Source organism: Ancylobacter oerskovii (genome assembly GCF_018390555.1).
GTDB classification, from domain to species: domain Bacteria; phylum Pseudomonadota; class Alphaproteobacteria; order Rhizobiales; family Xanthobacteraceae; genus Ancylobacter; species Ancylobacter oerskovii.
Window position 1 is genome coordinate 1 of the sequence record NZ_JAHBGB010000037.1, and the last position, 56,204, is coordinate 56,204.

Below are 56,204 nucleotides of genomic sequence, written 5' to 3' on the forward strand. Positions count from 1 at the left end.
ACACGCTGTGGACCTCGGTCAATCGCGGGCTGGACGCCGATTTCGAGAACATCGTGCTGTTCGGTACCGCCACCGATGCCGGCGGTAACGGCAAGAGCAACATCGTCTCCGGCAACGGGCTGAACAACAACCTCTATGGCGGCGGCGGTGCGGACAGCCTGTACGGTCATGACGGCAGCGACCGGCTGTTCGGCGAGGACGGCAACGACTACATGACCGGCGGCAAGGGCACCGACGCCTATTATGGCGGGCTGGGCTATGATTATGCGATCCTCGAGGAAGGCGGCGGGGTCGACTATTTCGTCGACTGGAACGTCACCCGCGACCGGGTGGTGTTCGACAGCGCGATCTTCGCCTCGATCGGGGCGGCGATGGATGCGGCGTTCCAGAACGGCACCGACGTGGTGATCTGGGACGGCAGCGACGGCATCGTGCTGCAGAACGCCAGGCTGGCCGACCTCACCACCAGCAATTTCCTGATCACCTGACCGGAGCGCAGGGCGGACCGGCGCGAGACGAGCGGCGGTTCACCGACAAGACAGCTCTCCGTGATCTGCGCCGGGAGCCGGACATATTTCCTGGGCCATTGGGAGGTTTGAGGCGGGGGCACCATGCGGATCAACCGCAACTGCGCGCCACTCGACCGGCAAATCCGCAGGAGACATGATAAATCGCGTAATTGAACGCTGCCGCTACGCTGTGGGCTGGGGATCACGATGTTTCATAAGGAAGAAGCATGGTGCGCAAGCGGCGTGCTCGCGGCCGTCCTGGCATTGACGCTCGGCGGCTGCGCGCCGATGCCGCGTACTTCCTTCACCGAACAGGAGCAGAGCCGGGCGGTCATCCCGGGTATCCCGGAGGCTCGCTATTGGGCGGATTCGAAGAGCACCGCGGTGGAGGCGGCCCGCTACACGCAAATGTCCCGCGAACCGTTCCGCTACCTGGCGCTATCCGGTGGCGGTGGCGACGGCGCCTTCGGGGCGGGTTTCCTCAAGGGGTGGTCGGAGAGTGGCACGCGCCCCGAATTCACCGTGGTCTCGGGTGTCAGCACAGGCGCCTTGATCGCGCCATTCGCCTTTCTCGGTCCCGCCTATGACGACACGCTGAAGGAAATGTACACGGGCGGCTACGGCATCACCCTGGTGGACAATCCTGATCCGCTGAATGCGTTGTTCGGCAACGGGGTCTTCGACAGCGGGCGCCTGCTGACATTGGCGCGCCGCTTCGTGACCAGCGACGTGATCGCGGCCGTCGCGCGCGAGCATCGCCGGGGACGGCGGCTTCTCGTTACGACCACCAATCTCGACGCCGAACGGTCGGTCATCTGGAACATGGGCGCCATCGCCGCCAGCGGCGCGCCGGGTTCCGAGGAACTGTTCCGCCGTGTCATGACCGCGTCGGCCAGCATTCCCGGCGTCTTCACACCGACCATGATTGATGTCGAGAGTGGATCCAGGTACTTCGCGGAGATGCACGTCGACGGCAGCGTCATCTCGAATATCTTCGTGCTGCCAAGCGAATATCTGCTCAATCCCGCCCGTATCATGTCACGGCATGGTGGCGCGATATATATCCTCAATAACGGGAAAATAACGTCAGATTTCGAGGTGGTTAAACAGAACACCCTGGAGATCGTGTCGCGGTCGGTTTCGACCATGATACGGTCGTCGTCAACCCGCACCTTCAATGACGTCTACACGTTTTCGAAGCGCAACGGCCTCGGATTTTATATCGTGTCGGTGCCGCCGAACATCGACGATTCCGGGACGATGACATTCGATACGGATGCCATGCGTGACCTTTATGTCGTGGGCCATGACCAGGGACGTTCCGGTGGTGCCTGGGCGACGAGGCCTCCGGCGGCGCCCGTCGATCCGCAGCTCGACGGCGCTCCCCGGACGCGGACGGCATCGGGGAATTGATCGATCGCTTCGCCGGTCGGGCGGCGGTTCGAGCGGTCGACGGAAAATGCCTCAGAGCCGCTGATGTTCGACCTGCCGGCAGCACTGGCCGGCGACTGCAACGCCATGCCGAGGCACTCGACATCGGCAAGCCGGAGCATTCACCGTCTTTTCACTGGGACGTGCCGGGCGGTTATGCCGCCGTCAGCCAGGCTGGATCGAACCAGCGGTCGGCCTCCCCGTCATAGGGGAGGCGGGTGATATCCCAATGCTGGATGAGAGGCGCATAGCTCTTCCACACCGCCGGGCCGCCTCCGACATAGACCACCCGGTCCGGGAACGCGGCAATGACGGATGCAGGATCATCCCCGGATCTGATCCCCACGACGGTGCGGTCGGCGTAGGCGAAAGCGGGGATCGACGATTTCGTCGCCGGACCGACCAGCAGGACATGGCCGCGGGTCAGCGCGAAGAAGCGGGCGACGTCGGCGGAAAACTCCGGTTCCTTGCGGCCTTCCCAAGGAAGCCCGCCGCGGAGGCCGAGCTGGCCACGAAGACCGATCGCGCACATTGAACGGACGTCAGCCATGGGGTTCCTCGCTTGGAGCGACACGGATTATCTCGGGGGCGGTTCCGTCTGGAGATCGCGCGGCCCCTTGGGCAAGTCCTGGGGATCGACTTGGCCGGCTTGCCGCTCCTGAAGTGTGTCGGCGTGATAGAGGTTGAAGCCGACGAAGATCGCCACGATCATCGCCGCAACGATGGCGAGAACAATGATCGCGGCCTTCTTGGCATCACGAGGTGGCGGAACATGTGCGGACATGGGTCTCGCCTTGATGAAGGGGCTCAGCGAGAAACGCTGGCCTGCTCCCGGCGTTCCCTGTTCCACCGCTCATTGTACGGTCTCATGAACCTTGTGGCGGATATGGAGGTCAGGACTGAAGGGCCACCATAGGGACGGCCGGAGAAATAGTCCGGCCGAAGCCGACCGAGTGCCGACCATCGAGCCTGAAGGGAAACTCAGGCGACCGTCGAACCCCGGAAGCGGCATGAAGGGGCCCGGCAGAGAAACGAAAAAGCCCGGCGCCTGGCCGGTCTTTTTTGGCTGTGGGGATAGTCAGGCGCATGCCTTCTCGGGCGCCTCATCCTCAACTTCCCGGCGTGCAACAGCCAACATGCGGCGCATTCGACGCGATGAGCTTCGGATACACTTCATCGCGGAGGACGGGCGTGTCCGACATTGCTCCCGATCATGCATCTCGCCCGCCGGAGCGAAGCTTCGTCAGTTCTCGGACGCGGTCTCGAATGCGGCCTCCGCGAGATCCGTCTCGCGCAGTAATTTGTGGGCGATGTCGCTCGAGATCCGATGATTGCGCACCAAGGCTATGATGGCCGCGCTCTCGGCCTTCAGCGCCAATGCGTGCAGCCGCTCTTCGGCATGCACGGCATCCTCGCCCTGTCGAACTTCCGGCTGCAGCTGGCCCAGGCGGTGTTGGTAGTATTCGGTGACGGAGGCAAGCGCCGTCAGACGGCCGTCCGCGCCCGGTCCCTGGTGTTCGCCAGCTCGACCAAGCGCGGCGATCGCCGCCTTCGCGGCTTCGATGCGGGCCATGAGTTCCTGTTGATCCTGCCGGGGTTCCTGCGGCAGGGGGACGCTCTTCAACAACCTCGGCAGGCCGACATTGGCCAGGATCAGCGAGCCGAGGATCACGCCGGCCGCGATGAGGATGGCAAGATCGCGCGCGGGAAAGGGTGATCCGTCGGGCAGAAGCAGCGGCAGGCTCAGCGCGCCCGCCAGCGTGACGGCTCCTCGGACACCCGCTACCGACATGGCCAGCACCAGCCGGCTGTTCGGCAGGCGCTGGCCATGAGCGCGTTCCGTGTCGAGCCGCAGCCAGATGAAGACCGAGATCCAGACCCAGACAAAACGCAGCACCGCCAGGGCGGCGATCACGGCCAGCACATAGACGGCCAGCCAGCCGAGTTCCGCATGGCCGCTCTCGGCAGCGCCCGCGCCGACCCGCGTCATGATGCCGGGCAACTGCTCGCCGAGCAGCAGGAAAATGGCCCCGTTCAGGGCGAATTGCAGCGTCTCCCATACGGCGTTGCGGCGGATGCGGGTCATGGCGAGCGCCTGGCCGCTCACCTCGATCCAGCTCATCATCATGCCGGCGGATACGGCCGCCAGCACGGGCGAGCAGCCGATCGCATCGGCCAGCGCATAGGCGCCGTAGGGATTGAGGAGACTGATGAGTATCTGGGAGGAGGTATTCTCTCCCAGGCGAGCCACCACCCAGAGCTTGACCGAGGCGATCACCCTGCTGAAGGCGAGGCCGAGCACCACGCCGCCGATCGTTGCCCAGGCGAGCCCTCCCAATGACGGCCAGAAGGGAAACGTGCCGGTCATCATCACCGCTACGGCGATGCGGAGGCAGACGAGGCCGGAGGCATCGTTGAACAGGGCCTCGCCTTCCAGAATGCGCAGCAGCCGACGCGGAACCGGCACGTCCGTCACCATGGCGGTGGCCGCCACGACATCGGTGGGCGACAGCACCGCCGCCAGCGCGAAGCAGACCGGGAGCGGCATGGCGGGGAGGATCAGGTGCAGCATGAGCCCCACCCCGAGCACGGTGAAGAAGACGAGCCCGAAAGCAAGCGACAGGACGATGGCGGCATTGTCCTGCAGGTCCCGCTTCGGCACGCGCCAGCCGTCGAGAAACAGCAGCGGCGGCAGGAACAGCAGGAAGAACAGTTCCGGTTGCAGGGTGACGCCGAAATCCGTGGCAAAGCCGATGACGGCGCCAGCGGCGATCTGGATAAGCGGTGGTGCGATCCGCCCGCCTGCGGCGCTGGCGATCCAGTGGGTGGCGACGACCCCGACGAGAAGCACGAGGACAATCCAGAGCAGGTTCATGCGGTCTCATCGGGACAGGCGTGGAGCTGGTTCCGTCAGGATCGTCACGCCTGTGCCGCATGGCCCGATCCTGCGTGTCGTCGCCGGGGGGAGCGGTAACGGCTCTCGGGAGCATGACGCGATGGAGCGCCCCATTCTTCTCGATCCACATCTCCGCTGCGGATTCGACCGCCGCGGCGACATGCTGCCGACCGCTGGCGGGGCGTGCATCCGATGCGACGGCCAGCCGGCCTGTGGCACCGTCGATGTCGAAGCTGGTTCACGAGCGGGTGCGCGGGCGATGCATGGGAGCTTTCGCACCGATGCCTATGCCGGCACGTTCTTGCCGCAGGCTCGTGCATCTTGCCGCCGAGGGAAGAAGGCGTTCTTTATGAGAGGCCACAGATCAGGAGCCCCGATGTCCCCCGGCCCGTTCTCCTCCGTCGCTTGCGCCCTCGTCGCCGCGTCGCTTGTTGCCGTCCCGGCGGCCTCCGCCTGCACGCGGTTCGTCTATCTCGGACCGAACGACAACGTCATCACGGCCCGCTCCATGGACTGGTCGCAGGATATCCTGACCAATCTCTGGATATTTCCGCGCGGCATGGAGCGCGATGGCGCGGGAGGCGCCAATTCGCTGCGCTGGACGTCGAAATATGGCAGCGTGATCGCCTCCGGCTATGACATCTCCACCACCGATGGGGTCAACGAGGCCGGGCTGATGGCCAACATGCTTTGGCTGACGGAGTCCCGGTATCCGCCGGCCAACCCCGCCAAGCCGGGCCTCTCCATCGCCGCCTGGGCGCAATATGTGCTCGACAATTTCGGCACGGTCGCCGAAGCGGTGGCGGCCCTGAAGGACGAACCCTTCGTGTTGGTCAGCGACACCCTGCCCGACGGCAGCCGCATGGCGACGCTGCACCTGTCGATCTCCGACCCCAGCGGCGACAGCGCCATCATCGAATATATCGACGGCAGGCAGGTCATCCATCACGGCAAGCAGTATCAGGTGATGACCAACTCGCCGACTTACGACCAGCAGCTGGCGCTCGCCGCCTATTGGCAGCAGATCGGCGGGCTGAACCAGTTGCCGGGCACCAACCGCGCCGCCGATCGCTTCGCCCGCGCTTCCTTCTATGTCAACGCCATCCCGAAATGGGAGGATCCGAACCGCGCGCTCGCCAGCGTGTTCAGCGTCATCCGCAACGTATCGGTGCCCTATGGGCTGACGACGCCGGAGCAGCCCTTCGTCTCCTCCACGCGCTGGCGTACGGTCGTGGACCACAAGCGCAAGCTGTATTTCTTTGAATCCGCGCTGACTCCGAACACGTTCTGGGTCGACCTGAAGGCCATCGACTTCGCCCCGGCCACCGGACAGGTGAAGAAGCTCGACCTGGGTCCGATCCAGGACCATGTCTTCTCCGGCGACGCGACCTCCGCATTCAAGCCGGCCAGGCCCTTCGATTTCCAGCCGCCCGGCTGATCGCCCTGGCCGGAAGGTCCCAGGGAAGGGCTTCCGGCGCGATAGGCCTTCGCGGGCTAGAAGCGCAGCGTCGCCTGCGCCGCGAAGGTGTGGCCGGTGAGGTTGTCGCGGATCTCCGCCTCATAGGCGGCGCCGAGCGAGAGGCGGTCGGACGCCACCGCATTGAGCTCGAGGCGCCCGAGGAAGGCGTTCGAGCCGATCGGCGCGCTCTCCGTCTCGAAGATGGTTCCGAGGATGTCGAGATCGCTCGTCTGGGCGAGATCGCCGAAATCATGCCGCCATCCGGCGCTGAGTACCGGCTCCAGCACCGTGCCGTTCGACAAGACGACGCGCCGCGAAAACGCCACCGCCAGCGTCGCCTGCGTTTCGTCGAAGGTTTGGCCGGGCACCGACAGGGCGAACAGGCTGCCCGTCTCCCCCATGCCGTCGCGGTGGAAGCCGCGATAACCGAGTGTCGCCGACGGCGTCACGGTGACGGCGGGGGTCTCGAAGGCGCGGAACAGCGTCGCCTCGGCGAAGCCGCCGAGCCCGTGGCCGTTCGACGCCGCCGCCTCGGAATAGGCGCCGAGCGTGGTGGTGCGGACGGTGGAGAGATCGCCATATGTCACGCCGCCGCGTAGCGCGAGGGCCATCGGCCCGATTGCGAAAGTGCCGTACAGGCCGCCGTGATAGGTGTCGACGTCGCCCGAGCCGTCCACTCCCGCCGAGACGTCGGCATATTCGTAGGAGGCCGCGATGCCGGCGACGCCGAAACCGAACCGCCAGTCGAGGCCCAGCACCACATTGCTCGCGCGGGTGTCATAGCCGGCAAGCCCCAGCGAGCCGCTGACATTGGTGGCATTGGTCTCGCCGGCCACCCAGGCTTCTCCGGTGCCGTAGGGAGTGCCGGTGGTCGCGAGCCGGTTGAGCGCCACGCCCATCTGCCGTTCGCCGAGCGTATCGGCGAACCGCCCCACCGCCCGCACCGCAGTCGTCGCCATGTCGGCCTGCAACTGGCCGGTGAGCGAGGAGAAGCCCCGATCGAGCGCCATCGCATCGGCGGCATAGAGAATATTGAACAGGTCGTTGGCGTTCGCGTCAGGCCGCACGCCCGCGGCGGGGCGCAGCGCGTCGATCGCCGCGCCGAGCGAACGTTCGTTGCGTGTCGAGGAGAGGCCGAGTGCGGCGAAATCGCCATAGCGCGCAGGGGTCGCCGCCAGCGCCAGCGTCTGCGGGGCATAGAGCACGTCCAGGCGAGTGCCGGCGGGAAGCCCGCTGTCCGGCTGCGCCAGCGCGGCGAAGCTGCCGGTGATCGACGGAGCCTGGACAAAGGCGAAGCTCTGGCCGAGGGACGGGGTGAAACTATTGGTCGCCTCGCCGACGATACCACGCAACACCGGCGCCAGCGTGCCGCCCGCCGTGAACACCGACTCCGCGCCGAGCACGACCAGCCGATCGAAGGAGCCGGCGCCGCTGCCCGTCGCGGGACCGTCGATCTCGATGCGGGTCGTGGCAGTGGAGGCGAGCGTCACGTCGCCGGAAACGGTGAGGGTGCCCGGTGAATGGCCGGGGGCCAGCGTGCCGGCGATGGTGACGTCGGCATTCACCCGGCCGGTTCCGCCGAGCGTGCCGTTGGTTGCGATCGCGAGCGACGGCGTCGTCAGCGCGCCCTCGACCGACAGCGTGCCGCCATCCACCGTGGAAGCCTTCTGGAACGTCACGTCATCCAGCACCGTCAGGGTGCCGGAGCCGACCTTGTCGAGGCTTCCCTGGCCGGTGAAGCCCACCAGCCAGGCGATGTCCGTATTTTCCGCCCCGACCGTATAGGTGCCCGATCCGTTCATGCCGACCGGACCGGCGGCGAGCGCGCGGTCGAGGCGGACGAGGCCCCAGCCATAGATCTCATCGATGCCGGGCGCGCCGAGATCCTGCGCCGTCACGAACATGATGTTGACGATCTCGGCCGGCGTGAAGCTGGGGTAGGCCTCGATCAGCACCGCGAGGGCCCCGGCGACATTCGGGGAGGCCATCGAGGTGCCGCTGTAATAATCATAACTGTCCTTGGGCACCGTGGAGTCGATGCCTCGATCACCTGGCAGCCCTCGATCAGGGAAGCGAACGGCGACCTGGTCGCCGCCCGGTGCCGAGACGCACCAGTTCATCGCCACGCCGCACATCTGGGAGTAGCTGGCGAGCTGGTTGTAGGCATCGAGCGCGACCACCACCACGATCCGCCCCCGCGCGTTGCCGTCCTCGGCCTCTGCAGCGGCGAGCGCCTCGGCTGAAGTGAAGCTCAGATCCAGGCCCGATCCGTGATCGTCATAGACCAGATAGCCCGCACTGTTGCGGACGCCCTGGTTCGCAGGCTGGATGAAGGGATAAAGTCCGATGCCGTCTGGACTTTCCGACCGTATCGGACTGTAGATCCGCCCATTGCCGGCCGCCATGACGATGATCTGACCGGCATCAAGATTGCGCCTGGCCATTTGCGCCTCGGCGAGCAGGTAGCCCTGCTGGACTGCATCTCCCAGGTCCCAGTTCACCGCACCCCGGGGAGGATTGGGGCCGAAGCTCCCATTGATGACGCGGACATCCGGGAACTGAGCGAGGTACTGGAAAGCGTAGGTTTCCGCCGCGAAGTCTTTGCCGCCGATTTCGTCGCAGCCGCCCTTGAGGATGCTGGGGCCACAATACTCGATGTCGACGATGGACAATTCACCGCCGTTGTAGGGAACAGTGCCCCCTCCGGCTATGGCCTTGACGGCCAGCAACGTCGCCCCGGACGCGACGCCCTGCATTCCGAAACCGTTCTGGCCGGCACCGATGATGCCGGCGACATGCGTGCCGTGACCATCCAGGTCCATCGGGTCGGTCGGGCCCTGCACGAAGGCGGCGTAGAAATCCTCCTCGTCCCAGTTCGCGGGCAATCTGGCGGGGTCGAACCAATAGAGGAAGCTCGTCGAGCGCGGATCGATGCGGCCGGCGAATTCGGGATGCATCGTCCCGTCCGGGCGGATGTCGATGCCGCTGTCGATGACGCCCACCGTCACGCCCCTGCCGGTCAGTCCGAGCGCAAGGGCGGCGTCGACATGCATGGCGTCGAGGCTGTAATTGCGCTGGTACTCCGACAGGCTGGACGGAGGAATGTTCGGATCGCCGCCGGGGAACGGCGTCGGATTGGCGAGAACGCCGGTCCCGCCGGCGGGGGAGGGCGAAGCTGCCGCCGTCAGGCGCGCGAGTTCCTGGCCGGTCGCCGCGGCCTGCCGGATGGCACCGGCGAGTTCAGGGCGAAGTTGCTGCGCAACCGTCTCGATCGCGGTGGAGCGGTAGGGCGTCAGGCGGGCATTCTCGACGACGCTGGCGATCAGCGAGCGATCACCATAGCCGGCTGCGGTCCCGAGCGCCGCTTGCAGGCTCGTCCATTCCGTCCGCGAGGGCTGTCGCGGCTCCGCCATGGCGGAAGGGCTCATCAAGGCGGCGGTCAGCGCCACATATGAAACAAGAACGCGGCGCCATCCGAACCGAACGCTCAACACTTTGCCCCCGCTTGTGCCGATTCACCATCATGAGCCGCATAGCATTGCGCGGCTTGGGCGCGCCAGATCTTTTCTGACGTTGGGTCAAAGGGTTACCGATAGTGCGGCAAGTTGGCGCGAGGGCCGGCCGTCCATGTCGCGTCCGGGCTCCCAAACCTGTCGGTTCGGTGCCGCTCTTGTCCATGAACAGAGGGCGCCGATCGGGGCACGGTACCGCTGGCGACGGCGAAACCGAGATGCATTGCAAACGGCGGAGAGCGACGGCCGCATCGGAGCCGGCTATCAGCTGTTCGCCACTCCGCTGAGTCTGGCGAGGTCCTCGCGTTGCCGGGTTGCTTCTTTCCGCTCGCTGTACCGGCTGGTGAAGTAATCCGCCCTGTCCCGCAGCAGCAGGGTGAACTTGACCAACTCCTCCATCACATCCACGACGCGCTCGTAATAGGGCGACGGCTTCATGCGCCCGGCCTCGTCGAATTCCTGAAAAGCCTTGGCGACCGAGGACTGGTTGGGAATGGTCACCATGCGCATCCAGCGGCCGAGCACCCTCAACGCGTTCACGGCATTGAAGGACTGCGATCCGCCGGACACCTGCATCACCGCGAGGGTGCGGCCCTGCGTCGGGCGGATGCCGCCATATTCGAGGGGAAGCCAGTCGATCTGGCTCTTGAACACCCCGGTGAGGTTGCCGTGCCGCTCCGGGCTGCACCATACCTGTCCTTCCGACCACAGCGACAGCGACCGAAGCTCCTGCACCTTGGGATGATCGGGCGAGACGCTGTCGGGCATGGGCAGGCCATGTGGATCGAATATGCGCGTCTCGGCGCCCATGCGGGTCAGCAGGCGGGCCGCTTCCTCGACCAGCAGCCGGCTGTAGGAGCGTTCCCGCAGCGACCCGTAGAGCAGCAGGATGCGCGGCGGATGCTGGCTCGGCTCCCGTCCTGCGAGCTTGCCGAGGTCGGGTATGTCGAGATGGTCGAGGTCGAGAGCGGGAAAGTCGTCGGCTTCAGGCATCTTGGCTTCAGGCATGGGGGCTCCCGGCGGTTCGGGCGATGGGATGGCGCGACAGGCCGGCGGCGATCCAGAAACCGGCCGCGAGCAGCAGCGTTCCCGCGATGAGGGCGTAGAGAACCGCCTCGTAGGAGCCGCTCGCGGCCCACAGCAACGCTGCCCCGAGCGGCGCGACGGCCCGGCTGATGGAGGCCGGCGCCGCCAGGGCGCCGTTGACCGCGCCATAGGCCTGTTTCGTCAGCATCTCGGGAACGGCAAGGCCACGCACGATGGTCATGATGCCGTTGGCCCCGCCATAGAGCACGGCCATGGCGGCGATGACGGTGAAGCTCGGCGGCAGTTCCAGTGCCATCAGCGCCACCGGAAACACCAGCACGACGCCACAGCCGATGATGCGAACCGAGGCTTTCGGCGCCAATATCCAGATGGCCAGCCGGCCGGCCACCTGCGCGGGGCCGATGACGGCCATCGCCGCGACCACGGCGGCACTGTTGAAGCCCCGTTCCATCAGCAGCGGATAGAGATGGAAGGTGAAGGCGGAGAAGGTCGCGCTGTAGGCGGTGAAGGCGATGGCGAGCGCCCAGAACACCGGCTGCCGCAACACCCATCGCACGACGGAGTTGGGCGTCCACGAGGTGCCCGAAGGCCCCGCAATATCGCCCGCATGCCGGTCCAATGCCGGCCGGATGACCGCGCCATAGAGGCCGGCGCACAGAAGGAGGTTGATCGCGCCCAGCACCATCAGCGTGTCACGCCAGCCGATGCGGTCCAGGAGCAACTGAACCAGCGGAATGAAGACCGTGGAGGCGAAGCCGCCCCACAGCGTCAAGGCCGTTATCCCCGCGCGGGCATTGGCGGCCCCGGCGCGACGCGCCACCACCGCGAAGGCCGGCTCATAGAGCGTGGCGGCCTGAAGCGCGCCGATGCCGGCGACACAGAGATAGAAGGCCAGCAGGCTCGACATTTGCGACCATGCCAGCAGGAGCAGACCCGCCAGCATGGAGCCCGCCGTCATCACCAGCCGTCCCTGGCCCCGGTCGATGGCGGCTCCTACCGGATAGGCCGCGAGCCCCGCCAGCGCCAGACCGAGCGTCGCTGCGCCGTAAAGCTCGGTCTTCGACCATCCAAGGTCATGGCGCATCGCCTCGGCGATCAGCGGGAAACTGTAATAGAGCGAGCCCCATGAGCAGATCTGCCCGATGCCCAGTCCGGTGATGAACAGGCTGGTGGGACGCGGTGCGGCAATCTCGTCAGGGGAAGTCATTGCTGGCGAGTGACCCGAGACACTTCTGGACGCCCACCCTCATACCAGCCCTTGGAGCGGTTCACGATCCAGACGACGGTGAGCATCACCGGCACCTCGATGAGCACGCCGACGACGGTGGCGAGCGCCGCCCCCGACTGGAAGCCGAACAGGCTGATGGCCGCGGCGACCGCCAGCTCGAAGAAGTTGGACGCCCCGATGAGCGCCGAAGGACCGGCGACGCAATGCTGCTCACCCGAAAGGCGATTCAGCACATAGGCCAGCCCGGCATTGAAGTAGACCTGTATGAGGATCGGCACCGCCAGCAGGGCGATCACCATCGGCTGGGCGAGGATCTGCTCGCCCTGGAAGCCGAACAGCAACACCAGGGTCGCCAGCAGCGCCGCCAGCGAGAGCGGCTGGAGCCGCGCCAGAAGCCGGGTAAGCGCCTGTTCCCCGCCCCGCAGAACCCGCCCCCGCACGATCTGGGCGATGATCACCGGCACGGCGATATAGAGCACCACCGAGAGAACCAGCGTATCCCATGGCACGGTGATGGCGGAGAGCCCCAGCAGGAGGCCGACGATGGGCGCGAAGGCGAACACCATGATGGCGTCGTTGAGCGCCACCTGGCTCAGCGTGAAATGCGGCTCGCCCTTCGTCAGGTTCGACCACACGAACACCATGGCGGTGCATGGGGCGGCGGCGAGGATGATCAGCCCGGCGATATAGCTGTCGATCTGGTCGGCCGGCAGGTAGGGACGGAACAGCCAGCCGACGAACAGCCAGCCCAGCGCCGCCATGGAGAACGGCTTCACCGCCCAGTTGATGAACAGCGTGACGCCGATGCCCCGCCAGTGCTGGCGAACTTCCGACAGGGCCGCGAAGTCGATCCTGAGCAGCATCGGGATGATCATCAGCCAGATGAGCACCGCCACCGGCAGGTTGACCTTGGCGACCTCCGCCGCGCCGATCGCGTGGAAAAGGCCCGGCAGGAGGTGCCCCAGCGCGACGCCGACCACGATGCAAAGGGCCACCCACAGGGTGAGGTAGCGTTCGAAGGTGGACATGCCGCGTCACGCTCCCGCCACGCGGTGGCCCTGCGCGTCGATGACGCGCTCGCCGTCTTCCTTGCTGAACGCGCCGAGTTGCGGCGGCAGCAGGTCGAGCACCTCCTCTGAGGGGCGGCACAGCTTCACGCCCCTGGGGCTGACCACGATGGGGCGATTGATGAGGATCGGATGCGCCATCATGGCGTCGAGCAGCTGCTCGTCGTCGAGCCGCGGATCGTCGAGCCCCAGTTCGGCATAAGGCGTGCCCTTCTCGCGCAGGATCGCCCGTACCGGCACGCCCATCCGGGTGATCAGTTGCGCCAGCAATGCGCGGCTGGGTGGGGTTTTCAGGTACTCGATCACATGCGGCTCGATGCCGGCATTGCGGATCATGGCCAGGGTATTGCGCGAGGTGCCGCAGTCGGGATTGTGGTAGATGACGACGTCCATGGTCCGCCTCATGCCACGCTGGGGCGGGGTGCGGTCGACCCCTGTAACTGGCCGATCTCGATCAGCTTGGAGCCGAGCGTCATCCGATCCAGGCTGGCGATCGGTAGCGCCGTGAAGACGGAAATCCGGTTCCTGAGATAGCGGAAGGCCGCGACGAAGGCGGTTTCCTTCTGGATGTCCATTCCGTCGACCGCGGCAGGATCTTCTATCCCCCAATGCGCGGTCATGGGCTGGCCCGGCCATACCGGGCAGGCTTCCCCCGCTGCGTTGTCGCAGACGGTGAACACGAAATCCATAACAGGCGCGCCGGGCGTGGCAAACTCTTCCCAGCTCTTCGACCGAAAGCCCTCAGCGGGATAGTCGTAGGCCCGAAGCACCTTCAGAGCGAGGGGATTGACGGTGCCTTTCGGCTGGCTGCCGGCGGAGAAGGCCCGAAAGCGGCCGGCCCCGTCCTTCGCGAGGATGCTCTCGGCCAGGACCGAACGCGCCGAATTGCCCGTACAGAGGAAGAGGACATTGTAGATGCGGTCAGTCATCGGCGGCCTCCTTTGCCACAAGGGCTTGTGGGGAGCAGCAGGGGGAGAGGTCGGAAATCAGCGGCTCGCACACGTCCGGGCGGCCACGGCAGCAATCCTTGACGAGGAAGCCGGCCATCGCCCGCACCGTATCGAGCTTCGCGCGGTAGATGATCGTCCGGCTCTGGCGTTCGGCGCCGATCAGTCCCGCCCGCGTGAGCACCGCCAGATGGGTGGACATCGTGTTGTGGGGAACCGCGAGCCGGCGGGCGACCTCTCCGGCAGGCAGCCCAAGCGGTTCATGCTCGATCAGCAGGCGAAAGACGTCCAGCCGGGTCGATTGCGCGAGCGCGGCGAATGCGAGGATGGCTTGTTCTGATTCCATATGTCGAGACTAGTCGACATTATGAGGTCCTGCAATCGCTATAGTCCCGGATCGTCGGGCGTCTCGCCATGGAGGGCGACAGCGAGGCGCGCTCGCGGCGTTGAATTCCTTGGCTGAAGGCTTCCGGTCCGGCCAGGCTCGGCGCCGCGCGTCACGCACGGGATGCCGGCTTTCATCCCGCCTGCCGGATGTCGAGAGAAGAAGAGGTCATCTGCCAACCATGCATGGCGCCGGCCTTCGGGCCGGATGGCCGGTGCGCGGAAAGCGTGCTGCGCGCATCCCGTGGTTGCCGGACCCGATCCGCGATCTGTAGGATCCGCCCTACAAGAGCGCGCGGAAAGCGCGACGGCTTTGGGCGAGGAGTGCACATGGGTATGTCGGAGCGCGACGTCGAACGCGTCCTCACGCGCTATTTTCAGGAAGGCGACAGATCGGAGGAGACGACGCTTCTTGCGGATCCACAGCTCGACGTCGACATGAACATTGTCGATCACATCCTGGAAAAGCCCGAGGCGCATGACGAGGACTATATCGTCTTCAGGCATTTCACCGATCCCGCCACGACCATTCTCGATATCGGGGCGAATTTCGGCTACTCGGCGACCGGTTTTTGGCGGGTCGGCGCCAAATCTTCCATCGCGGCATTCGAGCCGATCAAGGGCTTCGAGCCGATCCTGGCGGAGCTCGGGCGCCGCGTGAATGCGCGGGCTTCCCGCGGCTGGTGGGCGCGCCTGCGCCATCGTCCCAAATATGAGCACTATCGCACCGGCATCTCGGACCGCGACGACGAGCTGACGTTTCACACCTCGGTCATCAATGGCCGCATCCAGTCCGCGCTGACCACCGCGGACACCAATCCTCACATCCCCTCCTATGTGAAGAACACGTTCGACTATGCGCGCAACTATCTCGGCGCGGTCGAGACGTTCAAGATCCACCCGTTCACATCGCCCGTCACGACGGTCGACAACTGGATGGCTTCGGGCGTGTCGAAGCTCAATCTTCACCGGATCGTGGCGGTGAAGATCGACACAGAGGGGTTCGAGGGGCATGTGCTGGTGGGAGCGTCAAAGCTGCTCGACCGTCAGAAGCCCCTCATCATCGCCGAGTGCGGTCACGTCATCGATCTCGCCACCAAGACCGCCTTCTCGCACGGCTACGTGTTCGCCGAACGCGAAGGCGATCAGCTTCGCGTGTCGGACCGGCCCACCCAGCGGGTGAACGGCTTCTTCATACACCCGGAAAAATTCAGCGCTTATCGGCAGATGGGTCTGTTGAGGGACTGATCCCTTCGGCGGCGCGGGCGTCAGGCGGCTGCAACCGCCGCCGGCACCCGCGCATCGATCCTGTCCCGGATGCGGGCCGGTACCTGCCGAGCGGACTTGATGCGCGGCCGGTCCATCTCGGCGACGGGCGCCTCCGGTGCCTCCTGCCAGTTGTCGAAGCGACGGCGGGTGACGTTGTCGACGAAGGTCTCGGCCGGAACCCCTTCGGCGAGGATCAGCGAGTGATCGTCAAGCTCGACATGGTAATAGACGAGGGGGCTCGGCATGTCGGTGTGACGGACGATGGTGGTCCCGTTGACCAGCGCGCCCGCCTGGACCAGCAGGCCGTCTAGCTCCAGCGCATGATCGGACGAAACATAAAGGTCGCGCTTCGGCAGCCCTTCGCCCAATGCGCCGGCACGGATCCGCACCGGCATCGTCTTCAGCGGATCGGCAAAGAGGGTGGAGACGGTTTGACGCGCCAGCCAGCGCACCGGCCTGGCGGCGCCCTGGGCGGTGAGCACGAGATCGCCGGCCTTCAGCGTCTCTATGGCAACCTCGCCGTCCGGCGTCGCGATCATCGTGCCGCTCAGGAAGCAAAGAACATAAGGGGCCTGATTGATCGGAATCTGCTCGCCCGGAAGATATACGTTATTGCTGAGAAGCCACCGCTCGGCCCCGCCTATCGAAAAGAACATGTCGTTTCCGAAGCGGCCGATGTAGGGAAGCGACTCGTCGATCCCTATCGAGGGAACGGTAACTTCCGCTATGTCGCCGGGAGCTAGATCCGCATCGGCCGCTGTCACGGTGGCATTTTGCAGGACCTCCGAATCCAGGATGACGCCAGAACTGTCGGTCGCATACAGATAGGCAAATGCGGCTTCTGCCACGGTCCTTCCCCCTCATATTCGTTTGCCTAGTGTGAACGACATTGAATGCAGAAACCAGATCATGTGAATGCTACGAAGTTGCAGCGGTTTTTCTGCATTTTTTTCGCTCCATCCATCCGCCGATACCGTTGGTTCCGCGCAAGATGGCGGGATGGCGACGCCGAGCGCGGCGGCCGGGGAGGCGGGCACGGTTGGCGACGCCCGGGCTGGGAGGTTCCATGGCGGCCGCTCCCGGTCGTGGGGGACTGACGGAGCCGCACCGGAATCCTGTGCGTCGGCAAAGCGGTGCTGGACGACGGCCCGCGCTTCCCCGATCATTCGCGCCTCGGGGCTGGAGCACATCTCAGTTGGAACAGGTTGGACCGGTCGGGTGCAGGGTCGCTCGCGCGATCGCTGCCGCCCTTTTTCTCGCGTCGCTGGTCGGCGATGACGCCTTCGGCCAGACGGCTTTCGCGCCGGCCGAGTTCCGGGAGCCGGTCACGCTGTCGAGCGTGGATGGCGTGCTCGAGGTCGTGCTCACCGCACAGCAGGGGAGGATCGCTCTCGACACGGCGTCGGCACCGGTCGGGAATGCGCTGCTGTTCGGCTACCGGCTGGTCCGCGGCAAGGCTTCCAACGGTGAGGCCGCTGCCCGCGATCTATATCCCGCGCCCACCCTGCAGGTGTCTCCCGGCGAGCGGCTGGTGGTGCGGCTGGAGAACGGATTGTCGGGGCTGGCCATCCGCGATTTCTACGATCCGAAATATACCGAGGCCGGCGGGCAGGTGCCGATTTATCCGGCGCCGTTGGTCGAATCCCCGCTCAATCTCCACACGCACGGCCTGCATGTCAGTCCCAAGGCCAATTCCGACAATGTGCTGATCCATATGCCGGTCGGCACCGGCAATAGCTATGTCTACGACATCCCTGCCAACATGCCGCAAGGGATGTACTGGTATCATCCGCATCTGCACTCGCTGACGGCGGCGCATGTCTATCTCGGGCTTGCCGGCATGCTGTCGATCGGGCGCAGCGACGGCAACCTGCCCGTCGTCACGCAGAAAGCCATCCCGATCCGCAACATGGCGCTGCAATACAATTTCGTCTTCGACCGGCAGGGGCGGAATCCGCAGTTCAACAACGCCAACTGGCCGCAATTCGTCAGCACGCTGACGCCGCCGGCCGAGGGCGCGCTCGCGGCCGGCACCTATCGGCCGCTTCTCGCGCCGGTGAACTTCACGCAGTCCGCGCCGGGCGCGCGCTTCGCCACCGTGTGGCATGCCGGCCCGCTGTCGATCGCCAATGCGCGCGGCCGTTTCCAGTTCATCCCGAACAATCTTCAGATCTTCACCGCCGGCGCCGGGCCGGAAGGCAGCGTGCCCGCAAACCCCGACCTCCCCGAACATCGGCGCGACGTTCAGTTCACCGTCAACGGCCAGTTCCAGCCGACGCTTCGCATGAAGCCCGGCCAGACCGAGATCTGGGTTCTGGCCAATATCAGCGACATGGCCTACATCACCGTGCAGTTGACGGAGACGGGGACCGGCCGCCACCCGAAGATCGCCATCGTCGGGCAGGACGGCAATCCGAGCCCGCTCGTCCGCCATCCGGTCGAGGAAAACGGCACCCGGCTGATCATCCCGCCGGCCTCGCGCTTCGCGATCGCGGTGACCATGCCGGCGGAAGGCGAGCTGGTCCTCGACATGCCGGCGCGGGGCGGCGGCGCGCGCATGGAAAATTCCCCGGGCATCCTCTACACCAGCAACGGCACCGAAAACCCGCCGGCGGTGCTCGGCACCCTCAGCGTGCCGCCGGCGGCCGTCAGCTATAATGACGGTTTCTTCCTGTTCCCGACCCAGCGCCTCGCCCGCGTCGTCGCCGAGCCGGGCAGGGGCGAGACCACGCCCTTTGCCGAGGGCGATCCGCTCGGGGCGTTTACCTCCTTCGAGGATCTGTCGCAGGTCACGCCGGATCTCACCCGGCACATTCTCATCAATGGCGGCTTCCTCAACAATCTCGCCAGCACGGACGATCCGAAGGCCTTCATCTACGCCTTCGACAGCGGCGCCTTCCCGAATGTGCCGATCCTCCAGCCGCGTCTGAACTCGGTGGAGGAATGGGTGTTCAGCAACGAGAACAACGACGAGCATCCCATCCATGTCCATGTGAACGATTTCCAGATCGTCGGCCTGTCCGATCCCACCATCGGCCTGAAGCTGGGGCCGGTGCAGCAGGGGATCGACAATGCCAATGTGCCGGCGCCCAATCTCGGGCCGGCCGAGGCGGTGATCGAGCCGGGCCGGCTGGCGATCCGCACCCGGTTCGAGGATTATACCGGCCTGTTCGTCATGCATTGCCACCGTCTCAACCATGAGGATAACGGCCTCATGGCGCTGGTGAACGTCATCCCGGCGGTCTCGTCCTATGCGGTGGCGGTGGCCGGCACCGCGGGCGAACCGGCCACGGTGCGGATCCATGATGGCGCCACCCGCCTCGCCACGGTCACGCCGTTTCCGGGATTTTCCGGCCCGGTGAGCGTCGCCATGGGCGATGTCGACGATGACGGCGAGCTGGATCTCGTCGCCGGCGCCGGGGCAGGGCATGCGCCCGAGGTCGTCGTGCTCTCGGGCGCGTCGCAGGCCGGGGCCGCCGCCTTCTCGAAGGAACTCGCCCGCTTCTTCGCCTTCGATGCCGCCGCGACCGGCGGCGTCAGCGTGGCGGCGGCGCAGATCGATGGCGAAAGCACCGGCGACAACATCGTCGTCGGCTCCGGGCCGGGCCTGCCGAGCGAGGTGAAGGTGTTTTCCTCGCGCCTGCCGCCCGCCGGCTCCGCTCCCGAATTGTTCGCCGCCTTCAGCCCCTATCCCGGCGACACCTCCGGGCTTGCGGTCAGCACGGGCTTCGTCGACTTCACCACCGGGCGGCAGAGCATCGTGACCGCGCCAGGCCCCGGCACGCCCTCGACCGTCAAGGTGTTCGTCTTCCCGCTGCTGGCTCCCCTGGAGGGAGCGGGGCACGGCCATGGGCACGCGAAGGCCGAGCCCCGGCAACCGGTCCTGACCACCGCATTCCCGCCCTTCGGCGAGGATTATCGCGGCGGCGTGTCGCTCGCCACCGGCTGGCTGGCCGGTGCTCTCGGCGGTGCCGAGCGCATCGTGGTCGGTCAGCTCGAAGGAGGGCGGGTGAAGGTGTTCTCCAGCGGCTCGGCCCTCGACGGCGGGCCGTCCATGTATCTGCACAGCGCCTCCGCGCATCAGCAGGCCCGCTTTGCCGAGATGGCGTCGTTCTCGCCCTTCGGCGAAGCGGCCCGCGGTGTCAGCGTCGCCACGACCAGCACCACCGAGGGAGCGGACCTTCTCGTGAGCCAGCTGCCGTCCGGCGGCGATGGCGGCGTGCGCCGCTTCGGCTTCGGCCGTGCCGATGCGACGGCGACCGTCGCTGCCGCGACGCTCCTCGGCGAGCAGCGGATCGACGGGCGAGGGGCGATCAGTCTGGGGGGCGACTGAACCGGGAATTCCCTTCGCGGGCGGAGCGTTCGACCGATGCCACGGCGAGGGTGGCTCCGGCGATGACGAGGGCCGAGCCGAGAAGCAGGTCCGCGCTCGGCACCCTTCCGAAGAACCACCAGTCGAAGAGCACCGAGAAAGCCACGGATGTGTACATGAACGGCCCGATGATCCCGGCGTTCGGGAGCAGGCGATAGGCCCGGTCGGTCAGCAACTGGTCGATGACCGCGACGACGGCCATCGCGATGAACGCGGCCAGCGCCGCGAGCGTCAGCCGGTCGCCGATGACGGGGCCGGACATGGCGAGGGGGAGGGGCGTCGCGTGATGGAGCGGCGGCTCCCCGCCGGCGAAGAGCGCATAGACCGCGAATGGCAGCGAGAGGAAGGTCGCCATCCCGAAGGTCTGGATGAAGGTGGCCCGGGCGCTCTGGTCGTAGTTGCGGGCGATATCGTAGAGCAGCATCTTGGACAGGGCGGCGGCGACGCCGGACAGCAGGGCGGCGACCGTCGCGAAATCGAAGGCGATGACGGCGCCCCGCCAGGGATGGATCACCACTAGGATCCCCGCAAAGCCGATCAGGAGCCCGATGGCGGTCATCAGCCGCATGCGCTCGCCGAACCAGATCCAGGCGATGAGCGGGATCAGCAGCGGCGAGATGTGGTGGAGCAGCACGACCTTGGCGAGATGGCCTTCGAAGAGCGCCAGCACATGCAGGATCTGACCGCCGGCGACGCAGCAGGCACGCATGAAGGCGGGTTTCCAGGACGGGGAGAAGACGCTGGTCCAGACGGATCGGCTGGCGAACGCCGCCACGATCAGCACCGGCAGGATATTGTGGCCGCTCGCGACGACGGCGGCCGGCAGGAATTTCGCATAGGCCGTGAAGATGGAGAGCAGCGCCGCGCATGCCGATGCGATCAGCATGAAGGCGATGCTCTGCCAAAGCCTGCCCCGACCCATGACGTCATGCCTCCAATATCATCGCCGGACCGGCCGCCTCAGGGATGCGACATGTCCGAGGACGCGGCGGGGGCATTGCCTGTTGGCAATCTATAGGCGGCATGGCAAGCCTTGCAGGCATTCGCCACCGCGTCATAAGCCGGCGTAAAGCCGGCGAGCCCCTGCGAGGCGGAGGTGGCGGCGACTTCCGCCGCCGCCCGGAGCCTGGCGATGTGGGACACGAAATCCTCGAAGTTCCGCCAGATCGCCGGCGCCGCGCGCGTGTCGTCGCCGGTTTCGCTGCCGGGAGGGAAAAGGGCGGCCAGCGTCGCGGCGTCGGCGGCGATCGACCGCATGGCGCCGGCCGCAGCTGTGGCGTCGTAGGGCGCATGGCCCTTCACCATGGCCGAGGCCAGCTTGTGAGCTTCGGAGAGCGCCGCCATCACCTCCTGGCGATCCGCGATCGGGTCGTCCTGCGCCGCGGCCGGCCCGGGGTGCCCGAACGCCGGAAGCATGCCCAGGGCGAGGAGCCCGAACAGGCGGGGCGAACGCCTATTTCCTGCTTTTCCGCGTGCCATCTTTTCCGCGTGCCATGCCGGGCCGTCGCCTTTTTGGGGGCGGCGCGGCGGATGCGATCTGAGCCCCGCCGCGCCGGCGCGCATCAACCGGCCTTGGTCAGCTCGGCAAGCTCGCGATCGATGAAGTATTTCGCGTTCGGGCCGCCACCGATCAGGTCGATGCGATCCAGGATCTTCCGGCACAGCTTCTCTTCCTCGTGCTGCTCGCGGGCGAACCACTGCAGGAAGGCGTCCGTCTCGAAGCTGTTCTCGGCGCGGGCCAGTTCGATGGCCTCGACGATGTGCCGCGTGACCTTGCGCTCCTCGTCCTGCACGGCGACGAACAGTTCGCGGATGTCCTCGGCCTTGATCAGCGGCCGCTGGTGGCCGTGCAGGGTGATCTCGGCGCCGAGATCGTCCAGGAACTCGAAGAATTTGAGCATGTGGCCGAGTTCTTCCTGGGCATGAGCGAGAAAGAACTTCGTCGCCCCCTCGAACGAGTGGGACGAGGTCCAGGCGGCGGCTTGGGTATAGATGTGGTGCGCTTCCATCTCGCCGTTCAGAAGCTCGTTGAGCTTGGTCTTCAGCTTGTCGCTGACCATTTCGTTCCTCATGGGGGCTGGGGCCGACCTTCTGGCAGGCCGGACGGCAATATCGGATGTCGTGTGATGGCAGGCCCGATCAACCGCGGCGCGAACGGTATTTGCGGCGGTGACGGCATGAAATCATACCGGATAATCTGAATCAAACGACGATAGGGGATTTTATCTATTTTAGTTTGTAATAATTATCATGTAATGTTGCTTTTTCTAAATTCCGATATGCCGATGCTTCGTGTCGAGCGCTGTCATGAAAATTATAGAATGCTCGTGATGGTCTGGCGTTTGTTGGTTTTTCACTCCTATTGATCCTTCGCCCGAGACGCCGAAGATGTTATGCGTTGCGACATGTCGTCCTGATGGGCAGGTCATGTTGCGTGCAGGCTTTCGCAGGAACCGGCCGGAAAGGTCGACGGCTGACGTCGCCGGGGGCAGGGCGGGCGCGCTTCGTCTCGCGGCCCTGTCGGTGCTGGCTGCGACGTCCGGCGCGGCGATGGGGCATGCCGCCGATGTGGCGCATGTCGAGGCCGGCTCCATTTCCTGGGACCAGCTTCTCGCGCGCCAGACGCTGACCGGCGATTGGAATGGCTCGCGCACCGCGCTCGAGCAGAAGGGCCTGACCTTCACGCTCACCCAGACCAGCGACTTTCTGGGAAACCCTTCCGGCGGAATCCGGCAGGCCGCGGCCTATGACGGTGTGTTCATGCCGGAGCTGGACATCGATCTCGAAAAGCTCATGGGCTGGCACGGCGGCAGCGTGCATGTGGCGGGCTACGCCATCCAGGGGCACGGGCTGTCGCAATACGACATCGGCAATCTGCTGACCGTCACCTCCGTCGAGGCGCCGGCAGGCGGCAGGCTCGGCGAGTTGTGGTTCCAGCAGGAACTGCTGGGCGACGCCCTGGCCGTGAAGGTCGGGCGGCTCTTGGCCGATCAGAGCTTCGTCATCAGCGAGACCGCCAGTGTCTTCGTGAACTCCACCTTCGGCTTTCCCGGCAGCTTCGCGACCGATCTGCCCGGCGGGGGACCGGCCTATCCCGACGCCGTTCCGGGCGTGCAGCTGGTGGCCAGGCCGAACGGCGACTGGACCCTGCAAGGTGCGGTGTTCGAAGGCGATCCCGATGCCGGGAGCCTTGCCGAGGGCGGCGTCTTCGCCATCGCCGAGCTGGCCTATGCTTTCACGCCCGCGACGAACGCCGGCGGCCTGCCCGGCACCTACAAGCTCGGCGCCTGGTACAATTCGGAGACGTTCGACAATCTGGCGACCGCCAGCAACGGCGTGTCGCTGGCCAGCCCGCTTTCGTCGGGCGTGCCGGCCGGCGAGACGGGCAATTATGCCTTCTACGCCGTCCTCGACCAGTCTCTCTGGCGCGAGCCGGGAACGGATGGCCAGGGACTGTCCGGCTTCGCGCGTGCGACCTTCACGCCGCTGGGCGACCGCAACGAGATCGACTGGTATGTCGATTTCGGGCTTGCCTATACCGGTCTACTGCCCGGGCGGGACAGCGACGTCATCGGCATCGGCTTCGCCTATGCCCATATGAGCGGCAGCCTCGCCGATCTGGCGCGGGCCGCCAATGCGGCGTCCGGCGCGGCGGACCCGATCCCGGACTATGAGGCGGTCCTCGAGATCACCTATCAGGCCGCCCTCGCGCCGTGGCTCTCGGTCCAGCCCTTCTTCCAGTATGTCATCCATCCCGGCGGCAATGCCCCCGATCCGCAGGATCAGGACGTCGCCATCGGGAACGCCACGGTTGTCGGCCTGCGGGTCGCCGTGACGCTCTGACGTCGGTCGGCGCCGCGCGGGGACGATTCATCTCGGGTGGATGAGGTTTTCTCGTCGGAGATGATTGGCGTCCCGCCTCGAGCCCGATTAAGAAGGGGCATTCTCGATCCCTTCCGATGGCTGCCGTTCTACGCCTGACGACATTACGAGTAGGTGGAGCCGGTCTTGTCCTTTTCGATCACCAATCCTGCGCTCGCTCGCGCCCTGGCCGAGCGCGACTACAACAACCCGACGCCGGTGCAGCTCGCCGTGCTCGCCCCCGACGCGCTCGGGCGCGACCTCTTGGTGTCGGCGCAGACCGGCTCCGGCAAGACCGTCGCCTATGGCCTCGCGATGGCCGGGACGCTGCTGGGCGTCGAGGAGCGCTTCGCCGCCGCGACCGCCCCGCTGGCGCTGGTGGTCGCTCCCACCCGGGAACTGGCGTTGCAGGTGCAGCGGGAGTTCACCTGGCTCTATGCCGGGACCGGCGCGCGCATCGTCTCCTGCGTCGGCGGCATGGATCCGCGCGCGGAGCATCGGCTGCTGAACCAGGGCGCGCATATCGTCGTCGGCACGCCCGGTCGCCTGCGCGACCATCTCGAGCGCGGCCGGCTCGATCTTTCCGCCCTGCGGGTCGTCGTGCTCGACGAGGCCGACGAGATGCTTGACCTCGGCTTTCGCGAGGACCTGGAATTCATTCTCGATGCGACCCCGCCGGAGCGGCGCAGCCTGCTGTTTTCCGCCACCATGCCGCGCGGAATCACGGCTCTCGCCAAGCGCTATCAGAGCGACGCGCTGCGCATCGAGGTGGCGGGCTCGGAGGGCGGTCACGCCGATATCGAGTACCGCACCATCCGCATCGCTCCCACCGAGCTCGACCATGCAGTCGTGAACGTGCTGCGCTATTACGATACGCCCAGCGCCATCGTGTTCTGCAACACCCGCGAGGCGGTGCGGCGGCTGCATGCCATGCTGCAGGAGCGGCAGTTCTCCGCGGTGGCGCTGTCGGGCGAGCTCAGCCAGAACGAGCGCAACAACGCCTTGCAGGCGCTGCGCGACGGCCGGGCGCGGGTCTGCGTGGCGACCGATGTCGCGGCGCGCGGCATCGATCTGCCCAATCTCGGCCTCGTCGTTCATGCCGAGCTGCCGAACGACGCCGAAAGCCTGCAGCATCGCAGCGGCCGCACCGGGCGGGCGGGGCGCAAGGGGGTGAGCGTCCTGCTGGTGCCGCCGTTCCGCCGCCGGCGCAGCGAAGAGCTGATGCGGAGCGTCGGCATCGCCCCGGTCTGGTCGGGGCCGCCGACGGCCGACGACATCCGCAAGCTCGATCACGAGCGCATGCTGCTCGACCCCATGCTCACCGAAGAGCCCGGCGAGGAGGAGGTCGCCGCCGCGCAGGCGCTGCTCGCCAGCCATTCGGCCGAACATCTGGCGGCGCTGCTGGTTCGCCTCTATCGCGCGGGCCTGCCGGCTCCCGAGGAGGTGGTCGATCCCGGCGAGCCGCGCAGCCTGCGCGACCGCGATACCCGGCGCGAGGCCGGCGGCCCGTCCGGCGAGGGCGGCACCGCGTGGTTCCGCCTCAATATCGGCCGGCGCAACAATGCCGATCCGCGCTGGCTCCTGCCGCTCATCTGCCGGCGCGGAAACGTGACGCGCCGGGATATCGGCGCCATCCGCATCTTCGATGAGGAGACGACCTTCGAGGTCAGCCTCGGCGCCGCCGATCGCTTCGCCAAGGCCGCGCGCCGGGGGGATGGCGACGATGTGCTCATCGAGCCGTTGCCGGCCGGCCCGTCGGAAGGGCGCAGCGAGCGTCCCTCTCGCGGCAAGCCGCCCCATGCGAAGCCCCATCGCGGCAAGCCGATGCAGGGGAAGCCGTATCCCGACAAGCCGCGCCGCGATGGCCCCCCCGATGACGGGGCGCCTCATGAGGCGGGCTTCCGCAAGCCGGGAAAGGGCAAGCCGGCCTACGGCAAGGCGCAGGCCGCCGGCAAACCCGCCGCCGGCAAACCCGCCTTCGAAAAGCCCTGGGAGGCGAAGCCCTCGGGTCACTCCGCCAAGGCGGGGAAGAACGCGAAGGACAAGCGGCCCCGGCGCCCGTGAGCGGTGCCGCGCAAGCGCGCACCGCTCCCGGCCGGCCAATCGGTCAATCGCGGGCGGCGGCCGGCTTCCGGCCGAATCCCAGCACCTGGTAGAGCACCAGCGCCGCGAGCGTCGACGTGCCGATGCCGCCGAGAGCGAAGCCGCCGACGGTCACGGTGAAATCCCCCGCACCGAAGACCAGCGCCACGCCGACTGTGAAAAGGTTGCGCGGATCGGAGAAGTCCACCTTGTTGTCCACCCAGATCTTCGCCATCGCCGAGGCGATCAGGCCGAAGACGCAGACGGCGAGGCCCGCGAGCACCGGAGCCGGGATCGTTTGCAGAAGCGCGCCGAATTTGGGGGACAGCCCGAGCAGGATCGCGATCGCGGCGGCAACCGGGAAGATCAGCGTCGAATAGACCTTGGTCATGGCCATCACGCCGATATTCTCGGCATAGGTGGTGACGCCGGTGCCGCCACCGAAGCCCGCCAGGATGGTGGCGAGGCTGTCGCCGAGGAAGCCGCGGCCGATATAGGGATCCATATTGTAGCCGGTGATCGATCCCAATGCCTTGATATGTCCGAGGTTCTCCGCCACCAGCACGATGGCGACCGGGGCGATCAGCGTGATCGCCGTCCAGTCGAAGGTCGGCGTGGTGAAGTTCGGCACTCCGAACCAGGGGGCGGCGGCCACCTTGCCGAAGTCGATGGCCGGGATCAGGCCGAGCCCGTTGCCGCACAGCAGCACCAGCGCATAACCGAAAACCAACGCGATCAGCACGGCGACCCGCCGCGTCGCGCGCGGCCCGTAGGTCGCCACCAGCGCCATGCACAGCACGGTCAGCAGCGCGACGCCGAGATGCGCATAGGTGCCTTTCAGCTGGTTGATCGCCACCGGGGCGAGATTGAGCCCGATGGAAACGCCGATGGCGCCCGTCACCGCCGGCGGCATCAGCTTCTCGACCCAGCCGGAGCCGATCGCCATCACGATCAGGCTGATGGCGGCATAGACCAGCCCGGCCGCGATGATGCCGCCCAGCGCCACCGCGATATTGGGATTGGGGCCACCGCCGGCGAATCCCGTCGCGGCCATGACGACGGCGATGAAGGCGAAGGAGGAGCCGAGATAGCTCGGCACCCGGCCGCCGGTGATCACGAAGAAGATCAGCGTGCCCACGCCCGAGAAGAACACCGCCACATTGGGGTCGAAGCCCATGAGCAGCGGTGCGAGGATGGTCGAGCCCGACATGGCCAGCAGATGTTGCAGGCTCATCGGCACGGTGGCGGCAAGGGGAAGCTTTTCGTCCGGCAGGACCGTGGCGGTGGTGGCCGGGCGCCAGTCAGGGAAGTAACCCATCACACATCTCGTGCAAGCAGCGGTGGCTGAGGCGCTGCAAGCGGCACGCTTGGGCTTCCTCCAGGCTCAGGAATAAACTGGACGCCGGCGGGGCGGTCAATCGCCATTACCGGGCGTGAGCCGGCCGGTCGGTCGACCCGGGCGGGACGCCGCCATCGGGCGCCGCCCGCCGGGCAGGACATGCGCGTCGCGGCGGCGCCAGGGCAACGGCCGGCGCAAGCTTTCGGAAGTGGTACCGTCATTTTCCCGGAAAGCGGTCCTTTTTGATGGAGCCATTCGGGAGAAATCTGTCCTCCACCCGCTCAGCGGGGGATTTCGAAGGAGGACATCATGAGCCAGTCGAGCCCCGACTACTCGAAAGGCGCCGCCTATATGAACGGCACCTATGTGCCGATCGCCGAGGCCAGGATTCCCGTCGGCGACTGGGGTTTCACCCATTCCGACGTCACCTATGACGTGGTTCACGTCACCGATGGCGGCTTCTTCCGGCTGGAAGATCATCTCGACCGCTTCCACCGTTCGCTGGAAGGCTACCGCCTCGATCCCGGCGTCACCCGCGAGGAGATGCGCACCATCCTCGGCAAGGTGGTGGCGCTCAGCGGCCTGAAGGATGCCTTCGTCGCGATGCTGTCCACCCGCGGCGTGCCGCGCGTCTACGGCTCGCGCGACCCGGCCGATTGCGACAACACCTTCATCGCCTATGCGGTGCCGTGGGTCGACGTGATCAAGCCGGAGGTGCAGGAGCGCGGCGCGCATCTGCTGGTGGCGCAGGTGCCGCGCATCTCGCAGAACTCGCTCGACCCGACGCTGAAGAACTACATGTGGCGCGATTTCACCCGCGGCATGTTCGAGGCGAAGGACAAGGGCTTCGACACCGCCGTCCTGCTCGACAGCGAGGGCTACCTCACCGAGGGCGCCGGCTTCAACGTCTTCATCGTCAAGGACAACAAGGTCATCACCCCGGATCGCGGCGCGCTGCGCGGCATCACCCGCCTCGCCGTGCTCGACCTCTGCCCCGAGCTCGGCCTCGAGCCGGTCGTCGGCCCGATCACCTTCGAGGACCTGATGGAGGCCGACGAGGTGTTCACCACCACCACCGCCGGCGGCGTCATGCCCTGTGCGCGGGTGAACGAGCGCATCTACGGCAATGACCGGCCCGGCCCGATCAGCGCCCGGCTGAAGGAGACCTATTGGCGCAAGCACAAGGAAGGCTGGCACATGACGCCGGTCAACTATGCCGACGCCGACAATCCCTTCCAGGCCGCGGCCTGAGCGGTCGCGGCTACAGCTCCAGGGCGGCGCCAGACCGCCCGGAGAGAGAGAGGAAACGCGCAAGGCAAGGGCCTCGCTGGGACCCATCCCGCCAACCTAAAAAACCAGAGGGCGTGGCCATGACCAAATCGAAGCACAGTTCATCCGGCGCCGCGGTCCCGTCCGCGGCATCCGTCAGTCGCCGCACGGTGCTGAAGACGCTTGCGGCCGGCAGCGCCACCGCGTTCGCCGCGCCCTATATCCGGCCCGCCTCGGCGGCGCCGACGCAGTTGCGCGCGCTGATGTGGGAAGTCTATGCCGTCCCCGATATCGTCGGGGCCTTCGAGGAAAAGCACAAGATCAAGTTCTCGCCGACCTTCTTCGACGGCAATTCCGAGGCCTACAACAAGCTGCGCGTCGGCGGCACCCGGGATTTCGATCTCGTGCAGGCGGACGGCTTCTGGCCGAGCCTGTATTTTCGCGAGAAGCTGATCCGCACCATCGACTACGCCAGGATTCCGAACACCGGGAAGGTCTATCCGGTGTTCAAGCCGGATCGCTTCAAGCTGCTCACCGACCCGGCGACCGGCGGGCATTTCGGCGTTACCTGGTGCTGGGGAAGCTACGGCACCACCTACAACACCGCCGAGGTGCCGAAGGAGAAGGTCGAGAGCATCGAGGTGCTGTTCGACCCCGCCTTTGCCGGGCGCCTCTCCACCAGCGCGCGCTTCGAGGAGAACATCGCGCTGACCGGCATCCTCGCCGCCACCCGCATGGGCACCAAGGACAAGCCGCGCCCCGACGGCAAGCCGTTCAACCCCTACGTCCTCACCGACGAGGAACTGGCCGAGATCGAGAAGCTGCTGATCCAGCAGAAATCCCTGCTGCTCACCCGCTATCAGGACAACACCACGCTGCAGCAATTGCTGGAGAGCGGGGCGATCGTCGCGGCGCCGGAATTCGCGCAGGTCTATCGCGTGCTGGTGCAGAAGAAGCTGAAGGGCGAGATCGCCACCGACTTCGCCCACCAGCTGGTGCCGAAGGAGGGCGGACTCGGCTGGGTGGACACCTGGCTGGTGACATCCGGCGTCACCGACCCGGCGGCGCTCGATATCTGCCACGACTTCATGAACACCTTCCTCGCGCCGGAGAACATCAAGAAGATCTCGCTCATCGCCGGTGCGTCGGCGACGATCGATCTGCGCCCGATCTCGACGCCCGAGGAGCAGCAGCTCTACCTGATGGACCGCACCGAGGAGCTGTCGTCGATGTACATGTTCGACCAGCCCTCCTCGACCGAGAAATGGGAACGGGTCTGGTCGCGCGTACAGGCCGCCTGACGCGCCTGAAGCCATCGCCCGGGCCATGCGGCCCGGGCCTTGCTTGCGTCCGTTCGCAATAAGGAGTGCGGCGTGGCCTACATACATCTCGACGGCGTTTCCCGGCAGTATGGAAGCGTCTGGGCGGTCGATCGCGTCAACATGGCGATCGAGAAGCATGAATTCGTCTCCCTGCTCGGGCCGAGCGGCTCGGGAAAGACGACGCTGCTGCGCATCATCGCCGGGCTGGAGCGCCCGACGCAGGGCCGCGTCCTCATCGACGGCGAGGACGTCACCGAGCTGCCGCCGCACAAGCGCGGGGTGGCGATGGTGTTCCAGGAGTTCCTGCTGTTCCCGCACCGCACGGTCTATGAGAACCTCGCCTTCCCCTTGCGCATGCTGAAGCTGCCGAAGGGCGAGATCGAGGCGCGCGTGGAATGGGTGGTGGGCATCCTCGCCCTGCGTGGGCTGGAGACGCGCTACCCGAACCAGCTTTCCGGCGGCCAGCAGCAGCGCGTCGCGCTCGGGCGCGGCCTTGTCGGCCGGCCGAAGGTGCTGCTGCTCGACGAGCCGCTCGCCAATCTCGACCGCGAGCTGCGCCAGGAGATGGAGGTCGAGATCCGCAAGCACCAGACGGGGCTCGGCATTCCCTTCGTCTATGTGACGCATAATCAGGAAGAGGCGCTCTCGATGAGCGACCGCATCGCGGTGGTGCGCGGCGGGCGCATCGAGGATTTCGCCTCCCGCGCCGACATTTACGACCGGCCGAAGACCGCGTTCATCGCCCAGTTCGTCGGGCGCTCCAGCCGCTTCGAGGCCATCGTCGCCGGCGGGGACCGCCGGCTCGCCCTGCGCGGCGACGGCATCCTGATCGAGGCCGAGAGCCAGCCGGGCCTTGCGTTGGGCGAGCGGGTCGCGGCCTATGTGAAGAACGAGAAGGTGCGCCTGAAGCCGGCGGAGCCGGGCGGGGCGGATGCGCCGAACGCGCTTCCGGCGACGGTTCGGCATGTCATCCTGCGCGGCGCCTATGCCGAATATGTGCTGGGCTGGAGCGGTGGCGAGCTCATCGCCAGCCGGCCGCGCAGCGAGGCGGAGTTCGCCGAGGGGGCGGCGGTCACCGCCTTCTGGAACGCGGCCGATGTCGACCTGTTCCCGGTATCGGAGCCGGGCCGATGAAGGGACGCGTCGCCCCGGCCGTCTTCCTCGGCATCCCCACCCTGTTCCTGGCGGCGCTGTTCGTGCTGCCGCTGCTCTCCATGCTGGTGCTGAGCGTCTGGCGCACCGAGAACTACCACATCATTCGCGACGTCAGCTTCCACAACTATGCGGTGCTGGCGACGGAAGGCGCCTACATGACCTTCCTCATGCGTTCGCTGGTGATGGCGACGGCGGTCTCGGCGATCTGCACGCTGATCGCCTGGCCGGTGGCCTATGGCATCACGCTTTATGGCGGGCGCTACAAGCTCCTGTTCACGCTGGCCTTCGCCGTGCCGTTCCTCACCGGCGAAGTCCTGCGCATCATCGCGCTGCAGGGCCTGCTCGGGCCGCTGGGGCTGCTCAACGGCGTGCTGCTGGCGCTTGGCGCCGCGCCGTTGCGGGTGATCATGTACACCAATGTCGCGAGCGCCATCGGCCTCGTCTATCTCTATTTGCCGATCGTGGTGACGGTGATCTACCTGTCGCTGCTCAATTTCGACCAGCGGCTGATCGATGCCGCCACCATCTTCGGGGCGAGCCCGGCGCGGGCCTTCTTCGAGATCACCTGGCCGCTCAACCTGTTCGGCACGCTGATCGGCTTCGCGCTGTGCTTCATTCCCTGCCTGTCGGCAACGCTGGCGCCGCGCTTCCTCGGCGGGCCCAACGGCACGCTCTACGGCATGGCGATGGCGCAGCAATTCGGCGAGAGCGGCACCTGGGCGCTCGGCGCCGCCATGGGCGTGGTTCTGTTCGCGGTCTCGGTGCTGCTGGTGGTCGTCGCGGCGCGTCTGGTCGATCTGCGCCGCACCGGCTTCACCGGCTTCGGGAGGGGATGAGCATGTCCATGAAGCTCGGCAAATGGAAACCGGGAAAGATCGCGCTTCTGGCGACGGTCGCCGTCTCCTACCTGTTCCTCTACCTGCCGGTCGTGCATATCGGCCTCGCCAGCTTCGCGCGGAACTCCAACTTCCCCTATCCGCCGAAATGGTCGCTCGACATCATGACGCGGCTGTTGTCGAACTCGCTCTACCAGACCGCGCTCGGCAACAGCCTCCTCATCGGCGTCTTCGCGGCCCTGTTGTCGACCGCGCTGGCAGGGCTCGCCACCATCGGCCTTCTGCGCCATGCCGGACGGCGCGCGCCGGTCTATCTCGCGCTGTTCATCGCGCCGCTCTTCGTGGCGGAGGTGCTGCTGGGCATCTCTTCGCTCATCTTCAACGGTCTGTTCCTCGGCCTGCAGGGCAACATCGTCTCGGCGATCCTCGCCAATGTCGTCCATTGCTTCAGCTATGCGGTGCTGATCATCGCCACCCAGCTCTACCGCTATGACTGGCGGCTCGACGACGCGGCGATGGTGTTCGGGGCGAGCCCGGCGCGCACCTTCTTCGAGGTGACGCTGCCGCTGATCTGGCCGGGCCTGCTCGGCGCCTTCATCGTCACCTTCATCATGGCGTTCAACAATCTGGAAATCTCGTTCTACCTGCTCGGCGCCACGCCCACCTTGCCGTCGGCGGCCTGGGGGGCGCTGCGCTACGGCGTGAAGCCGGAGCTCTACGCGCTGGCGACCTGCGTGAACCTGATCGTCTTCACCCTGCTCGCCGTGATGTTCGTGCTGATGATGACCGGTGCCGCCACCTTCGGCCACCGGCCCGAGCGCGAGCGCAGCGCCGTCTAGCCGGCGATCGGGCGCGCGAGGTGGCGCAGAACTTGCGTTCCGCTGATCGGTCAGATCGCGGAGGCATCGTGCGCCTGCTGGATTCGCTTGCGTTGGATATTGAGAGGCAGGCCGATGCCCCGCTGCATCGGCAGCTCTATCGCCGGCTGGCCGAGGAGATCGCGGCGGGCTCGCTCCGGCCGGGCGAGAAGCTTCCGTCCACGCGCGATTTCGCCAGCCTGCTCGGCGTGTCGCGCAACACGGTGCTGCTGGCCTTCGATCATCTGATCTCGGAAGGCTACCTGCAGCCACTCACCGGCTCCGGCACCTATGTGGCGCGTGAACTCCCCGAGCAGCTGCCGATCCGGGCGCCGGCCCGCATCAATCCCGCCATCGAGGCGGCGGGCAGCCTCAACCGGTCCTTCACGCCGTCCTCCGCCATCACCAATGCGCCGTCCACCTTGCGCCACATGCGCCGGCCGGTGCCGTTCCGCGCCAATTTCCCGGCGGTCGACATGTTTCCCGTCCGGCAATGGGCGAGCCTCGCGGCCAATCTGTATCGCCAGCTCGATCCCGACGCGGCCGGCGAACTGCTCGGCGAGGGCGACCCGCAGGGCTACCGGCCGCTGCGCCTCGCCATTGCCGAGCATGTCGCCCTGAGCCGCGGCCTCGCCTGCACGGCGGACAACATCGTCATCTTCGCCGGGGCGCAGCACGCGGTCGATCTTGCCTGCCGCATCCTGCTGACGCCCGGCGAACGGGTATGGTGCGAGGATCCCGGCTATGACGGCATCTATGCCTCCGCCACCGCGGCGGGTGCGATCCCGGTCCCGGTCCCGGTCGACGAGGAGGGGCTCGTCGTCGAGGAGGGAATGGCGCGGGCCGCGGATGCCCGCCTCGTCTATGTGTCGCCTTCCAAGCAGTTTCCGCTCGGCATGGAACTGAGCCTCGAGCGGCGCCACGCGCTGCTGCAATGGGCGCGTGCCGCCGGCGCCTGGGTGCTGGAGGACGATTACGATACCGAGTTCCGCTATGCCGGCCGGCCGATGCCGGCGCTGCACGCGCTGGATCGGGAAGGTCGCGTTCTCTATTTCGGCACCTTCAGCAAGATGCTGTTTCCCGGCCTGCGGCTCGGCTTCGCCGTGCTGCCGGATGCGCTGGTCGAGGCCTTCGTCTCCGCCCGCGCCATTGTCGGGCGCTACTCGCCGATGCTGGAGCAGGCGCTGGTCGCCCGCTTCATGGCCGATGGCCACCTCGCCGCGCATGTGCGGCGCATGCGGCGGCTCTATGCGCGGCGGCAGGACTATCTGCTGCAGGCCATCGCGCGGCGCCTCTCCCCCTGGATGACGGCGGCGCCGACCAATACCGGCATGGAGATCATCGCCCGCCTCGCCGAGGGCCTCGGTGGACGGCGCGTGGCGGAGGCCGCCGCGCGCCGCGGTCTGGAGATCATGCCGATCGCCGCCCTGGCGCGCGAGGCCGAGGCCGATCACCTCATCGCGCTCGGCTTCAGCGCCTTTGGCGAGGAGCAGATGGACGAGGGGATCGACATTCTGCGCGGCATCTTCACCGCCATGGCGGCTCCGGGGCGGGCGAGCTAGCCGGTTCGCCCGCCCCGCGCGAGCCCCGCCGGTCCCGCATGGAAAGCCGGGCCGATCGCCGGGGAAGGAGGCCGCTGCCGCGAGCGATGCGAGCTGAGCGCCAGTCATGACGCAATCGGGGAAATATTGGTGGCGATTAACGAAAAATCAGCATGTTCTTCGGGCTGGATCCACTTGGCAGTCGCGGTGGTGCATGGAATCCTTTCCGATCATGGGAGGAGCGAATGCTTGATTCGACGGATCGCATGAACATCCCACTGGAGCGGCAGGGCTATGTCCGCTTCGTACCTTACGGCGCTCCCACCCAGCGGCCGGCTTTCACCACGCGACTTTCCGCGCTCAAGCATCTGCCGGCCGAATATGACTACATCGCCGAATCGAAGAACTATGCGGTGCTCGGCATCTGGGTCGACGGCATCGGGCGGGTGAACGGCAATTCCGCCGAGACCTTCGTCAGGACCATTGCCCGCCGGGTGTCCGCCGCCGGCGTGGCCGACGTGGCCGGTATGGCGACGACGGGCTGACGCGCGACCTATTCCTTGTCCCGCGAGGCGTCGAACGCCACGATGAGAATCCCGGCGGCGCCCAGCACGCACATGGCGGAAACGGTGGCGAACGGGGTCATTCCAAGAAAGCTCATCGGCGAAAGCTCATCGGCGCCAGCCTGAATCCATTGCTGCGATGCAGCATAGCGCGCGGCGGCTGGCGGCGCCAATCACGATGCGGTGCCTCCGGCGAAACCGCCGGCTAGCGCTGGATGAGGAACACTCCGGCGATCAGCAGCGCGGCGCCGGCGAGGCGTGTCGGCGACACCGTGTGCTGCTGCAGGCCGAGAATGCCGTAATGGTCGAACGCCAGCGAGCCCACCATCTGGCCGACGACGACCAGCGCCAGGGTCGTGGCGGCGCCGATGCGCGGCACGGCCAGGATCGCGGTGAGTATGAAGAGGGCGCCGAACAGGCCGCCCGACCAGGACCACCAGGAGGTTCGGCCGAGCGCCGCCGCGGAGGGCAGGGTGCTGCCGGTGAACAGCAGCACCGCCACCATGGACAACGTCCCGACGGCATAGCTGGCGAGGCCCGCCCAATAGGGCGAGGCCAGCTCGGTGCGCAGGTTGGCATTCAGGACTTGCTGGAACGCCACGGCGATTCCGGCGGCGACGACGCCGAGATGGAGAATCAGGTTCATCCCGGCAGATTAGCGCCGGTTCCCGAACCTCGCCTATGGCGGCGGATTTTCTTCGCTACCGCAGGTTGACCCTAGTGGAACGTCGGGAACTAGTGCAAGATCGGCGTGCGAAATGATCGTCCCCAGTAAAGGACGATCCAAAAAGCTCGGTACCTCTTGATAGGTACCACTCATAGGGATGGAAGCCGATGCCTGATCTCACCCGACACAGCATGGTCAAGGTTCTGACCATTCGCGATGGCGATCTGAAAGTCCCGCTCGCCGAAGCGATGGAAATGATCGACGAAAATCCCGCCTGGCACGTTCGCATCCCCACCGGATACAACCCGCAGGGTGGAAAGATATTGGCTCTCAACGATGTGAGGCGCCTGCTCAAGGAGCTTCCCCACGCCTAGCCGCGGCATCGATGCCGGGTGCCCGTCGCGTTGATTCGGCTCGATGTGGGTGCCTGCGACGCTCCGGCATGTGACGACCCGTCCCTGCCTGCCCGGCGTCTCGGCGCCGCGAATGGCCGGCCGGCATGTCCCGTCGCCGTCTGCCCCCGTGCTTCCCGGGGAGCGGAGGGCGATGGTCCCTGCCTTGGCGGCGGAAGATCTTCAGCGGCCGGTCCCGGCATAGAACGCGGCCAGCGGGTCGAGGCTATCCTCGGGCAGCCTCTCGGCGATCTTCTGCATGATCGGCGCATGGGCGCTGCCGCCGCGCGCCTTTTGCCGCATCAGGCGGAGCTGGGCGGCCAGGTAGCCGGCATCCTGCCCGGCAAGGCGGGGAATGGCCGGGTTGCGCCGGGCCGACGCCCCATGACAGCTTTCGCAGGCGGGCACGTCGGCCTGCGGCAGTCCGTTGCGGGCGATCCCGGCGGCCTCGCCGGTACCGGAAGGAAGGCTGTCGCTTAGCCCCGGGCGTTCGGCATAATGGCGGGCGAGGCGGGAAACATCCTCGTCCGTGAGCCGTTCGACGGCCAGCTGCATGAAACCGCCATGGCGGCGTCCCTCGCGGAACGCCCGTAGCGTCGCGGCGAGATAGGTCTCGCTCTGCCCGCCGATGACCGGGAACGCGCCTCCCGCCGCTCCGCCATCCTGCCCATGGCAGCGGGCGCAGGCCTCCAGCACCGGATCCCCGGAGACGGCAGGCCCGAAGGCGAGCGCGCGGTAGCGCTCGGGCGTCATCTGCGGCAGGGCGCGGAGGAAGCCGACCATCGCCCAGACCTCGTCGGCCCGGCCGCGTGCCGGCCAGGCGGGCATGCCGGTATATTTCACTCCATGGCCGACGATGCGGGAGAGCTCGCGCGGGGTCCATTTGTCCGCGGAGCCGGTGAGGCGCGGCGGCGGCGGCGTCATGTGACGCGCCTCCACCGGCGTCGGCATCAGCGGCGAGCCGTGGCAGAACGCGCAGCCGGTCTCGAAATGGCCGGCGGCGCGGCGGACGAGCCGCTCGGCGTCGAGATCGGCCGGCGGCTCCGGTTCGAACCACGCATAGGTGCGTACATAGTTGCGCATGCCCCAATGCAGCGCCCAGTTGGTGATCTGCCAATGTCCGGTGCTGGCGCCGATATTGACGATCCCGCTCCAGGCGAGGAGCAGGCCCGCGCCGCCGAGGACGGCAAGGCCGAGCAGCAGGCGGCGCCCGGTGACGACGATCCTCATGGAGCGTCTCCCCTCATGACGCGGCGCTCCTCGGGCGCGAGCAGCACCCGCGCCATCAGCACCAGGCCGCCGGCGAGATAGACCGCGCCGCCGACCATCAGCATGATCACCCCGCCAAGCTGCTGGTCGGCGAGGGCAGCGGCCTGTGCCGCATGCTCGTGGTGGTAGAGCGGGCGGCTGGCGAAGGCGAGGAGTGCGCCGAGCAGCGTCATGTGCATGGAGGTGACGAGCAGCGCCAGCGTGCCCATCAGGCTGCCGGCCATCCGGTTGCCGGCGCCGTTGCCGAGGCAGCTCAGCCACAGCAGCAGCCCGACCGCGAGAAAGCTCGCCTGTTCGAGGACGAGCAGGCCCGGCGCGTGGCGGGCGAGGCCGTGCAGCCCGGGCATGTGCCATCCCCACACCACGGCGAATTCCGCCATGGCGATCCCCAGCGGCGGAAACAGGCGCGGCCAGCGGCGGGTGGGGTCGAGCCCGCTGCCGGACAGGTCGATGGCGATGAGCGGGGCGGCGAGGGCGACCACGCCCATATGCATGGTCATATGCGCGCTGAACGCATACGCGCCGGAGGCCTGCGGGCCGGCATGCATCGCCAGGCCCGGCAGCGGCCCGCCCCATATCAGCGCAAGCAGGAGAAGGCCGGCGGCGAGGCAGGTGCGTTTCATCGCACGCACTCCGTGATGAAGAGCGCCGGCAGCGCCCCGAACAGCACGGCGACGGCGCTCAGCCCCACCAGCAGCAGCGTGGCGAAGCCGAGAAAGTGCTGGCGGTCCTCGTCGGTCGCCTCGTCATGCGGCGGCAGGTCGTCGCCGAAGCCCCAGTGGCGATGTGCCTGCAGCCCGGCGAGCAGGATCAGCCCGAGCGCGAGGAGGGTCGCCCCCGCGATGGCCAGCCGCAGGCCCGGGAGCCAGGACGGGTCCTTGGCGCAGACGATCGCCGCGGCGACATAGCAGAACAGGAAATGCAGCGCCCACACCGTCGGCGGGGTGATCAGCGTCCACATATTGGCGGTGTCGCGGCGAAACAGCATGGCGCTTCCTCACATGGTCAACGGGGCGAGGAGGAGCACGGCGAGCGTCGCCGCCATGGTGAGCGCGGCGAAGTGCCAGTAGAGCACCACGTTGCGCAGGTCGATGTCGTGCGTCGCGGTCAGCCGCCCGGCCAGGCTGCCGGCCAGGCAGTAGCCCTGCATCAGCGCGCCGGCGGTATTGTGCAGCGCCGTCCAGATCGCCAGGACCCACACCATGGCGTCGTAGACGTGGCGGGTCGGCGAGAGGCCGGCGTTCCAGGGGGCGGCGAGCAGCAGGCCGCCACCGGCAAGCGCCAGCAGCGCCGCCAGCGCCAGGGCGAGGCGGGTGGCGGTGGCGCGCCCGGTCGCGTTCAGTCGCCGCGCGGCCAGCATCAGCGCCCAGGCCGCCAGCGTCGCGATGCCGGCCGCCATGCCGAGCGCGAGGTCGGGAAGGGCGGACCCCTCGGGCGGGAAGGCGGCATGCACCGTCCAGTAGTAGAAATAGGCGAAGATCAGGCTGAGGAAGGCGGTGCCGTCGCCGACCATGGTGATGAACATCGCCCACCAGCCGACCGATGTCGGCCCCGAGGCATAGAGCGGCAAGGCGATGCCCATCCCGGCGTCGGTCGTCGGCTTCTCCGGGATGCGGGCGGTGCCGGTCCACAGCCAGACCAGGATGGCCACGACGCCGGCGACGCCGCTGGCGAGGCCGAGCCACCACCCGTGGAAGGTGGTGGCGATGAAGCTGCCGCCGATCAGCAGGGCGGCGATCATCGGCTTGAAGCTGTTGCCGGGTACCCGCAGCACCTGCTCGGGCGTGGCGTCGAGGACGTCGGTGACCATAGTCTCGCGCTGGCCCTCCGGCGCGCCGGGCAGGAAGAAGCGGCCGGTGTCGATGTCGTCGATCAGGTTCTTCTGGTCCCAGAGCGGGTAGCGGCTGGAGACCAGCGGCACCGAGCGGATGCCCCAGGGTTCGGACGGATCGCCCGCCACCCATTCCAGCGTGCCGGCGTTCCACGGGTTGCGCGGCGCGCGCGGCTTGCCGGGGCGCAGCACGTCGACCACGAGCACGAGGATGCCCGCCGCCATCACGAAGGCGCCGAGGGTGGAGACGAGGTTCAGCCCCTCCCAGCCCAATCCTTCCTGATAGGTGTAGACCCGGCGCGGCATGCCCCGGAGACCGGTGATGTGCATCGGCAGGAAGGCGATGTTGAAGCCGCAGAACATCAGCCAGAACGACCAGCGCCCGAGCCTTTCCGACAGCATCCGCCCGGTGATGAAGGGGTGGAAGTAGTAGACCCCGGCGATCAGCGGGAAGAACATGCCGCCGATCAGCGTGTAGTGCAGGTGCGCGACGACGAAATAGCTGTCATGCGCCTGCCAGTCGAAGGGGGCGAGCGCCACCATCACCCCGGTCAGCCCGCCAAAGGTGAAGATGGCGAGTGCCCCGGTGGCGTAGAGCATGGGGATGGCGAAGATCACCCGTCCCGCCAGCAGCGTCGCCACGAAGACGAAGATCTGCACCCCGGTGGGGATCGCCACCGCCTCGGAGGCGGCGGAAAAGAAGCCGATCGACAGCGCCGGCAGGCCGATGGTGAACATGTGGTGCGCCCACAGCCCGAAGCTGAGGAAGCCTGTGCCCACCGCCGCCAGCACGATCCAGCCATAGCCGAGGATCGGGCGCTGCGCGAAGGTCGGCACGATCATCGCGAGCAGCGCGATGGAAGGCAGGAAGATGATGTAGACCTCGGGGTGGCCGAAGATCCAGAACAGGTGCTGCCATAGCACCGGGTCGCCGCCGCGCGCGACGTCGAAGAACGGCCAGTCGAACAGCCGCTGCATCTCGAACAGGATGTCGCCGGCGATCAGCGGCGGGAAGGCGAACAGGATCATCCCGCCGACGATCAGCACATACCAGCAATAGAGCGGCATCAGGTTGATGCGCATGCCCGGCGGGCGGCATTTCAGCACCCCGACGATCAGTTCCACCGCCGCGGCGATGGAGGCGATCTCGATGAAGGAGAGGCCGAGCAGCCAGATGTCGGCGCCGATGCCGGTCTGCTTCGTGTCCGTGGCGAGCGGGGGATACATGAACCAGCCCGAATCCGGCGCGGCGTCGAACAGGATCGAGCCGCCGACGAACACCCCGCCGATCAGGAAGCACCAGAAGCCGAAGGCGGAGAGGCGCGGAAAGGGCAGGTCGCGCGCGGCCAGCATCTGCGGCAGGATGAGGATCGCCACCGCCTCGAAGATCGGCACGGCGAACAGGAACATCATCATCGTGCCGTGCAGCGTGTAGAGCTGGTTGTAGGTGCCGGCCGGGACGAGGTCGTTGTCGGGTACGGCGAGCTGCGCGCGCATGATCAGCGCCAGCACGCCGGCGAACAGGAAGAAGAAGAACGAGGCGGCGGTGTACCAGACGCCGACGATCTGGTTGTTGACGTTGGAGAAATAGCGCCAGCCGGTGGGCACTTCCCAGGCGGCCCGGAGCTCCCGCTCTTCCCGGCGCTTGCGGTCCTCGTCCGTTTCGGACCCGGTCATCGCAGGCTCTCCATATAGGCGAGGATGGCGTCGAGCTCGGCCGGCGCCAGCATGCCGAAGGACGGCATGCGCACCCCGGGCTTCAGCCGCTCCACGTCGGCGACGAAGCGGCGCCGGTTCCCGGGCGTGTTGGGCATGAGGCCGGCGCCGAGGCTGGAACGCCCGGCGAGATGCGTCAGGTCCGGGCCGATGGTGCCGGTCGCGGCCGTGCCGCGCACCGTATGGCAACCGCCGCAGCCATTGGCGAGGAAGGCGGCCTCGTCGCCTCCCGGCGTGGCGGGGGCGGCCTGCCGGACGAGCCAGGCGTCGAAGTCCGCCGGCGGCATCACCTCCACCGGAAAGGCCATCAGCGCGTGGGCGGTGCCGCAGAATTCGGCGCAGACGCCGCGATAGGTGCCGGGGCGCTGCGGCCGCAGCACCAGCCGGTTGGTCCGGCCGGGGATCATGTCCATCTTGCCGCCCAGCGAGGGGATCCACAGCGAATGGATCACGTCGACGCTGTCGAGCGTGAGCTCGGCGGCGCGGCCGGCGGGCAGGCGGAGCTCGTTGGCGGTCTCGATCCGCACGTCGCCTGCGCCGACATAGGTGATGCGCCACCAGTATTGCTCGGCGGAAATCTCGATCCGCAGCGCCGGCTCGGCGGCGCGCAGCACCGGCATCAGCCGCAGGCCATAGATCAGCAGCCCGGCGAGGATGAGCGTCGGCGCGAAGGCGCCGCTCCACAGGATGAGGCGCAGCCCGGCGCGGTCGCTGATCGGCTGCCTCTGGAAGCGGCCGCCGAACACCGCCGCGCCGACGACCAGCGCCCAGACAAGGCCGGCACCGGCGAGCATCACCCAGAAGAGATGCGCGATCTCGGCGGCTTCCTCGCCGGCGGGATCAAGCGCCGATTGCGGGCCGCCGCAGGCGGATACGAGGAAGCCGGCGCCCAGAACGAGGCCGGCGCTACATTCCCGCCTTCTGCGATCGGGCGTGGCTCCCATGCCGGTGCCGGGCGGTCAGGAGAGCGCGCTCCACGGCGTGGCCGAGGGATCCTGCGTGCCGAGCAGGCTTTCGCCGTCGCGGGCTCCCGGCACCACGATCACCACCTCGCGCCCGGCGCGGATGCCATTGGAGGCCGAGGCGACGGCCGCCTCGAAGGCGGCTTCCTTGCTCGCATAGGCCATTCCTGCCTCGTCGTTCAATTCGATGCGCCACGCGGCCTCGGTGCCGCGGATGCGGTAGATGTCGACATCCTCGCGGGTGGGTGTCCGCATCGATTGACCCTCCGTCATCTGGTCTCGTCACGTCGGGTGAACGGCTGCGGGCGAAATGGGTTCCGTGCGGCGCCGGCGGTTTCGCGCCGGCTTCGTCGCCGGTGGCGGCGCGCCGGTGCTCTCCTGCAGCAGCTGCGCGAGCAGCGCCGTGCGGGCCGCCAGGGACCGCCGCGCATCCGCCCCGCCGGCGAGGCGGGCGAGCCGTCCGCTGGCGAAGGCGGCGATCACCGCGTCGTGCACATAGGAGGAGCGACAGACCGTGACGGTGTTGGCGAGCTGCTCGGCGAGAGGCTCCACCGCGGTCTTGATCTGCTGCCGCAGGCCGCGCTCGCTGGTGTCGGGCACCACATGGGACAGCCCGTCTATGACGCCCAGGCAGGCGGTCAGGGTACGGAAATCCTTCAGGGAAATGCCGGCGCCGCCGATCTCGCGGAGATAGGCGTTCACCTCGCCGGCACGGAGCGCATGCACGCCGCCGCCCGCGTCCCGATGGAGGAAAAGCCGACGGCCGGGCAGGGCCTTGAGGCGGAGCAGGGCGGCGGCGAGCGCGGCGTCGCGGGCCTCCTTCTCGACGAGCTTGCCGCCCTTGCCCTTGAAGCGGAGCGTGATGCGCTCGCCCTCGATCCGCAAATGCGACTTCAGCAGCGTGGTGGCCCCCCGCGTGCCGCGCTCCTCGGCATATTGCTCGCCGCCGGCGCGGATGGCGGTGAGGGCGACCAACTGCACCACGCTCGCCAGGGCGAGGCGGCGGTCGGGCTCGGGCCGGCCGAGCGCGCGGCGCACCGAACGCCGGATCGCCGGCAGCGATTGCGCGAGGCAGGCGAGGCGCAACGCCTTCAGTTCCTCGCGTACCCGCGTCCAGTCGGGGTGATAGCGATATTGCAGCCGGCCGGCGGCATCCTCGCCGATCGCCTGCAGATGCGCGCGTGGGTCCGGGGCGTAGCGCACGTCGCGATAGGCGGGCGGCACGGCGAGGCCTAGCAGGCGGGAGCGGATCTCGGGATCGGTGACGAGGCCTCCCTCGGCGTCGTGGAAGCTGAAGCCCTTGCCGGCCTTCCGGCGGCGGATGGTGAGCTCGGCGCGAGCGGCGATCCGCAGGCCGCATCGTCGCGCGAGCCGGCGGAGAGCGCCGCGATCGAAGGGGAGGAGGGTGGTTTTCGGCATGGCGGATCGATGCTGGAGGCGATGCTGGAGGCCCGGCTGGCGTGCCGCGACCCTCGGTCGCGCCGGATCAACGTCTTGTGGCGAAGGCCGTTCCTTCGCTAGGGAACGCCGGTTCGTGCCGAACGTTGATCACGGCCGGACGCGGAGGAAACGATGGACGAGCGTGAAGAACACATACGTCGCCGGGCCCACAGGCTGTGGGAGGAGGAAGGGCGGCCCGAAGGGCGCGCCGAGCAGCACTGGTTCCAGGCGAAGGAGATGCTGGCGGTCGAGGAGGGCGAGATGCCGACCTCTCCCGTTGCCGAGCCGTCGCCGGAGCCGATCGAGGCGCTGGTCAATGCGGGCGAGTTCCCCACCCTGACCGATCAGGGCGAAATGGAGATCCCGCACCGGCCGCAGGCGGAAGCCGCGCCCGCGGTCGCGGCGCCGAAGCCGGCCGCCCGCGGTGGGGGGAGGGCGCCGGGAGCGAAGTCGGCCGCCAAGGCGGCCAAGCCGCCGGCCCTCGGCTGACGCTTCAGGGAACCCGAAGCAACATCGCCCGGGACGCCGAACCATTCGGCGCCCCGGACATTGGGAAGGCAGGCAGGCCCGAACGGGCGCCTTTCTCGCTTGCGGAGCGGATATCGGCGGCGTGACCGCGATATCCGCAACCGTTCGGCGAACAGTCAGGAGCCGCCGATGTCCATCTCCCGATCATCCCGTCCCGCGCGCCGCCTGCTGGTCCCCGGCATGCTCGCGCTTCTGCTGGCGGTCGCCGCCTGCGATCGCGGATCGCAGCTCGCGGAAAGCGCCGGCTACGGGCCGGATCCGCAATTGCCGGAGCCGCACGCCTCGTGGTTTCCGACCCTGAAGATCGCCGATGCCGTCGGCTGGCCGCAGGGAGCCGCGCCCAGGCCCGCGGCCGGCCTGGAGGTGAGCGCCTTCGCCGGCGGGCTGCAGCATCCGCGCTGGCTTTATGAATTGCCGAATGGCGACATCCTCGTCGCCGAGAGCGATGCGCCGCCCAAGCCGGAAGGCGCATCCGGCGGCCTACGCGGCTGGGTGCAGGGACTGTTCATGAAGCAGGCCGGCTCGCGCACGCCGAGCGCCAATCGCATCACCCTGCTGCGCGATGCCGACGGAGATGGCGCGGCGGAAGTGAAGACCACCTTGGTCGACAAGCTCAGTTCGCCCATCGGCATGGCGCTGGTCGGCGACCGCCTCTATGTCGCCAATGCCGACGCGGTGGTGAGCTTCCCCTATCAGGAGGGCGCGACCCGTCTCGAAGGTCCGCCCACCCGGCTTGCCGCGCTTCCCGCCGGGCGCAACCATCACTGGACCAAGAGCCTTCTCGCCAGCGAGGACGGCTCGAAGCTCTATGTCGGGGTCGGCTCCAATTCCAACGCCGCCGAAAACGGCATGGAGGAGGAAGAGAACCGTGCGGCGGTGCTGGAGATCGACGTGAAGACCGGCGCCTCGCGGGTGTTCGCCTCCGGCCTGCGCAACCCGGTCGGCATCGACTGGAACCCGGCCAATGGCGAGCTCTGGGTTTCGGTGAACGAGCGCGACGAGATCGGCGACGATCTGGTTCCCGATTACATGACCTCGGTGAAGGAGGGTGGCTTCTATGGCTGGCCCTATTCCTATTACGGCCAGCATGTCGACACGCGGGTCGAGCCGCCGCGCCCGGACCTCGTGGCGAAGGCGATCAAGCCGGATTACGCGCTGGGCTCGCACACCGCCTCGCTCGGCTTCACCTTCGTCAGGACGCCCGCCCTCGGCGAGCGCTTCGCCAGCGGCGCCATCGTCGGCCAGCATGGCTCGTGGAACCGCAGCCGGCCGGTCGGCTACCGGGTGATCTTCGTGCCCTTCGCCGATGGCCGTCCCTCGGGGCCGCCGGAAGAGGTGCTGACCGGCTTCCTCAACGCCAAGGGCGAGGCGCAGGGCCGTCCGGTCGGGGTGCTGGTCGATCGGCGCGGCGGCCTGCTGGTGGCCGACGATGTCGGCAATACGGTGTGGCGGGTGAAGGGCGCGGCGAGCGCACCGGTTCCCGGGCCGCAGACCGGCAGCTCCGGCTGACCGGGCGTCGAACGGGGGCGCCTCGCCATGCCGGCTCGGGCAATGACGGTCCATCTGTGCATCGACATGCAGAAGCTGTTCGCGCCGACCGGGCCCTGGCCGACCCCCTGGATGGCGCAGGCGCTGCCGAACATCGCCGCGGTGGCGGAGCTGATGCGGGAGCGCAGCGTGTTCACGCGGTTCATTCCCGCCCGCGAGGCGGCGGAGGAGATCGGCACCTGGCGCGCCTATTGGCGGCGCTGGTCGGGGCTGACGCTCGAGGCCCTGGACCCCCGTATCCTCGAGCTCGTGGACGAGCTGCGCGAGCTGGCGCCGGCCGAGCGCGTGGTCGACAAGACCCGCTTCTCCGCCTTCGCCGCGCCGCGTCTCGCGCCGGTCCTCAATGGCATGCGGGCCGGGACGCTGGTGATCACCGGCGCGGAAACCGATGTCTGCGTCCTCGCCACGGTCATGGATGCCGTGGATCGCGGCTACAGGGTGATCGTGGTGGAGGACGCGGTGTGCTCCTCTTCCGATGCCGGCCATGACGCGGCGCTGGCGATTTTCCGCCGGCGCTTCGCCGCGCAGATCGAGACGCTGTCGACCACCGCGCTTCCCGATCATCTTGCCCGACAGGGGCGTGAATACTGAGGACGGAAGTAAATAATACCTTGGAACGAAGATGTGAGCATGACGTTCTCCGGTGGGGTGCGGGACATTCCAGCCGGAGGCGATAATGGCCGAGAAGACACTCGATACGCTGTTTCACGAAACCCTCAAGGACATCTACTACGCCGAGCGCAAGATCCTGAAGGCGCTGCCGAAGATGGCGCGCGGCGCCCAGTCGCCGGAACTGAAGGCCGCGTTCCAGCAACACCGCGACGAAACCGAAGGTCAGGTGGAGCGCCTGCAGCAGGTGTTCGAACTGATCGGCAAGCGTGCGCAGGGCAAGACCTGCCCGGCCATCGACGGGATCATCGAGGAGGGCGAGGAGATCCTCGAGGAGTTCAAAGGCACGCCGGCTCTCGATGCCGGTCTCGCCGCCGCCGCGCAGGCGGTGGAGCATTACGAGATCAGCCGCTACGGCACGCTGAAGCGCTGGGCGCAGCAACTCGGCCTCAAGGAGGCGGTCGGCCTGCTCGACGCCACCCTCAAGGAGGAGTTCAAGACCGACGAGTCGCTGACCAAGCTTGCCGATCAGGTCGCCAATGTGAAGGCGCAGAAGGCGGCCTGACGGGCTCGCGACGCTTCCGGCGATGCCGGCTCAAGGCCGGCATCGCCCCGTCCGTCGAAAGGACCGCCATGGCTTCGCACCCCATCCAGAAGCAATCGGTCTGGCGCCGCTACGGCTATGGCTGGGTGACGCTGGGTTTCTTCCTCATCTCGCTTGTCGGCCACTGGCTGTTCGGCTGGTTCGCCTATGTCGACGCGCAGCTCCAGCATGGCGCGCCGGTGGAGGTGTGGGGCTATACGGTCGAGATGATGCGCGACACGCTGGAGAACTGGCAGTCGGAATTCCTGCAGCTGATCTGGCAGATCGGCGGTCTCGCCTTCCTGCTTTATGTCGGCTCGCCGCAATCCAAGGAGGGCGACGACCGCATCGAGGCGAAGATCGACGCCATCCTCGCCGCGGTCGATCCCGGTAAGGCCGATCAGCTGATCGAGGAGATCGACCGCGAATATGCCGGCCGGCATACCGATCCGCGCTGGGAGCGGCTGGCCCGCGAGGGGCGCGCGAAGAGCGCCTAAGGCTCGGGTCATTCCGCCGTGGTGGGCGATGCCGTCAGCCCGGCCTGAGGGTCCTGTACTCCACCGACCAGGCCTCGATCTGTTCGCCGGTGAACGGCCATTCGCCGACAAGGCTGACGCCCTGCCGGATCTCGTTTGCCACCACCGGCCAGAAGCGGTCGACGAGTTGCGGGATCGTCGGTTGGGGGAAGCCTTTGCCCTCGAGATCGAGAGCGCAGATGCGGCGGGCGGTCTGTTCCAATGTCTTCATGCGTACACCCTACTCGAACACCCGCCGGCGATCTGCGCACTAGTGTGCATTTTGCCGCCGCAAGCTGGGGACACGTCGCGGCAGCTTCCGGTTGACACCCGGGCGGCCGCCGCCTAAGGCAGTCCGGTCGCCGGTTGCACCGGCCGTAAGCGTTTGACGTCAAGCAACGCACTCAACGATCCTCACCGGTCGGAGTGCGTTTTTTTGCGCCCATCGGTCGAGGAACAGCCTGGAGATCCCCATGGCTTCGTCATCGACGCGCGACCCGGCACAGGGCCGCCTGCTGCTGCTGACCGCGATTCTCTTCGCTTCCTATCTGTGCATCGGCATCTCGCTGCCGATCGTGCCGGTCCATGTGTCCGAGACGCTCGGGCTCGGCAATGTCTGGGCGGGGCTCGGCGTCGGCATCGCCTTTCTCGCCACCATCGCCAGCCGGGGCACGGCCGGCAGCCTCGCCGACCGCCGCGGCGCCAAGAGGGCGGTGGCACGGGGGCTGGGGTGCTACGCCGCCGGTGCGCTGGTCACGCTGGCCGCCGGCCTGCCGCTGTCCTCACCGGTCCTGGCCTATCTTGTCCTGCTGGCCGGCCGGCTGTGCGTCGGGCTGGGGGAAAGCCTGGTGGCGGTGGGCATCATCGCCTGGGGCATCGGCCTTGTCGGCCCCGCCCGCTCCGGCCGGGTGCTGGCGCTCGTCGGCGCCGCCCTTTACGGGGCGCTCGCCGTCGGCGGGCCGGTCGGCCTCGCTTTGTACGACCGGTTCGGCTTTGCCGGCGCGATGGCGGTCAGCGCCGTCCTGCCATGCCTCGGCCTGCTGGCGATCTGGCGCATCCCGGGCGTGGCCGCGCATCCCGGCGCGGAGCGCCCGCCCTTCTGGCGCGTGATCGGCCGGATCTGGCCGCACGGATCGATCGTCTGCCTGCAGGGCATCGGCTTCGCGGCCATCGGCGCGTTCTTCACCCTGTATTTCCTCGACCGAGGCTGGAGCCATGCCGGGCTCGGCCTCTCCGCCTTCGGCGGCGGCTTCGTGCTGGTCCGGGTTCTGTTCGGCCATTTGCCGGATCGGATCGGCGGCCTGCCGGTGGCCATCGGATCGCTCGCCGTCGAGGCGGCCGGCCAGGTGCTCATCTGGAGCGCGGGCAGCCCGCTGCTGGCCCTTGCCGGCGCCTTCCTGACCGGGCTGGGCTGCTCCATGATCTATCCGGCCATGGGGCGTGAGGTCGTGCGGCTGGTGCCGCCGCATCTGCGCGGCACGGCGCTCGGCGGCTTCTCGGCCTTTCAGGATGTCGCCTACGGGCTGACCGGGCCGATGGCCGGCTTCCTCGCCGACCGCGCCGGCTATGGCAGCGTCTTCCTCATCGGCGGCGCGGCGGCGGCCGCCGGGCTGGCGATCGCCCTCGGCCTGCGCCGCATGCCGGCCGTGGCGGCCCGCCAGCCGGACGCGAACCCGGCCGGCCCGTCGCTCGATACTTAAGCTGAGCTAACAAGTCGGACTGGCTTTCTAAATGGAACTAACGCAGTTCCGGTCCTATGGTCTTCCTCGAGCAGCACGACAGATCGCTGCCGCGCCCTGAGCCGGGGAGTTGCCCACGGCCCGGGGCGGAGGACAAGACGCCGCTTCGCACCAACCCGCACCGTCCCCGACGCCGGCCGCAAGGCCGCGCGCGGCCGTGACCGACGCTTCGCGCCGCCGGCTTCGCCGGGCCGCGCCGACGCGCCCGCATGGCCCGCGCCCTTGCGCCCGGCCGGGCCACAGGATCGCATTGAGGATCGCACGATGAATCTCTCGACCTTGCTCCAAGCCCGCGCCGCCGCCGGCCGTCCGGTCCGGGCCGGCCTGATCGGCGCCGGCAAATTCGGCTCGATGGTGCTCGCCCAGGCGCAGCGCATCGCGGGACTGCAGATCGTCGCCGTCGCCGACCTCAATGTCGGCAAGGCGCGGGAATCGCTGGCGCGGGTCGGCTGGCCGGCGGAGCGCTACGCGGCGACCAGCGCCGGCGACGCGGTGAAGACCGGCCGCACCTTCGTCACCGACGACGTGGCGGCGCTGCTGGCCTGCGACGAGATCGAATGCGTCATCGAGGCCACCGGCCACCCGATCGCCGGCACCCGCCATGCGCTGGCCGCCATCGACGCGAGCAAGCATGTGGTGATGGTCAATGTCGAAGCCGACGTGATGGTCGGCCCGATCCTCGCCGAGCGCGCCCGCAAGCAGGGCGTCATCTATTCCATGGCCTATGGCGACCAGCCGGCGCTGATCTGCGAACTGGTCGACTGGGCCCGCGCCACCGGCTTCGAGATCACCGCCGCCGGCAAGGGCATGAATTTCGAGCCGCGCTACCGCTACTCCACCCCCGACACCGTGTGGGGCTTCTTCGGCTGGACCGAGGAGGAGGTGAAGGCCGGCGACTTCAATCCGAAGATGTACAACTCCTTCACCGACGGCACCAAGGCGGCGATCGAGATGGCGGCGGTCGCCAACGGCACCGGACTCGACTGCCCGGATGACGGGCTGGCCTTCCCGCCCGCCGGCCTGCACGACCTCGCCAAGGTGTTCCGCCCGGCGGCGGATGGCGGGCGCATGGCGCGCTCCGGCCTCGTCGACATCGCCGCCAGCCAGGAGCCGGACGGGCGCGAGGTCTACAACAACATCCGCTACGGCGTGTTCGTCACCTTCAAGGCGCACAACGAATATGCCCGCGCCTGCTTCAAGCAGTACGGCCTGCTCACCGACCCGTCCGGCTGGTACGCCTCGATGTGGCGCCCGTTCCACATCATCGGGCTGGAGACCTCGGTGAGCGTGCTCTCGGCCTGCCTGCGCGGCGAGCCGACCGGCTGCTCCAAGGAGTTCCGCGGCGACGCGGTGGCCACCGCCAAGAAGGACATGCAGCCGGGCGAGATGCTGGACGGCGAGGGCGGCTACGCGGTGTGGGCCAACGCCATCCCGGCGACCCGCAGCCTCGATTTGCGGGCGCTGCCGATCGGCCTCGCCCACAACGTCAAGCTGAAGCGGCCGCTCAAGAAGGACCAGATCGTCTCCTTCGACGATGTCGAGCTCACCGCCGATCTCGACGTGGTCCGGCTGCGCCAGGAAATGGAAGACCGCTTCCGCCCCGGCACCAGCGTCGCCGCCTGAGGCGCGGGCGAGGGCAGGGTGGTGCACGCCTCCCTGCCTTCGCATCCGGCCCTCGAACCCTTCGCTTTCCCACAGGACGACGACATGACCGCTGCCCCGCACACGCCCTTCGTCGTCATCGCCGAGTTCCGGGTGAAGCCCGGCGCGCTCGACGCCTTCCTCGCCGCCGCGCGAGACGATGCCCGCCGGTCGCTCGCCGACGAGCCGGGCTGCCGGCAGTTCGACGTCGTGGTGCCGGAGGCCGGCGACAGCGTGGTGTTCTACGAGGTCTATGACAGCCGCGCCGCCTTCGACGCGCATCTGGAGACGCCGCATCTCGCCCGCTTCCGGCAGGCGTTCCCACCGCTGATCATCGAGGAGCGGCCGGTGCGCTTCGCGGCCCGGCAGCATCCGTGACCGCCGGAACGGGAGACAACGCCATGTCCGTCACCTCCGCCGCCACGCTTCGCCGGATCGGCTTCATCGGCACCGGCATCATGGGCGGCCACATGGCCCGCCGTATCGCCGGGGCCGGCTTTTCGGTCCGCGCCTGGAACCGCACCGCCGCGAAATCCGAGGCGCTCGCCGCCGATGGCGTCGAGGTCGCGCCCTCGGCCCGGGCGGCGGCGGCCGGCGCCGATGCGGTGGTGTGCATGCTCTCCTCCGGTCCGGTCTGCGATGCCGTGCTCGGCGGGCCGGAAGGGGTGATCGCCGCCATGCGCACCGGCGCGACGCTGGTGGTGATGAGCTCGATCCCGGTGGAGACCGCCCGCGCCCAGGCGGAGGCCAGCGCCCGCCGTGGCCTGCGCTATGTCGATGCGCCCGTCTCGGGCGGCGAGCGCGGCGCCCGCGAGGGCACGCTCTCCATCATGGCCGGCGGCGAGGCGCGCGCTGTCGCCGATCTCGCCCCGCTCTTCGCGCCGCTCGGGCGCGTCACCCATGTCGGGCCGGCCGGCTCCGGCGAGCTTGCCAAGCTCGCCAACCAGTTGATCGTAGCCTCGAACATCTGCGCGGTGGCGGAAGCCCTGCTGCTCGCCGAGCGCGGCGGCGCCGACCCCGAAAAGGTGCGCGAGGCGCTGATCGGCGGCTTCGCCGATTCCACCGTGCTGCGCCAGCACGGCGAGCGCATGGTGCGCGGCGATTTCGCGCCGGGCGGCCCGGCCAAGTATCAGGTGAAGGACACCTCGACGGCGCTGCGCCTCGCCCGCTCCTACGGCCTCACGCTTCCGGTCGCCCACACCGTCGACCGGCTGTTCCAGAACCTGGTCGATCACGGCGGTGCCGATCTCGATCACAGCGCCGTGCTCCTCGAGCTGCGGCGCGCCAACCAGCCGGCGGAGGCTTCCGCCCCGGCGGAGACTTCCGCCGACGTCTGACCATGGCAAATAATGCCAATCAACCGGGACAAAGAATCCCGCTACGGAGGAAACGACATGCACGCCTTCTCGCTCCGCGGCCTCCTGGTCGCCGCCTCTCTCGCCGCCTCGCTCTCCCTTGCGGTTCCCGCCGGCGCCGAGACGCTCACCCTCTCCACGCCGGACGCCGACAATTCGGAAATCACCCTCGCCGCCAAGCACTTCGCCGAGGTGGTGAAGCAGAAGACCAATGGCGAACTGGAGATCAAGGTCTTCCCTAACGGCACCCTCTATGGCGGCGATCCCTCCGCCGGGGTGAAGCAGCTGGCCGGCGGCTCGCTCGACATGCTGCTCAACGCCACCTCGCTCTATGCCACCTTCAACCCGAAATTCACCGCCATCGCGGTGCCCTATCTGTTCGACGGCACCGACCAGCTGCGCGCCTATCTCGACAGCGATCTCGGCGAGGAACTGCGCGGCGACCTGTCGAAGATCGGTATCCTCGGCCTCGACCTGTGGTCGCGGCCGCTGCGGCAGATCACCAATTCCAAGCGGCCGATCACCGCGCCGGACGATCTCAAGGGCCTGAAACTGCGGGTGCCGAACAACCCGCTCTGGGTGAAGTTCTTCGGCGCCATGGGCGCGGCGCCCACCCCGATGGCCTTCGCCGAGGTGTATAATGCCCTGCAGCTCGGCGTGGTGGACGGGCAGGAGAACCCGGTCAACGTGCCGGTCAGCGCCCGGCTCTACGAAGTGCAGAAATACCTGACCATCTCCAACCACATCGCCGATGCCTGGGTGCTCGGCATGAATCCGCGCCGCCACAAGGCGCTGTCGGACGCCCACAAGGCCGCGCTCGCCGAGGCGGCGAAGGAGACCGAGGACTGGAAGGCGAAGAACGACGCCGCCGACATCGCCGCCTCCATCGCCATTCTCGAGAAGAACGGCATGAAGACCAACGAGCTCACCGCCGAGCAGCGCGCCGAATTCGTCGCGGTGTCGAAGAGCCTCTACCCGGTCTTCGAGGCCCTGGTGAAGGACCCGTCCTTCTTCCAGCGCACCACCTCCTTCGCCGGCAAGAGCTGACGTCGGCGTGCCGAACCCGGCGGCGGCCACCGGCCGCCGCTCCCCCTCGCGGATAGGTGGTGTTCCCATGTCCTCATCCGACAAATCTTCCGCCGCTGCGCCTTCCCGCGGCTTCCCGCTCGGCCGGCTGGTCGAGGTGATGGCTGATTATGCGGCGGGTCTCGCCTGCGGCGGCATCCTCGTCGTGGTGCTGATGCAGGTGGTGGGCCGGCTCATCGGCCATCCGCTGCCCTGGACCGAGGAGGCGGTGCGCTTCCTGTTCATCTGGATGGTGTTCCTCGGCCTTGCCGCCGGCTTCCGCACCGTGGAGAGCGCGCGTGTCGTGCTGTTCCTCGCCATGATGCCGCGCCTGTCGAAGCGCATCGCGGTGCCGATCTATGTCGTGTTCTCCATCGGCTTCTTCCTGCTGGTGGGCTGGACCGGCATCACCCTCGTCGAGCAGCAGATCATGATGAACGAGGAGGCGGCGACGCTGCCGATCCCGATGTGGGTCGTCGGCCTCGTCATGCCGGTCTCCTCGGTCATCGCCATCCTCGCCATCGTGGATTCGCTGCGGCGCCGGCGCGATCTGATCGCGCTGCCGGAAATGGGCCTGCCGCCGGACGAGATCGTCCATGCCGACGTCTCGATGACCGGCGGTCATCACCATGTCGCCAGCCCCACCGTCACGGGAGCGCACTATCAATGATGAGCGCCATCCTCTTCGCCCTGTTCTGCGTCCTCAGTGCGCTCGGCGTGCCCCTGGCCATCGCCCTCGGCCTCGCCGCCGTCGCCACGCTGTTGGTGTTCACGCCGATGCCGCTCGACCTGCTCACCCAGACGATGTTCTCCTCGATGAACTCGTTCCTCCTGGTGGCGGTGCCGCTGTTCATCCTGGTCGGCGCGGTGATGGAGCGCGGGCGGGTCGCCGAGCGCATCTTCGATTTCGCCGAATCCATGGTCGGCTGGCTGCCGGGCGGGCTGGGCCATGTGAACGTGCTGTCCTCGGTGATCTTCTCCGGCGTGTCGGGTTCCTCGGTCGCCGACATCGCCTCGGTCGGCGCCATCGAGATCAAGGCGATGGAGCGCCACGGCTTCCCCAAGGGCTATGCGGTGGGCATGACGCTGTGCACCGCCACCCTGTCCTCGATCATCCCGCCCTCGATCCTCATCGTCATCGCCGGCTCCATCGCCAACGTGTCGATCGGCACGCTGCTAGTGGCGGGGCTGGTGCCGGGGCTGTTCATTGCCTTCGCCTTCCTGGTGTTCAACCACTTCTATTCGGTGCGCTACGGCTACAATCCGCCGTCGCCGTTCAATTTCCGCATGGTGGTCGTCACCGGGCTGCGCGCCATCCTGCCGATGCTGACCCCGCTGATCCTGATCATCGGCATCGCCTCCGGGGTGTTCACCCCCACCGAGGCGGCGGCGATCGCGGTGCTCTACGTGCTGGTGCTGGGCGTGCTGGTCTACCGCACCATCCCGCTCGCCGAGGTGCCGGAGATCCTGGTCTCCACCGCCCGCATCTCCGGCACCATCCTGTTCATCGCCGCCACCTCGCAGATCGCCGCCTGGGTGTTCACCTATGAGGGGCTGCCGAACACGCTGACGGCGATCCTCGGCGGCATGAATCTGGGGCCGACCACCGGCCTCCTGGTGATCTTCGTCTTCCTGCTGCTGATCGGCATCTTCATGGAGGCGATCCCGGCGATGTTCATCCTCATCCCGGTGCTGATGCCGACGGTGACGGCGCTCGGCATCGACCCGATCCATTTCCTGATCATCACGGTGATGACGCTCACCCTCGGCCTCGTCACCCCACCGGTCGGCGTCTGCCTGTTCGCGGCGGCGCAGGTCTCGGGTATGAGCGTCGACGAGGTGGTGAAGGGCTCGCTGGCGCCGATGACCGTGCTGACGCTGGCGATCTTCGCGCTGGTGCTGTTCCCGGTGCTGACGCTCGGGCCGCTGCACCTGCTCGGGCTCTATTGAGGATCAGGTCGATGACGGTGCCGGACTTCGTGGTGGTGATGGGCGTGTCGGGGGCCGGCAAGAGCACCGTGGCCCAGCAGCTTGCCGACCGGCTCGGCGCCGCCTTCATCGAGGCCGACCGCCTGCACAGCCCGGAGAATGTCGCGCTCATGCGCCGGGGCATCGGCCTGACCGATGCCATGCGCTGGCCGTGGCTGGAGGCGGTGGGCGCGGCGGCGCGGGCGGAGCCGCGCCGGCCGGTGGTGATCGCCTGCTCGGCGCTGCGCCGCATCTATCGCGATTTCCTGCGCGAGCGGCTTCCCGGCCTGCGCTTCGTCTTCGTCGACGGCCCGCGCGAGGTGATCGCCGAGCGCCTGCGCGCCCGGCCGGGGCATTTCGCCGGCATCACCCTGCTCGACAGCCAGCTGGCGACGCTGGAGCCGCCGGAGCCGGGCGAGCGGGCGGTGACCGTCTCGCTGACGGCGAGCCCGGAGGCGATGGTCGACATGGCCCTGCGCGGGCTCGGCGCGGCGGAGCGGGTTCCCGGCTGAGGATCAGTCCGCCGGCACCGGCTTGCGGGCGGTCCGGCCGGCCAGCGCCTCGGCGGCGGCATGGGCATGGCGGCGCCGGGCCTCCCAGCCGGCGCGCTCGGTGCGCAGCCAGTCGAGGAACAGCCGCACCTTGCGCTGGCGCAGATGCTCGTGCGGGCAGACGATCCACTGCGTCACCAGCCGGATCGGCGGCGGTCCGGCCACCGGGCAGATCAGCCGGCCGGTCTCCAGCTCGCGCTCCATCATCAGCGTGCTTTCCAGCGCGATGCCCATGCCGCCGGCGGCGGCGTCGATGGCCATGTGGCTGCGGTCGAACAGCACCCGCGCCCAGCGCTCCGCCGGCTGCACGCCGGCCAGCGCGAACCAGCGCGGCCATTGCGCCTGCGACTTCACCGAGTGGATCAGCCGGAAGCGCGGCAGCTCGGCGGCGGTGAGGCTGGCCGGGGGCGCGTAGTCCGGCGAGCAGGCCGGCAGGAAGTCCTCCTCCGCCATGCCCTCGACGAACAGGCCAGGCCAGCGCCCGTCGCCGTGGCGGATCTCGACGTCGACCACCTCGCGCTTGAACGCGGTCGGCTCGTTGGTGCCGTCGATGCGCACCTCGAGGTCGGGATGGCGGTCGAGAAACGCCCCGAGCCGCGGCAGCAGCCATTTGTTGGACAGGGTCGGCGTGGCGCGCACCGTCAGCGTCGTCACCGAGCGGTAGCCGCGGATCAGGTTGGTGGCCTCGGCGATGCGCTCCACCTCGTCGGTGATGGAGGCGAAATAGCGCTCGCCGGCCTCGGTGAGCACGACGCGGCGGCCGACCTTGCTCATCAGCGTCAGGCCGAGCTGGGTCTCCAGCGCCTGCACCTGCTGGCTCACCGCCGAGGGCGTGACGGCGAGTTCCTCCGCCGCCTTGGAGATGCTGCCGAGGCGGGC

Annotated in this window: 54 protein-coding genes (1 of these 54 running past the window's edge); 28 read left to right on the top strand and 26 right to left on the bottom strand. The window is 67.8% G+C overall.

Annotated features, from left to right (window positions below):
• Together KHC19_RS16570 and KHC19_RS16575 are read left to right on the top strand one after the other, a co-directional pair.
• A partial coding sequence (locus tag KHC19_RS16570; RefSeq protein ID WP_425514523.1) for a calcium-binding protein occupies window positions 1-488 on the top strand: 488 nt, incomplete at its 5' end.
• A gap of 228 nt (window positions 489-716) precedes the next feature.
• A complete protein-coding gene (locus tag KHC19_RS16575; RefSeq protein WP_213353496.1) occupies window positions 717-1,922 on the top strand; it encodes a patatin-like phospholipase family protein in 1,206 nt (401 codons plus the stop codon).
• Window positions 1,923-2,094: 172 nt separating this feature from the next.
• On the opposite strand, the gene KHC19_RS16580 is transcribed toward KHC19_RS16575, so the two are convergent.
• The 3 genes from KHC19_RS16580 to KHC19_RS16590 form a co-directional block, all read right to left on the bottom strand.
• The gene (locus KHC19_RS16580) at window positions 2,095-2,490 is read right to left on the bottom strand and encodes a dihydrofolate reductase family protein (RefSeq protein WP_213353497.1); all 396 of its coding nucleotides are present in this window, start codon (window positions 2,488-2,490) and stop codon (window positions 2,095-2,097) included.
• Window positions 2,491-2,517: 27 nt separating this feature from the next.
• The gene (locus KHC19_RS16585; protein ID WP_213353498.1) at window positions 2,518-2,724 is read right to left on the bottom strand and encodes a hypothetical protein; all 207 of its coding nucleotides are present in this window, start codon (window positions 2,722-2,724) and stop codon (window positions 2,518-2,520) included.
• 459 nt (window positions 2,725-3,183) lie between these two features.
• Window positions 3,184-4,815 (bottom strand): Na+/H+ antiporter, encoded by a 1,632-nt coding sequence (locus tag KHC19_RS16590; RefSeq protein WP_213353499.1) that lies wholly within the window; start codon window positions 4,813-4,815, stop codon window positions 3,184-3,186.
• 397 nt (window positions 4,816-5,212) lie between these two features.
• On the opposite strand from KHC19_RS16590, the gene KHC19_RS16595 reads away from it, so the two are divergent.
• Window positions 5,213-6,274: a linear amide C-N hydrolase gene (locus KHC19_RS16595; protein WP_213354181.1), complete on the top strand. Its 1,062-nt coding sequence runs from the start codon at window positions 5,213-5,215 to the stop codon at window positions 6,272-6,274.
• 56 nt (window positions 6,275-6,330) lie between these two features.
• Here the strand turns inward: KHC19_RS16595 and KHC19_RS26235 are convergent, their stop codons facing one another.
• From KHC19_RS26235 to KHC19_RS16630, 7 genes are all read right to left on the bottom strand, one after another.
• Window positions 6,331-9,708 carry a S8 family serine peptidase gene (locus KHC19_RS26235; RefSeq protein WP_213353500.1) on the bottom strand — a complete coding sequence of 1,126 codons (3,378 nt, stop codon included), beginning with the start codon at window positions 9,706-9,708 and terminating at the stop codon, window positions 6,331-6,333.
• Window positions 9,709-10,071: 363 nt separating this feature from the next.
• Entirely contained in the window at window positions 10,072-10,815 is a 744-nt protein-coding gene (arsH, locus tag KHC19_RS16605; RefSeq protein WP_378296816.1) for an arsenical resistance protein ArsH, read from the bottom strand.
• Window positions 10,808-12,061, bottom strand: a complete 1,254-nt coding sequence (locus tag KHC19_RS16610; RefSeq protein WP_213353501.1) for an MFS transporter — start codon at window positions 12,059-12,061, stop codon at window positions 10,808-10,810. Before KHC19_RS16610 ends, arsH begins: the two co-directional genes overlap by 8 nt.
• Window positions 12,058-13,110, bottom strand: a complete 1,053-nt coding sequence (arsB, locus tag KHC19_RS16615) for an ACR3 family arsenite efflux transporter (RefSeq protein WP_213353502.1) — start codon at window positions 13,108-13,110, stop codon at window positions 12,058-12,060. Before arsB ends, KHC19_RS16610 begins: the two co-directional genes overlap by 4 nt.
• Window positions 13,111-13,116: 6 nt before the next feature.
• Entirely contained in the window at window positions 13,117-13,542 is a 426-nt protein-coding gene (gene arsC, locus KHC19_RS16620; RefSeq protein WP_213353503.1) for an arsenate reductase (glutaredoxin), read from the bottom strand.
• Between the two features lie 8 nt (window positions 13,543-13,550).
• On the bottom strand, window positions 13,551-14,078 hold the full coding sequence (locus KHC19_RS16625; protein WP_213353504.1) for an arsenate reductase ArsC: 528 nt from the start codon (window positions 14,076-14,078) through the stop codon (window positions 13,551-13,553).
• Window positions 14,071-14,442, bottom strand: coding sequence for an ArsR/SmtB family transcription factor (locus KHC19_RS16630; RefSeq protein ID WP_213353505.1), 372 nt, complete (start codon window positions 14,440-14,442; stop codon window positions 14,071-14,073). The genes KHC19_RS16625 and KHC19_RS16630 overlap by 8 nt, the downstream gene beginning before the upstream one ends.
• A gap of 374 nt (window positions 14,443-14,816) precedes the next feature.
• Here KHC19_RS16630 and KHC19_RS16635 point away from each other — a divergent pair, with 374 nt between their 5' ends.
• Entirely contained in the window at window positions 14,817-15,728 is a 912-nt protein-coding gene (locus KHC19_RS16635) for an FkbM family methyltransferase (RefSeq protein ID WP_213353506.1), read from the top strand.
• A gap of 20 nt (window positions 15,729-15,748) precedes the next feature.
• Here KHC19_RS16635 and KHC19_RS16640 read toward each other — a convergent pair whose 3' ends face one another.
• Window positions 15,749-16,597, bottom strand: coding sequence for a Hint domain-containing protein (locus KHC19_RS16640; RefSeq protein WP_343207741.1), 849 nt, complete (start codon window positions 16,595-16,597; stop codon window positions 15,749-15,751).
• A 347-nt stretch (window positions 16,598-16,944) separates the two neighbouring features.
• Between KHC19_RS16640 and KHC19_RS16645 the strand changes: the two genes are divergently transcribed.
• Window positions 16,945-20,082 (top strand): multicopper oxidase domain-containing protein, encoded by a 3,138-nt coding sequence (locus KHC19_RS16645; RefSeq protein ID WP_213353507.1) that lies wholly within the window; start codon window positions 16,945-16,947, stop codon window positions 20,080-20,082.
• On the opposite strand, the gene KHC19_RS16650 is transcribed toward KHC19_RS16645, so the two are convergent.
• The 3 genes from KHC19_RS16650 to KHC19_RS16660 form a co-directional block, all read right to left on the bottom strand.
• Complete coding sequence (locus KHC19_RS16650; protein ID WP_213353508.1) at window positions 20,063-21,007, bottom strand: DMT family transporter; 945 nt, start codon at window positions 21,005-21,007, stop codon at window positions 20,063-20,065. The genes KHC19_RS16645 and KHC19_RS16650 overlap by 20 nt on opposite strands.
• A gap of 74 nt (window positions 21,008-21,081) precedes the next feature.
• On the bottom strand, window positions 21,082-21,684 hold the full coding sequence (locus KHC19_RS16655) for a c-type cytochrome (protein WP_213353509.1): 603 nt from the start codon (window positions 21,682-21,684) through the stop codon (window positions 21,082-21,084).
• Window positions 21,684-22,181: a ferritin gene (locus KHC19_RS16660; protein ID WP_213353510.1), complete on the bottom strand. Its 498-nt coding sequence runs from the start codon at window positions 22,179-22,181 to the stop codon at window positions 21,684-21,686. Before KHC19_RS16660 ends, KHC19_RS16655 begins: the two co-directional genes overlap by 1 nt.
• A gap of 463 nt (window positions 22,182-22,644) precedes the next feature.
• Here KHC19_RS16660 and KHC19_RS16665 point away from each other — a divergent pair, with 463 nt between their 5' ends.
• Together KHC19_RS16665 and KHC19_RS16670 are read left to right on the top strand one after the other, a co-directional pair.
• Window positions 22,645-23,964, top strand: coding sequence for a carbohydrate porin (locus tag KHC19_RS16665; RefSeq protein ID WP_343207743.1), 1,320 nt, complete (start codon window positions 22,645-22,647; stop codon window positions 23,962-23,964).
• 165 nt (window positions 23,965-24,129) lie between these two features.
• Window positions 24,130-26,046 carry a DEAD/DEAH box helicase gene (locus KHC19_RS16670; protein WP_213353511.1) on the top strand — a complete coding sequence of 639 codons (1,917 nt, stop codon included), beginning with the start codon at window positions 24,130-24,132 and terminating at the stop codon, window positions 26,044-26,046.
• A 43-nt stretch (window positions 26,047-26,089) separates the two neighbouring features.
• Here KHC19_RS16670 and KHC19_RS16675 read toward each other — a convergent pair whose 3' ends face one another.
• Window positions 26,090-27,382 carry a solute carrier family 23 protein gene (locus KHC19_RS16675; RefSeq protein ID WP_213353512.1) on the bottom strand — a complete coding sequence of 431 codons (1,293 nt, stop codon included), beginning with the start codon at window positions 27,380-27,382 and terminating at the stop codon, window positions 26,090-26,092.
• A 330-nt stretch (window positions 27,383-27,712) separates the two neighbouring features.
• Between KHC19_RS16675 and KHC19_RS16680 the strand changes: the two genes are divergently transcribed.
• From KHC19_RS16680 to KHC19_RS16710, 7 genes are all read left to right on the top strand, one after another.
• Complete coding sequence (locus KHC19_RS16680) at window positions 27,713-28,654, top strand: aminotransferase class IV (RefSeq protein ID WP_213353513.1); 942 nt, start codon at window positions 27,713-27,715, stop codon at window positions 28,652-28,654.
• Between the two features lie 119 nt (window positions 28,655-28,773).
• Window positions 28,774-29,973, top strand: a complete 1,200-nt coding sequence (locus tag KHC19_RS16685) for an ABC transporter substrate-binding protein (protein ID WP_213353514.1) — start codon at window positions 28,774-28,776, stop codon at window positions 29,971-29,973.
• A gap of 72 nt (window positions 29,974-30,045) precedes the next feature.
• A complete protein-coding gene (locus KHC19_RS16690; RefSeq protein ID WP_343207744.1) occupies window positions 30,046-31,128 on the top strand; it encodes an ABC transporter ATP-binding protein in 1,083 nt (360 codons plus the stop codon).
• A complete protein-coding gene (locus KHC19_RS16695; protein ID WP_213353515.1) occupies window positions 31,125-31,985 on the top strand; it encodes an ABC transporter permease in 861 nt (286 codons plus the stop codon). The genes KHC19_RS16690 and KHC19_RS16695 overlap by 4 nt, the downstream gene beginning before the upstream one ends.
• Window positions 31,986-31,987: 2 nt before the next feature.
• The gene (locus tag KHC19_RS16700) at window positions 31,988-32,824 is read left to right on the top strand and encodes an ABC transporter permease (RefSeq protein WP_246549045.1); all 837 of its coding nucleotides are present in this window, start codon (window positions 31,988-31,990) and stop codon (window positions 32,822-32,824) included.
• Between the two features lie 68 nt (window positions 32,825-32,892).
• The gene (gene pdxR, locus KHC19_RS16705; protein ID WP_213353516.1) at window positions 32,893-34,404 is read left to right on the top strand and encodes a MocR-like pyridoxine biosynthesis transcription factor PdxR; all 1,512 of its coding nucleotides are present in this window, start codon (window positions 32,893-32,895) and stop codon (window positions 34,402-34,404) included.
• A gap of 224 nt (window positions 34,405-34,628) precedes the next feature.
• A complete protein-coding gene (locus tag KHC19_RS16710) occupies window positions 34,629-34,928 on the top strand; it encodes a hypothetical protein (RefSeq protein ID WP_213353517.1) in 300 nt (99 codons plus the stop codon).
• A gap of 8 nt (window positions 34,929-34,936) precedes the next feature.
• On the opposite strand, the gene KHC19_RS16715 is transcribed toward KHC19_RS16710, so the two are convergent.
• On the bottom strand, window positions 34,937-35,119 hold the full coding sequence (locus KHC19_RS16715) for a hypothetical protein (RefSeq protein WP_213353518.1): 183 nt from the start codon (window positions 35,117-35,119) through the stop codon (window positions 34,937-34,939).
• Between the two features lie 32 nt (window positions 35,120-35,151).
• Window positions 35,152-35,592 carry a DMT family transporter gene (locus KHC19_RS16720; RefSeq protein ID WP_213353519.1) on the bottom strand — a complete coding sequence of 147 codons (441 nt, stop codon included), beginning with the start codon at window positions 35,590-35,592 and terminating at the stop codon, window positions 35,152-35,154.
• Window positions 35,593-35,780: 188 nt separating this feature from the next.
• Between KHC19_RS16720 and KHC19_RS16725 the strand changes: the two genes are divergently transcribed.
• Window positions 35,781-35,987: a hypothetical protein gene (locus KHC19_RS16725; protein WP_213353520.1), complete on the top strand. Its 207-nt coding sequence runs from the start codon at window positions 35,781-35,783 to the stop codon at window positions 35,985-35,987.
• A 201-nt stretch (window positions 35,988-36,188) separates the two neighbouring features.
• On the opposite strand, the gene KHC19_RS16730 is transcribed toward KHC19_RS16725, so the two are convergent.
• The 7 genes from KHC19_RS16730 to KHC19_RS16760 are packed head-to-tail and all read right to left on the bottom strand — an operon-like array spanning window position 36,189 to window position 43,202.
• Window positions 36,189-37,235, bottom strand: coding sequence for a c-type cytochrome (locus KHC19_RS16730; protein ID WP_213353521.1), 1,047 nt, complete (start codon window positions 37,233-37,235; stop codon window positions 36,189-36,191).
• Complete coding sequence (locus KHC19_RS16735) at window positions 37,232-37,897, bottom strand: cytochrome c oxidase assembly protein (RefSeq protein ID WP_213353522.1); 666 nt, start codon at window positions 37,895-37,897, stop codon at window positions 37,232-37,234. Before KHC19_RS16735 ends, KHC19_RS16730 begins: the two co-directional genes overlap by 4 nt.
• Window positions 37,894-38,262 (bottom strand): hypothetical protein, encoded by a 369-nt coding sequence (locus KHC19_RS16740; protein ID WP_213353523.1) that lies wholly within the window; start codon window positions 38,260-38,262, stop codon window positions 37,894-37,896. The genes KHC19_RS16735 and KHC19_RS16740 overlap by 4 nt, the downstream gene beginning before the upstream one ends.
• 9 nt (window positions 38,263-38,271) lie before the next feature.
• Window positions 38,272-40,782, bottom strand: coding sequence for a cytochrome c oxidase subunit I (gene ctaD, locus KHC19_RS16745; RefSeq protein ID WP_213353524.1), 2,511 nt, complete (start codon window positions 40,780-40,782; stop codon window positions 38,272-38,274).
• A complete protein-coding gene (coxB, locus tag KHC19_RS16750) occupies window positions 40,779-41,765 on the bottom strand; it encodes a cytochrome c oxidase subunit II (RefSeq protein ID WP_213353525.1) in 987 nt (328 codons plus the stop codon). Before coxB ends, ctaD begins: the two co-directional genes overlap by 4 nt.
• A 15-nt stretch (window positions 41,766-41,780) precedes the next feature.
• On the bottom strand, window positions 41,781-42,038 hold the full coding sequence (locus tag KHC19_RS16755; RefSeq protein ID WP_213353526.1) for a hypothetical protein: 258 nt from the start codon (window positions 42,036-42,038) through the stop codon (window positions 41,781-41,783).
• A 27-nt stretch (window positions 42,039-42,065) separates the two neighbouring features.
• Complete coding sequence (locus tag KHC19_RS16760; RefSeq protein WP_213353527.1) at window positions 42,066-43,202, bottom strand: DNA topoisomerase IB; 1,137 nt, start codon at window positions 43,200-43,202, stop codon at window positions 42,066-42,068.
• A gap of 153 nt (window positions 43,203-43,355) precedes the next feature.
• Between KHC19_RS16760 and KHC19_RS16765 the strand changes: the two genes are divergently transcribed.
• From KHC19_RS16765 to KHC19_RS16785, 5 genes are all read left to right on the top strand, one after another.
• Window positions 43,356-43,712 (top strand): DUF2934 domain-containing protein, encoded by a 357-nt coding sequence (locus KHC19_RS16765; protein WP_213353528.1) that lies wholly within the window; start codon window positions 43,356-43,358, stop codon window positions 43,710-43,712.
• 168 nt (window positions 43,713-43,880) lie between these two features.
• Window positions 43,881-45,260, top strand: a complete 1,380-nt coding sequence (locus KHC19_RS16770) for a PQQ-dependent sugar dehydrogenase (protein ID WP_213353529.1) — start codon at window positions 43,881-43,883, stop codon at window positions 45,258-45,260.
• A 42-nt stretch (window positions 45,261-45,302) separates the two neighbouring features.
• On the top strand, window positions 45,303-45,890 hold the full coding sequence (locus tag KHC19_RS16775; RefSeq protein WP_246549047.1) for a cysteine hydrolase family protein: 588 nt from the start codon (window positions 45,303-45,305) through the stop codon (window positions 45,888-45,890).
• Window positions 45,891-45,975: 85 nt separating this feature from the next.
• Window positions 45,976-46,473, top strand: coding sequence for a YciE/YciF ferroxidase family protein (locus KHC19_RS16780; RefSeq protein ID WP_213353531.1), 498 nt, complete (start codon window positions 45,976-45,978; stop codon window positions 46,471-46,473).
• A gap of 68 nt (window positions 46,474-46,541) precedes the next feature.
• Window positions 46,542-46,988 carry a DUF6766 family protein gene (locus KHC19_RS16785; protein ID WP_213353532.1) on the top strand — a complete coding sequence of 149 codons (447 nt, stop codon included), beginning with the start codon at window positions 46,542-46,544 and terminating at the stop codon, window positions 46,986-46,988.
• Window positions 46,989-47,022: 34 nt separating this feature from the next.
• On the opposite strand, the gene KHC19_RS16790 is transcribed toward KHC19_RS16785, so the two are convergent.
• Window positions 47,023-47,238, bottom strand: coding sequence for a hypothetical protein (locus tag KHC19_RS16790; RefSeq protein ID WP_213353533.1), 216 nt, complete (start codon window positions 47,236-47,238; stop codon window positions 47,023-47,025).
• 241 nt (window positions 47,239-47,479) lie between these two features.
• On the opposite strand from KHC19_RS16790, the gene KHC19_RS16795 reads away from it, so the two are divergent.
• From KHC19_RS16795 to KHC19_RS16830, 8 genes are all read left to right on the top strand, one after another.
• Window positions 47,480-48,706, top strand: a complete 1,227-nt coding sequence (locus KHC19_RS16795; protein WP_213353534.1) for an arabinose transporter — start codon at window positions 47,480-47,482, stop codon at window positions 48,704-48,706.
• Window positions 48,707-49,009: 303 nt separating this feature from the next.
• Window positions 49,010-50,368, top strand: a complete 1,359-nt coding sequence (locus KHC19_RS16800; RefSeq protein ID WP_213353535.1) for an NAD(P)H-dependent oxidoreductase — start codon at window positions 49,010-49,012, stop codon at window positions 50,366-50,368.
• A gap of 84 nt (window positions 50,369-50,452) precedes the next feature.
• Window positions 50,453-50,764, top strand: coding sequence for a putative quinol monooxygenase (locus KHC19_RS16805; protein WP_213353536.1), 312 nt, complete (start codon window positions 50,453-50,455; stop codon window positions 50,762-50,764).
• A 23-nt stretch (window positions 50,765-50,787) separates the two neighbouring features.
• A complete protein-coding gene (locus tag KHC19_RS16810; protein WP_213353537.1) occupies window positions 50,788-51,723 on the top strand; it encodes an NAD(P)-dependent oxidoreductase in 936 nt (311 codons plus the stop codon).
• A 57-nt stretch (window positions 51,724-51,780) separates the two neighbouring features.
• Window positions 51,781-52,788: a DctP family TRAP transporter solute-binding subunit gene (locus KHC19_RS16815; protein WP_213353538.1), complete on the top strand. Its 1,008-nt coding sequence runs from the start codon at window positions 51,781-51,783 to the stop codon at window positions 52,786-52,788.
• A 67-nt stretch (window positions 52,789-52,855) separates the two neighbouring features.
• Window positions 52,856-53,476 (top strand): TRAP transporter small permease, encoded by a 621-nt coding sequence (locus KHC19_RS16820; protein ID WP_213353539.1) that lies wholly within the window; start codon window positions 52,856-52,858, stop codon window positions 53,474-53,476.
• Entirely contained in the window at window positions 53,476-54,756 is a 1,281-nt protein-coding gene (locus tag KHC19_RS16825; protein WP_213354193.1) for a TRAP transporter large permease, read from the top strand. The genes KHC19_RS16820 and KHC19_RS16825 overlap by 1 nt, the downstream gene beginning before the upstream one ends.
• A gap of 11 nt (window positions 54,757-54,767) precedes the next feature.
• Entirely contained in the window at window positions 54,768-55,286 is a 519-nt protein-coding gene (locus KHC19_RS16830; RefSeq protein ID WP_246549049.1) for a gluconokinase, read from the top strand.
• 3 nt (window positions 55,287-55,289) lie between these two features.
• Here the strand turns inward: KHC19_RS16830 and KHC19_RS16835 are convergent, their stop codons facing one another.
• Window positions 55,290-56,204 carry the 3' portion of a LysR substrate-binding domain-containing protein gene (locus KHC19_RS16835; RefSeq protein ID WP_213353540.1) on the bottom strand. Its footprint extends 42 nt past the window's final position, so only the last 915 of its 957 coding nucleotides appear in the window; the start codon falls outside the window, past its right edge; the stop codon is at window positions 55,290-55,292.

Excerpts from the sequence above, each read along its gene's own strand:
- KHC19_RS16710 (WP_213353517.1), top strand. The coding sequence starts at position 34,629 with ATGCTTGATTCGACGGATCGCATGAACATCCCACTGGAGCGGCAGGGC.
- KHC19_RS16700 (WP_246549045.1), top strand. The coding sequence starts at position 31,988 with ATGTCCATGAAGCTCGGCAAATGGAAACCGGGAAAGATCGCGCTTCTG.
- KHC19_RS16625 (WP_213353504.1), bottom strand. The coding sequence starts at position 14,078 with ATGACTGACCGCATCTACAATGTCCTCTTCCTCTGTACGGGCAATTCG.
- KHC19_RS16805 (WP_213353536.1), top strand. The coding sequence starts at position 50,453 with ATGACCGCTGCCCCGCACACGCCCTTCGTCGTCATCGCCGAGTTCCGG.
- arsB (WP_213353502.1), bottom strand. The coding sequence starts at position 13,110 with ATGTCCACCTTCGAACGCTACCTCACCCTGTGGGTGGCCCTTTGCATC.
- KHC19_RS16775 (WP_246549047.1), top strand. The coding sequence starts at position 45,303 with ATGACGGTCCATCTGTGCATCGACATGCAGAAGCTGTTCGCGCCGACC.
- KHC19_RS16825 (WP_213354193.1), top strand. The coding sequence starts at position 53,476 with ATGAGCGCCATCCTCTTCGCCCTGTTCTGCGTCCTCAGTGCGCTCGGC.
- KHC19_RS16740 (WP_213353523.1), bottom strand. The coding sequence starts at position 38,262 with ATGCTGTTTCGCCGCGACACCGCCAATATGTGGACGCTGATCACCCCG.
- KHC19_RS16820 (WP_213353539.1), top strand. The coding sequence starts at position 52,856 with ATGTCCTCATCCGACAAATCTTCCGCCGCTGCGCCTTCCCGCGGCTTC.
- KHC19_RS16770 (WP_213353529.1), top strand. The coding sequence starts at position 43,881 with ATGTCCATCTCCCGATCATCCCGTCCCGCGCGCCGCCTGCTGGTCCCC.
- KHC19_RS16760 (WP_213353527.1), bottom strand. The coding sequence starts at position 43,202 with ATGCCGAAAACCACCCTCCTCCCCTTCGATCGCGGCGCTCTCCGCCGG.
- KHC19_RS16730 (WP_213353521.1), bottom strand. The coding sequence starts at position 37,235 with ATGAGGATCGTCGTCACCGGGCGCCGCCTGCTGCTCGGCCTTGCCGTC.
- KHC19_RS16680 (WP_213353513.1), top strand. The coding sequence starts at position 27,713 with ATGAGCCAGTCGAGCCCCGACTACTCGAAAGGCGCCGCCTATATGAAC.
- KHC19_RS16735 (WP_213353522.1), bottom strand. The coding sequence starts at position 37,897 with ATGAAACGCACCTGCCTCGCCGCCGGCCTTCTCCTGCTTGCGCTGATA.
- KHC19_RS16630 (WP_213353505.1), bottom strand. The coding sequence starts at position 14,442 with ATGGAATCAGAACAAGCCATCCTCGCATTCGCCGCGCTCGCGCAATCG.
- KHC19_RS16755 (WP_213353526.1), bottom strand. The coding sequence starts at position 42,038 with ATGCGGACACCCACCCGCGAGGATGTCGACATCTACCGCATCCGCGGC.
- KHC19_RS16795 (WP_213353534.1), top strand. The coding sequence starts at position 47,480 with ATGGCTTCGTCATCGACGCGCGACCCGGCACAGGGCCGCCTGCTGCTG.
- KHC19_RS16765 (WP_213353528.1), top strand. The coding sequence starts at position 43,356 with ATGGACGAGCGTGAAGAACACATACGTCGCCGGGCCCACAGGCTGTGG.
- KHC19_RS16785 (WP_213353532.1), top strand. The coding sequence starts at position 46,542 with ATGGCTTCGCACCCCATCCAGAAGCAATCGGTCTGGCGCCGCTACGGC.
- KHC19_RS16780 (WP_213353531.1), top strand. The coding sequence starts at position 45,976 with ATGGCCGAGAAGACACTCGATACGCTGTTTCACGAAACCCTCAAGGAC.
- KHC19_RS16650 (WP_213353508.1), bottom strand. The coding sequence starts at position 21,007 with ATGCTGATCGCATCGGCATGCGCGGCGCTGCTCTCCATCTTCACGGCC.
- KHC19_RS16635 (WP_213353506.1), top strand. The coding sequence starts at position 14,817 with ATGTCGGAGCGCGACGTCGAACGCGTCCTCACGCGCTATTTTCAGGAA.
- KHC19_RS16695 (WP_213353515.1), top strand. The coding sequence starts at position 31,125 with ATGAAGGGACGCGTCGCCCCGGCCGTCTTCCTCGGCATCCCCACCCTG.
- KHC19_RS16790 (WP_213353533.1), bottom strand. The coding sequence starts at position 47,238 with ATGAAGACATTGGAACAGACCGCCCGCCGCATCTGCGCTCTCGATCTC.
- coxB (WP_213353525.1), bottom strand. The coding sequence starts at position 41,765 with ATGGGAGCCACGCCCGATCGCAGAAGGCGGGAATGTAGCGCCGGCCTC.
- KHC19_RS16800 (WP_213353535.1), top strand. The coding sequence starts at position 49,010 with ATGAATCTCTCGACCTTGCTCCAAGCCCGCGCCGCCGCCGGCCGTCCG.
- KHC19_RS16575 (WP_213353496.1), top strand. The coding sequence starts at position 717 with ATGTTTCATAAGGAAGAAGCATGGTGCGCAAGCGGCGTGCTCGCGGCC.
- KHC19_RS16810 (WP_213353537.1), top strand. The coding sequence starts at position 50,788 with ATGTCCGTCACCTCCGCCGCCACGCTTCGCCGGATCGGCTTCATCGGC.
- KHC19_RS16610 (WP_213353501.1), bottom strand. The coding sequence starts at position 12,061 with ATGACTTCCCCTGACGAGATTGCCGCACCGCGTCCCACCAGCCTGTTC.
- KHC19_RS16675 (WP_213353512.1), bottom strand. The coding sequence starts at position 27,382 with ATGGGTTACTTCCCTGACTGGCGCCCGGCCACCACCGCCACGGTCCTG.
- KHC19_RS16585 (WP_213353498.1), bottom strand. The coding sequence starts at position 2,724 with ATGTCCGCACATGTTCCGCCACCTCGTGATGCCAAGAAGGCCGCGATC.
- arsC (WP_213353503.1), bottom strand. The coding sequence starts at position 13,542 with ATGGACGTCGTCATCTACCACAATCCCGACTGCGGCACCTCGCGCAAT.
- KHC19_RS26235 (WP_213353500.1), bottom strand. The coding sequence starts at position 9,708 with ATGGCGGAGCCGCGACAGCCCTCGCGGACGGAATGGACGAGCCTGCAA.
- KHC19_RS16655 (WP_213353509.1), bottom strand. The coding sequence starts at position 21,684 with ATGCGCGCCGGCGCGGCGGGGCTCAGATCGCATCCGCCGCGCCGCCCC.
- KHC19_RS16595 (WP_213354181.1), top strand. The coding sequence starts at position 5,213 with ATGTCCCCCGGCCCGTTCTCCTCCGTCGCTTGCGCCCTCGTCGCCGCG.
- KHC19_RS16830 (WP_246549049.1), top strand. The coding sequence starts at position 54,768 with ATGACGGTGCCGGACTTCGTGGTGGTGATGGGCGTGTCGGGGGCCGGC.
- KHC19_RS16815 (WP_213353538.1), top strand. The coding sequence starts at position 51,781 with ATGCACGCCTTCTCGCTCCGCGGCCTCCTGGTCGCCGCCTCTCTCGCC.
- KHC19_RS16590 (WP_213353499.1), bottom strand. The coding sequence starts at position 4,815 with ATGAACCTGCTCTGGATTGTCCTCGTGCTTCTCGTCGGGGTCGTCGCC.
- KHC19_RS16580 (WP_213353497.1), bottom strand. The coding sequence starts at position 2,490 with ATGGCTGACGTCCGTTCAATGTGCGCGATCGGTCTTCGTGGCCAGCTC.
- KHC19_RS16660 (WP_213353510.1), bottom strand. The coding sequence starts at position 22,181 with ATGGTCAGCGACAAGCTGAAGACCAAGCTCAACGAGCTTCTGAACGGC.
- KHC19_RS16725 (WP_213353520.1), top strand. The coding sequence starts at position 35,781 with ATGCCTGATCTCACCCGACACAGCATGGTCAAGGTTCTGACCATTCGC.
- KHC19_RS16685 (WP_213353514.1), top strand. The coding sequence starts at position 28,774 with ATGACCAAATCGAAGCACAGTTCATCCGGCGCCGCGGTCCCGTCCGCG.
- KHC19_RS16720 (WP_213353519.1), bottom strand. The coding sequence starts at position 35,592 with ATGAACCTGATTCTCCATCTCGGCGTCGTCGCCGCCGGAATCGCCGTG.
- arsH (WP_378296816.1), bottom strand. The coding sequence starts at position 10,815 with ATGCCTGAAGCCAAGATGCCTGAAGCCGACGACTTTCCCGCTCTCGAC.
- ctaD (WP_213353524.1), bottom strand. The coding sequence starts at position 40,782 with ATGACCGGGTCCGAAACGGACGAGGACCGCAAGCGCCGGGAAGAGCGG.